Here is a 57,671-nt window from a genome sequence, read left to right as displayed (position 1 = left end):
TTTTGCTTATTTCCCACAGCCAAAAGGTGACAGATGGTCTGAAAGAAATGATTGAACAAATGCAAAAATCAGAGGATGTCACTATTTTTTCTTTGGGAGGGATCGATGGTCAGATTGGTTCAGATCCAATGAAGATCATCGATGCAGTAGATCAGTCAAAGGATGTAGAAGCGTATCTAGTTTTTGCGGATATTGGCAGTGCGGTACTAAATGCTGAAATGGCCAAAGATATGCTAGATGAGGAAGTGCAAAAAAAATACTACCTTGTTGATGCACCTCTTGTGGAAGGGGCATTTGCTGGTGCAATTACTGCAGGAGTGACGGATGATATCACGCAAATCATAGCGGAAGCGAAAAAAGCCGGACAGAAAGGTTGGTCATAAAATGAAAAAAATCATGAATGAAGCGGGAAATATCGTAGAAGAGATGTTGCAAGGAATTGTGAAAAGTTACCCGGAACTTATCCATCGTGTAGCTGATTCCAGAGTAATAGCAAAAAATGAAGAGGTCGAACAAGTGGGGTTAGTTTCTGGTGGTGGAAGTGGCCATGAACCGGCACATGCAGGCTTTGTCGGAAATGGGATGCTGAGTGCTGCTGTTTTGGGGGATGTCTTTACTTCTCCAACGCCAGACCAAGTACAAATAGCCATCAACGAAGCAAATCAGGGAAAAGGCGTTTTGCTGATCGTGAAAAATTATACTGGTGATATTCTAAACTTTGATATGGCCAAAGAAATGGCTGTGATGGATGACATCCAAGTGGAAAGCGTTGTGGTCGACGATGATATTGCGGTAGAAAATAGCACCTATACTGCAGGAAAACGCGGTGTTGCTGGTACGATCCTGGTCCATAAGATTTTAGGAGATGCGGCTAGAAAAGGGCAATCTTTAGCAGAGTTGAAGGAACTAGGGGATCAAGTAGTGCAGGCAATCAAGACGATTGGTGTCGCTCTTCGCGCTGCTACTGTTCCGGAAGTAGGTAAGCCAGGATTTGAATTGGCAGAAGATGAGATCGAATATGGAGTCGGCATTCACGGTGAACCTGGTTATCGCAAAGAAAAATTGCAACCATCCAAAGTATTGGCTAAAGAGTTGGTTACTAAAATCCTAGTTGATTATACGGAAAAACCGAAAGAAGTCGGCGTTTTAGTCAATGGTATGGGTGGCACACCACTAATGGAACAATTTGTTTTCATGAATGATGTTTTAGCTTTGTTAGAAGCAGAAAATATAAATGTGATTTTTCATAAAGTCGGAAATCTAATGACTTCTCTGGATATGCAAGGACTTTCTTTGACGATGATCGATTTGAAGGATAAAGACTGGCGAGAAGCATTGATAAGTGACGTACAAACAATTTCTTGGTAAAGGATGAATGACAGATGGATATAACGGTAAAAGAGATACAAGAATGGTTGATTAAATTTACAAAAGAAATCAATGAAAACAAAAGTTATCTTAGTGATCTAGATACGCCGATTGGTGACGGTGACCATGGAAATAATATGGGGCGAGGTGTTTCCGCATTTGAAGACGCCTTTAAGAAAGAGGAACCGACAACAATCAGTGACACCTTTAAAGTTCTTTCAATGGCAATGATCTCCAAAGTTGGAGGAGCTTCAGGTCCTCTATATGGTTCAGCATTCATGAACATGATGAAAGCGACAAAGGATGTTGACGTCATCAATTCACAAGAGCAATTAGGGAAAATCATCGAAGAAGGTACAAATGGGATACAAGCAAGAGGAAAAGCTGAAGCAGAGGATAAAACAATGCTAGATGTTTGGTTGCCTGTTACGGAAGCATTAAAAAACAATCAGCTAACCGCAGACGTCATCGAAAATGCCAAAGAACATACTAAAAATTTGGTCGCAAAAAAAGGACGTGCCTCTTATTTAGGGGAACGGGCGATTGGACACATTGATCCAGGAGCAGCTTCTAGTGCAATCTTATTCCAGACATTACTTGATGTGATTCATGGATAGAAAGGGCTATTTATAAACTGTATAAGCCTAACTTTGAACGACAGCATAAACTGTTGCGAAAATTAGGCTTTTTGTTTGCTTTCATGTGTCTACCTAGAGTTTTTTCTGACAGAGGTATTTACCAAAAGTTAAAATCGAGAAGAAAGAATCACTCTTTAGCATGAAAAAAAGAATTTGATCCTGATTAAAATAACGAAACAATCAAAGATGACTTGTGCAAAACAGAGGTGAGAACACTGCTACTTTTAGCAATGTTCTCACCTCTGTTTTACTGGTTATTGTCGGGTCAAAACGTTTTTTTTTGGGCAACTTTATTCGTGGTGTTCAAGAAGCTGTTTCGAAAAATCCATTCTTATTGTCGGCGGAGCTGAACGGCCTTTTCACAACCTTATCTACGGTGTTCAAAGAGCTGACCTTCAACAATAAGTCAAAAAATCTCAAAATATGGAAAGCTATTTCGAGATTTTCATCCTTATTTCTCAGGTCAAAACGCTCTTTTCACAACCTTATCCTCGATCTTTTTGATCATACACTTCTTTGACGTTGATAAATTGATCGAGTATTGGATTTTCTCCTTTTAGGTCAGCTGCGAAGCGGATACCGTCAATGTTGATTCTGGCGTTACGGTAGTAGTCAGTTCCTAGTTGTCCCCATGCAGGAGTTGAGGCATCGACATTGCAGAAGATATCAAATCCTTGTTGTTTCAAGTAAGCAAATTTTTGATTTGCTTCGGAATAAGGTTGCCAATCGCTGATGTCAGCGCCGAATGGATAGATCAGGATATTTGTTTTGCCTAAAATAGGTGCAACTTCATTTTGCCAACGTTCATTATCTTGTTGGATATCGGTTAAAGAAGCTTGTGTCATATTCAAGTGTCCCCATGTGTGGGAGGCAAAACTCCAACCGTCTTTCTTTAATTGATCAGCAACTTTTTTTGCTACTCCGATTTCTTTATTTGTTTTTTCGTTATCACCGTATTCGGATTTTGATGTACGGTAGCCTAGTACACCATTATAGCCTGTTAAAGCTAATGTTCCTTTGGCGCCTTGATAAGAAAAATCGGGATGTTTTTTTATGAATGAATCGATCAGGGGAACCATATCATAGTCACCAACAGTTTCCTTCTTATTGTCGATATAAATATTCTTGATTTGGTTCTGTTTATCGACAATCAACTTACTTGGAAAACCTGAATTGTCCATGTATTCATAATAGCTGACATCGTCTTGCGAAAGAATTAACGGTTTCTTTCCTTCTGGAAGAGAAACACCTGTAAAGGTCAGTTTTCCATCTGTTCCTTTTTTGACTAATCCATTTAGATTAACAAGAACATAGTTATTTTTATATAACTGGTCAATGGTTTTATTGAATTCGGAAATAGTGACCATATAATCTTTATACCCTTGTGCTTGTTGGGTATGAAAAGCCTTAGTTGGATCAACGATCAGACTATGAAAGAAGACGTGTGAGATTTTGGTCGGGTCTTCCCATTTTACCAACGATTCTTTTTCTTTTTTCAAGGTTGCTAACAATTGTTGCGCTTCTTTGGCGTCGTCTTTTTCAAGTAAGGCGATGGCTTCATCATAACGATAACTTGCAGCAAGCTGTTTTGCTTGATCAAGCTGTTTCGTCGTTTGTTTATCTTCAACAGGTTTTGAGCTGCTTGAGTGTTGAGTTGTTTGACTAGCATTTTCTAATTTATTGTTTGTTGTTGCTTGTGTAACAAAAAAGATACTTACACCTAGAATAATAACAGTGCATACAGAAGTGACAGCCAATATGATTTTTTGTGTATGTTTCATTTTATCGTCCCCTACTACTTTTTGATTTCAAAAACCCCCATAAGCTTTTCTTAACCTTTTGAAAAACTTCCCATAACCATTGTAACGAATATAGAAACAAGTGTAAAAGAAACTTTTGTTTTTTTTTGACTTTTCTCTTATTTTCTTTAATTAGAGCGCTTTTTATGAGAAGTACTATTTTGTAAAAGTTATAAAGTGAGAGAGGTGAAAATGTTCGGATTTTCGCTGTTTTTATTTCCAAGAAAAACTAAAATAAAAAAAATTTCACTTTTTTGTTGACAAAGAAAAAATGCCGTTCTATGATAGACACATATTAATTAGATAACAGGCAATGATCAAAACGAAGTAGTTATTAAAGCCAATGTTTCAGAAAGCTAGTGGTTGCTGAGAACTAGTACATGCTTTAAAGCGAATTACATTTTAGGAGCCTATGGCAGTGATGCCACGCGACAGCGTTAAATGTTCGAGTGATATGTTTTACTACAAAACATATAAAATGGGTGGTACCGCGAAATTTCGTCCCTTGGTTAATCTTAACCAAGGGACTTTTTGTCGTTTCCACTCAAGTAGTACAAATGAAGCATGCTAGCAGGTTCCTGCTTTCATAAAAAAATTATACGGAGGGCATTAAAATGAATATTATCGATGAATTAACTTGGCGCGACGCCATTAATCAACAAACGAACGAAGAAAGACTTCGTGAGCTCGTTGACGAAAAGAGTATCTCACTTTATTGCGGTGTTGATCCAACTGGAGATTCTATGCACATCGGACACTTGATCCCATTTATGATGATGAAAAGATTTCAATTGGCGGGCCATCATCCATATATTCTTATTGGTGGCGGAACAGGAACGATCGGTGATCCAAGTGGACGCAAGACAGAACGAGTGTTACAAACAATGGAACAAGTGCAACATAATGTAGATGCACTATCAAATCAAATGAGAAAATTGTTCGGAAAAGATGCAAATATTACATTTGTGAATAACTACGACTGGTTATCAAAAATATCATTACTTGAATTTTTGAGAGATTACGGTAAAAACTTCAACATCAATACGATGTTGGCAAAAGATATCGTCGCAAGTCGTTTAGAAGTAGGGATCTCATTTACAGAGTTTACTTACCAAATCCTGCAATCAATTGACTTCTTACATTTACACAAAACATTCGATGTTCAATTACAGATCGGTGGGGCCGACCAATGGGGCAACATCACAGCTGGATTGGACTTGATCCGTAAATTAGAAGGGCCAGAGGCAGAAGCGTTCGGTTTAACGATTCCGTTGATGCTTAAAGCAGATGGAACTAAATTTGGTAAAACTGCAGGTGGCGCAATCTGGCTTGATCCTGAAAAAACATCCCCATTTGAATTCTACCAATTCTGGTTGAACCAAGATGATCGTGATGTAGTGAAATACTTGAAATTCTTTACTTTCTTGACACAAGAAGAAATCGCTGAACTAGCGAAAAAAGTAGAGACTGAACCTGAAAAACGTGAAGCACAACGCCGCTTAGCAGAAGAAGTGACGAGATTCGTGCATAGTGAAGAAGACTTGAAAGAAGCGCAAAAAATAACAGATGCATTGTTCTCTGGAAATATCAAAGAATTAAATGCAGCAGAAATTGCACAAGGGTTTGGAAAAATGCCAAACGTAGAAATTTCAAGCAATCCTGAAAATATCGTGGAACTACTTGTTTCCACAAAAATTGAACCATCAAAACGCCAAGCGCGTGAAGATGTTTCAAACGGAGCTATTAGTATTAACGGTGACCGTGTTACCGATTTAAATTTTGTCATAAATCCATCTGATGCATTCGATGGTAAGTTTGTGGTTATTCGAAAAGGTAAGAAAAATTACTTTTTGGCCAAAGTAGTTGATTAGAATTTAGTAAATTTTTGTCTTGAAAAAGGTTAAGACTATTACAAGATTCCAATTTTGAAACCCATCCTAAAAAGGAAACGCTGGTTGTCGTTAATACAATCCTTGCGAGGGAATTTACTTTTGTAAATTCCCTCGTTTTTTTTAATTTTTTTAAATGTGTAAACAATTTAGACAATTGACGTTTATGAAATTTCTATTAGAAAAACGATTGTGATTTAGTTTACAGAAATAAAAAACAGGTGTAATGTAGGCCTCGACAAAATTTAAATATTTTTTTTAGGAGGGTTTCACATGGAATCATTGTCAAATGATCTAAACCTTAACGCCCTATTTATCGGGGACAAAGCTGAGAACGGCCAAATCTATAAAGCTTTGTTAAACGATTTAGTGGACGAACACTTAGGATGGCGTCAAAACTACATGCCTCAGGACATGCCTATCATTACGCCAGAAGAAAAAAGCAGTGCAAGTTTTGAACACACTGTGAACCGCACGAAAGATGTTTTATCAGAAATTTCAGCACGTATGCGTACTCATTCCGTACCATGGCATAATGCCGGTCGCTACTGGGGCCACATGAACTCTGAAACATTAATGCCATCTTTACTAGCGTATAATTTCGCAATGTTATGGAATGGTAATAACGTCGCTTACGAGTCTTCTCCAGCAACAAGTCAAATGGAAGAAGAAGTAGGATTAGAATTTGCAAAATTAATGAGCTATAAAGATGGCTGGGGACACATTGTTGCCGATGGCTCTTTAGCAAACTTAGAAGGACTTTGGTATGCACGTAATATCAAATCTTTACCTCTTGCGATGCAAGAAGTAACGCCTGAATTAGTTGCTGGTAAAAGTGATTGGGAATTAATGAACATGTCTACAAAAGAAATCATGGACTTGTTAGACAGTGTTCCAGATAAAATTGATGACATCAAAGCACATTCTGCACGAAGCGGGAAAAACTTACAAAAATTAGGAAAGTGGTTAGTACCACAAACAAAACACTATTCATGGCTAAAAGCTGCCGACATTATCGGTGTTGGGTTAGACCAAGTTATCCCTGTACCAGTTGATCACAACTATCGCATGGATATCAACGAACTTGAAAAAATCGTTCGTAGTTTAGCAGCTGAAAAAACACCAATCTTGGGTGTTGTCGGTGTAGTTGGTTCAACCGAAGAAGGAGCAATCGACGGAATCGATAAGATCGTTGAATTGCGTCGCGTACTAGAAAAAGACGGTATTTATTTCTACTTGCATGTAGATGCTGCTTATGGCGGTTATGGCCGTGCGATTTTCTTAGACGAAGACAACAACTTCATTCCTTTTGAAGAATTGAAAGACGTACATTTCAAACATAACGTCTTCACAGAAAACAAAAATTATATTTTAGAAGAAGTTCACAGTGCATATAAAGCAATCGAAGAAGCTGAATCTGTAACGATCGACCCACATAAAATGGGGTATGTTCCTTACTCAGCCGGCGGCATCGTTATCAAAGACGTACGCATGAGAGATGTGATCTCTTATTTTGCAACATACGTATTTGAAAAAGGTGCAGACATTCCTGCTTTACTAGGTGCATATATCTTAGAAGGTTCAAAAGCTGGTGCGACAGCTGCTAGTGTTTGGGCTGCTCACCACGTATTGCCTTTAAACGTAACTGGTTATGGTAAATTGATGGGTGCTTCAATCGAAGGGGCACATCGATTCTATAACTTCTTGAATAACTTATCATTCAAAGTTGGCGATAAAGAAATCGAAGTACACCCATTGACATATCCGGATTTCAATATGGTTGACTATGTATTCAAGGAAAAAGGCAACGACGATTTAGTTGCAATGAATAAATTGAACCATGATGTGTATGACTATTCTTCATATGTCAAAGGAAGCATCTATGGAAATGAATTCTTGACATCACATACAGACTTTGCCATCCCAGATTACGGAAATAGTCCATTACAATTTGTAAATCAATTAGGATTTTCTGATGAAGAATGGAACCGTGCTGGTAAAGTAACTGTCTTGCGTGCAAGTGTTATGACACCATACATGAATAAAGAAGAACATTTTGAAGAATATGCTGAAAAAATCAAAGCAGCTCTTCAAGAAAAATTGGAAAAAATCTACGCAGATCAATTATTAGCAAGCGAAGCAAAATAATCGAATAAGGTGGCTCTGATTCCGTCTGAAAAAGACGGGGTCAGCTACCTTTTGTTTTGAGATTGTCTTTGAAGAAAATCGCTTCAAGCAATAAGTTCAAAACAGCTGAGGTTGTGGAAATAATTGAAATTGACTAGAAAAAAAGCATTGCTTTTTTATTTTTTGATGCGCGCTGAAGTTCGAGTTATCAAATACCTTTGTACGTTATAACAATTTTTAATCAAGCAACCTCTTTGCTTTCGGTTATTGCGACTTGCGATTACTTTGAAGACACCGTTTTTTATCCAAAAAAACAAGGAGAGTGTCAAAAGTGAGTAAATCACAAGTAAGTAAAATGGGTCTAGGGACCTTTGTCGGTCTGACGATGGCATTATGTGCGACAGTTCGAAGTATTCCGACGTTAGCTGCAGTTGGTTGGACATTGATTTTTTATTCGATTTTTGCAGTGTTATTCTTTGCTGGTCCTATTTCAATGGTTTCCGGTGAACTTTCAACGATGTTACCTCAAGAAGGTGGCCCACAATTATGGGTAAAAACAGCGCTAGGAAGTAAATGGGGATTTGTAGTTGCATGGTTACTATGGGTGCAAATGTTCCCAGGGATGGTCATGGTTGCTTCAACATTAGGCCCATTACTAGGAAATACTTTTGGAAATGTGGAACTTGGCAATAATCATTTATTTGTATTAGCTTGTATTTTAGTTATTTATTGGATTATCACTATTTTGAATTTGAAGTTTGATATGGCCAAAGTTGGTGGGAATATCGGTGTCTGGTTAGGCGTATATATCCCAGTTGTGATCATGTTTGTTTTAGGCTTGTTTGCAGCATTCAAAGTTGGTTTGGTATCAAATGGCTATTTAGGTGACTTTTCTTGGTCAAAAGCTTTTCCAGACTTACAACACAGTGATTCATTGAAATATCTTGCAGGTATCACATTTATTTTTGTAGGTATTGAAATGAGTTCTGTTTATATGCCACGCTTAAAAGATGCTACAAAGAACTATACAAAAGGTGTCTTTATTGCTTTGATCGGTTTAGTACTTTTAAACGTGATCAATGCGATGTTAGTTGCAAATGTTGTGCCAAATGGAAAAATGGAATTGGCGAATATTACTCAACCTATCTTGATTTACTGCGATATCCTTGGCTTACCATCGATTATTGGGAACATCTTTAGTTTCATGGTATTCATTGGGGTACTTTTACAGTTATCAGCTTGGGTTACTGGTCCATCAAAAACCATCATCCAAGTAGCACGAGAAGGATTCTTGCCACCAAAATTTGGCTTCCATAAAGAAAATAAATATGGTGTTTCTAGAAATGTCGTGTTAACTCAATCGATCGTTATTTCATTGTTTGCCTTACTTTATGGAGTAATGGATGATGTAAGTGCCGTATTCTTGACGTTAACAAATGCAACAACAGTTATTTATTGTATCGTATATATCTTGATTGCAGTTTCTTTGATAAAAATGAGAAAGAGTCACCCAGAGTTGGAACGTCCTTATCGAATTGGGAAAAATGGAAATGGCTTAGCTTGGGTCGTTAGCTGCATGTTGATCTTTTCAATCATTGCAGTGGTCTTCTCAACTTTAGGAACATCAACATTAACAGATGCATTATTAGTTGCGATCATTGCAATTGTGATGTTTGTCATTCCTTTGATTATCAATCGATTCAAAAAAGATTCTTGGGGAACTGAAGTAGAAAAAAGTATAGAAGAATAATGTGTAGAAAGAAGGTTTTAACAAACCTTTGAGCTGTGTTTGTCATTTTTTTGACCAACTAGCTTTGAAAAAACAAGCCGGATGATCCGAAAATAGTTTTCCCTATTTTTGGGATTGTTCGGCTTGTTTTTGAGTGGGGCTTGTTTAGAATTTCTTTCGTTTTAGCCGATTTGTTCAATCTTCTTTTCTATACATCAATACCTTTTCAACTATCAGTTAGTTGTAACGAGAGAGTGAATTTATACTCGTTCTCAGATGATGTTCGTTGCAAAGCTGCCCTGCCAAAAGAACACCCTGTTTTTCGTGGTAGGGACTTTTTTATTAGAAGAGGGAGACGTACAGTGAATAAAAAAATAGCGTTAAAAGAGAGTATAGCTGTATTAGTTGTATTGCTAGCGATATTGGGTATATTGATTATTGGTTTTCAATTATCCCCACATATCCCGATACTTACAGCTTTTATGTATTTGTTATTTTATGGTCGGTTTAGACGATTCTCTTGGGATGACATCCATGACGGAATTGTAAAAGGGATTACACCAGGGATCATCCCGATTTTGATTTTTCTTTTAATCGGTGTCTTAGTTGCTTCATGGATATTATCTGGAACCATTCCGACAATTATGGTTTATGGATTCCAATTGATTTCTGTCCGCTTCTTTTTACCAACGGCATTTTTAGTTTGTACGATCGTTGGTATCACAGTTGGCAGCTCATTCACGACGATTTCAACGATTGGGATCGCATTCTTAGGTATAGGACATATTTTAGGTTTTAATGATGCGATGACAACCGGTGCTGTTGTTTCTGGAGCGTTTCTAGGAAATAATTGTTCACCGTTATCTGATACGACAAACTTAGCTGCTGGGATCGGTGAAGTCAATTTATTTGAACACATTGCCGGAATGCGGTATACCGACTTACCAGCGTTTTTGATTTCTATGTTATTTTATATTTTTCTTGGCCATAGTAGTCACACAGCTGATCTTCAAGCAATTACTGAGATGATCCAAAATATGAAAGCTGGTTTTTGGATTTCTCCATGGACACTGATTCCATTGCTTGTCTTATTCGGTGGAGCAATCAAAAAAATACCAGCTATCCCAACACTGCTCACTGGTTCGGCTACGGCAATTGTCTTGGCATTTATCCACCAATCTGGATTGACGATCCAAGGAGTAGCCAATATTTTGATGAATGGATATGTTGCCCAAACAGCAGATCCAAAAATCAATGAGTTGCTTTCTAGAGGTGGCATTATGAGTATGCTTAGTTCTGCAAGTTTGATATTACTGGCTCTCGCATTGGGAGGATTGCTGATCAAATATACGATCGTAGAGACGATTGTCCAAGAATTACGAGAAAAGATGGATCGTCCATCACGCTTGATTGGTTTTACAGCTTTAAGCTGTATCGGGATCAATCTTATCGTCGGGGAACAATATCTTTCAATTATTTTGCCAGGAGAAACATTCAAACGTTCCTTTGAGCAAAGCGGTCTAGATAAAAAATATCTGACGCGAACATTGGCTGATGCAGGTGCTACTGTCAATTCATTAGTGCCATGGGGAGTAAGTGGCACATTTATCATGGGTACGATGAAAGTCAGTGCGTTACAGTATTTACCATTCGCGTTCTTTGCGATCTTGGCGCCAATTTTCACTATTATTGGCGGGTTCTTATTGAATCATAAGAAGGAAAAGAGCCAGAATAGGAGTAAACTAAGATAGAAAAGTAATTTATTGTTGCTGCGGTAGTTACTTATATTTAGGGAGTTGAGTCAGTTGGGTGACTTGGCTCCTTTTTTATTTTTAAAACTAAAGAAAATATGTACAAGCATGGGTACTATAAATTAAGAGAGAGGTCGAGACAAATCTAAAAATCAGTCTTTCTACAGACGTTCGAATAAATGGTGTCCAAAAGTCAGGCTTTTCGGAAATTTCAAAAAAGAGGTTGGGACAGAAGTGTTTAACTCCGAGAAATAAGAAGAAATTCACGAAAATTGTTTTTCAAATTTTTGTGAATTTCGGCTTATTTAAGAAGGAGTTGCTTCTGCTCCCACCGTTTATTCATTTTTAATGAATGAGACAAAAGTGTTTCTTACTTCTGTCCCAGCCTCGTTTTTTTCTCCGATTTCTCAAACCTGAACGACTTTTGTCTCGATCTCATCTCTTGGTTATTCTATCTTTTCATTTCAATTTCTACCAGTTATTGCTTGGGGGTCAGTGGCACAACTGTTTCTCTCTTAATCAAGTGATGAGGGATGACTAGGCGCACGCCACTACTGATTTCGTTATGGATCAATTCTTGTAATTTTTGCATGGCTACTCGCCCTAATTCGGAAATATCGATATCGATACTTGTGAGATAAGGATGAGTCAGTGTAGAAAAAATCGAATTATTGAAACTGATGATCGATAAGGTTTCTGGAATAAGATAACCGTACATTTGCGCTAATTGCATCGTGCGAAGTGCAAAAATATCATCGATTACCACAAGTGCTGTAGCACTGGTGTTTTTTAAGATAGTGTCAAAGGATAGATAGTCTTCTGCCTTTTCGATCACAACGCTAGGATGAACATCTAGCCCAGCCATCATCATCGCTTTTTGATACCCGAAATAGCGTTCGAAATAGAGGCTTTCGTGGGTCGTGTTCGTAACGAAAAGAATCTGTTCATGTCCATTTTGGATAAGAAAATCAGTTGCCTGTTTTCCCAATAGTTGGTTGTCGTTATCAACGTAGATGATCTCATTTTCATGCTGATAAGGTTGACCGATCAGGGTGAAGGGAATCTTGTTTTGATACAAATAATCGATGACTGGGTCTTCGCTATCAGAGTACACTAAGATAAAGCCATCGACTTGTTTTTGTAAGTGCATTCTTTGGACATTTTCTAATAAGACATCAAAATTTTTTGCTGTTGCAATGGCTGTTGTCATGTCGTGGTGACGTGCTTCTTCGTTGATTGCGTCCATGATCTCTAAGTAAAAGGGATTACCGATTCGTTCTTTAGAATCAAGTGGCGGCAATATCACGCCGATGGCACTAGAAACCCGTTTACCTAAATTTCTAGCAGTGATATTCGGTACATAGCCAAGTTCATCCATGATTTTTCGGACTTTCTTTTTGGTTGCTTCGGAAATACTTGGATGGTCGTTGATGACGCGTGAGACAGTAGAGGTAGCTACTCCCGCTTTTTTTGCAACATCTTTTACCGTAATTGCCATAATTTAAACACCTTTCTTCTAAATAAAAATCTCTTCTTTTCTGAGCTATTCGTAATCAAGACAAGCAACTATTGAGTATTTGCGATCTGTTCATTCGGTAAAATAGTAAACTGATAGGTCGTATGATTGACCTTTTCTTGGCCAGGGTACAAAGCGATCGAACCGAGTTCGGGTAAATGGACTAGATCCGGAAATTCTTGTGGCTCGATGGCTAAACCATAGTTTGAATGCATATGTTTCCCGTTGATCATAAAATCAGCTTCAAAACCAGTCGTAGAAAACAATACCACACTTCTATTTGTTGTTGCTATAGACAACTGGCGTCCAGATTGTTTTTCTGAAAGACACAGCACCTTTTTTGAACGTTTCGGTGTAGTAAGAACAAAAACGTCATCAAGTCCTTCTGGATAAGCGTTGAGAATTTCTTCGATTGTATGTGGTTTCTTGAAATTGATCGGTAAATCCGCTTGAGTGATTTGCTCGCCTGTTGGTAGTTTATCTTCATCTAATACCAATAGACTTTCTGCTTGGACGGCTAGTTCATGTGTATCAATGTCACGTTTACCATTCCCAGAAAGGTTGAAATAGGCATGATTGGTTGGATTGCAGATCGTCTCGACGGGACTGTTCGTTTTTGTGATCATTTCCAGGCTATTCGCAGTTAGCTGATACGTGATCGTTGCAGTGATAGGTCCAGGATAATCGGAAAAAGTGTCTTGTAAATAAAAGACAACGCCGATCGACTGTGGATTTTTGAACACTTCGACATCCCAGTATTGGAAAGACCATCCATTTGTTCCTCCGTGGATATGGTGGTTGCCGGCATTTTTTTCAAGTTGATGATTCCCCCACGTAGCATTTCGGATTCTGCCTGCTACGGGACCGACTGTGGCTCCAAAGAAACTTTCATCGGTTAAAACATCTGAAAGTTCATCATAAGAAAGTAAGACGTTTTCTAAATGTCCTTTGTTATCTGGAGCAAAGATTTGGTGAATTCTAGCACCATAGTTTAGAAGAACGACGGTCAATTCGTCGTTCTTCAATGTGATTTTTTTTAATTCAGTGTTGGGGATAGGGGTCACTGAAATAGAAGGTTCAGGCATTTGGCTGCCACGTTTTTTTCAAGTAATCGAAAGTCAATGAAGCTGTATCAGGTACGATTGGAATATCCTCCCCAAGATCTTCTGAACGTCCTACGCCAATAGGTTGCGCACCACTAGCGATGATAGCAGCGATTCCAGCTTTTGCATCCTCGATTCCGATGCAGTCACGAGGGGTCAAACCGATTTCTTTCGCAGCAAGTAGAAAAATATCTGGTGCAGGCTTTCCATTAGCGACTTTTGCTGGATCAGCAATCGCGTCAAAGTAGCTTTCTAAATCCATCTTGGCAAGTAGGAAAGGGCCGTTTTTGCTTGCAGATGCTAGTGAAATCTTGACATTGTTTGCCCGTAAGTCTTTTAATAATTCTAAAATTCCTGGAAAAACATCTTTTGGTGTGATCGATTGGATCATTTCAAGATAATAATCATTTTTTCTTTTCGCTAATTCGAGAAATTCTGTTTTTGAGAAGTACTCTTCTTTTTTTCCATGAGCAAGAAGGAGAGTCAGAGAATCTTCTCTGCTTACACCCTTCAATTGTTCGTTGAATGTCCGATCGAAGGGAATACCGATCTCATCACCTAGCTTTTTCCAAGCACGGTAATGGAATTCAGCGGTATCTGTAATGACGCCATCTAAGTCGAATAATACACCTTTAAACATTCGCTTCACCTTCTCGTAATGGAATAGTCAAATGACCAGTAAGCACATACGCTTTTTCGTAGACTTCTAGCGGTAAAGCTTCGCCAGATAAGAGATCCAATGTTACCTGTTCATTTGAAACGGCGATAAATAACAAGCGGCCGCGATAATTGATATGGAATGAATAAGCAGACCATGTTTTAGGTAAGAATGGTGCAAATCTTAATTGTTCATGATCTGTCTTCATTTGCGCGAATCCTTGTACGATAGCAAGCCAACTTCCTGTCATTGAAGTGATGTGTAAGCCATCCTCTGTATCATTGTTATAGTTATCTAAATCTAAACGAGCAGTGCGTTGATACATTTCAACGGCTTTGTCTTCCATGCCTAGTTCAGCAGCTAAGATAGCATGGATACTAGGAGATAGGGAAGACTCATGGACAGTCATTGGCTCGTAAAAATCAAAGTTGCGTTGTTTTTCTTCTTTTGTAAATGAATCATTGAAGAAGTAGATACCTTGTAAAACGTCTGCTTGTTTAATGAAGCAAGAACGAAGGATCTTGTCCCATGACCAATGCTGATTCAATGGCAATTCACTTGCGGATAGTTCCGCTACTGGTTTGAGATCTTTGTCTAAGAAAGTATCGTGTTGAACAAAAATCCCTAATTCTTCATCTACTGGGAAGTACATATTTTCAGCAATTTCTTGCCAATGTCCCAACTCATCGTCGCTGATTTTAGCAGTGCTCTCTTCTTTGAACTTCAAATAATTTTCTCGTGTGTAACGTAGTACCCAACAAGCAATCGTATTCGTGTACCAATTGTTGTTGATATTATTCTCATATTCGTTCGGTCCTGTAACCCCGTGGATCATATATTGATTGTTTCGTTTAGAAAAATGGACTCGGTCTGCCCAAAAACGAGCGATTTCTGCCAAGACTTCTAAACCTTCATTTTTTAAATAGTCGATGTCGCCAGTGTAGTTAGTATAATTATAAATAGCGTAGGCAATTGCGCCGTTTCGATGGATTTCTTCAAAGGTGATTTCCCATTCATTGTGGCATTCGACACCTGTGAAAGTGACCATTGGATATAACGCGCCTTTTAGTCCTTGCTGTTGTGCATTATGGATTGCTTGTGGCAATTGGTTATGACGGTACTTCAAGAGATTCTTAGTGACTTCAGGTTTCGCTAAAGCGAGGTACAGAGGTACTGCGTAGGCTTCAGTATCCCAGTAAGTTGCACCACCATATTTTTCGCCAGTGAAGCCTTTTGGTCCAATATTCAAACGTTCATCTTCGCCATAATAAGTAGAAAATAGCTGGAAGAGGTTGAAACGGATTCCTTGTTGTGCTTCATCGTCTCCTTCGATGACTACATCTGCCAATTCCCATCGTTTAGACCAAGCGGCTGTTTGCTCCTCTTTTGCTTGGGAATAGTGAACGTTCAATTCGTTGAATTCTTTAAAGAGATGTGTCGCTTGTTGCGCTTCAGGGATATCTCGGCTTGTGAAAACCAATACTTCTTTGTCGATTAGAAGTGTTTCATTTTCTGCTAAGTCAAAGGTGAATGAACCTTCGATTGCTAAGGTGCCCTCTTGGTAGCTTGGCGTATATAATTTTCCATCAACGTAATGGCGCATCCCGGCAGTCACTGTAAATTGCTCGATCTCAAAATTATTCGGGATCGTTTTAGTCGTTAAGTACGCTATTTCTTCCTTGACGCCATGATCGATGTCATTCCAAAAGTGTTCATCGTAATTGCTGTCTTCGTTTTGGACATTGCCATCTAGCTTAGAAATAACTTTTACAGTTCCATTTCCTTCCAACATTTCAATGGCTAAGCGAATATAAGCGGCTTCATTTTTGACAATACTTAAAAAGCGCTCGAATGAAAGACGAACTTTGTTTGAAGGGGTAGTGACTGTATAACTACGTGTCAAAACACCGTTTTTCATGTTTAATTCCCAATAAAAATCTTCAGTAGTAAGTGTAGCTAGATCAATCAGCTGATCATCGATAAAAAGATCCATAGCGATAAAATCGACTGCATTGATTACTTTTCCAAAATATTCAGGATAGCCGTTTTTCCACCAGCCAACACGTGTTTTGTCAGGGTACCAAACACCTGCTAAATAGGTTCCTTGGTGATGATCACCAGAATATGCTTCTTCAAAATTTCCGCGCATACCCATATATCCGTTACCGATACTGGTCAATGATTCTTGCAATCGTAAATTTTCTTTATCTAATTTATTCGTGCTGATTTTCCAAGGATCGATCTGAAATAACCGTTTAATTTGTTTCATTGTTCTCCTCCTAGACATTGTCGTTTATACGTCCATAATAAACGCAACCGATTGCGTAAGTCAACTAGAAAAGTGAAATTAAATTTTGAAGTGGATGAAAAAACAAAGTAAAAGTGATCATATCAATATTTACTACTATAATATGGACAGAAATAGTGTATAAAGAACAATTGAATACTTGAAGGAAAAGCATAAAAATACGGAATAAAGCATTTACAAAAAAAGAAACACACGCTATAATAACTAACAACGAAACCGATTGCACAAAGGAGACGAGGAAATGAAAAAAATATTTAGCTTTGAGTTTTGGCAAAAATTTGGAAAGGCTTTAATGGTCGTTGTGGCAGTTATGCCAGCGGCAGGTTTGATGATCAGTATCGGTAAATCGATTCCGTTGATCAATCCTGATCTTGCACCTTTAGTTACAACGGGTGGCGTGATCGAAAATATTGGTTGGGCAATTATCGGAAATTTACATCTTTTATTTGCACTAGCAATAGGTGGTAGTTGGGCAAAAGAACGAGCAGGGGGAGCATTCGCTGCGGGCATCTCATTTATATTGATCAATCGGATCACAGGGGCTATTTTTGATGTGACTAATGAGATGTTGGCAAATGAAGACGCATTTACGCATACCTTGTTTGGCACGAAAATCATGGTCAAAGGGTTCTTTACCAGTGTATTAGAAGCACCAGCGCTAAATATGGGGGTATTTGTTGGGATTATTGCAGGGTTCGTTGGAGCGATGGCCTATAATAAATATTACAATTACCGTAAATTACCTGACGCATTATCGTTCTTTAATGGAAAAAGATTTGTTCCTTTTGTAGTTATTTTGTGGTCAACGATTGTTGCATTGATTCTTGCTATTGTATGGCCGAATGTCCAAGCAGGAATCAATAACTTTGGATTGTGGATCGCAGAGTCAAAAGAAAGCGCTCCGATTTTAGCACCATTCCTATATGGCACATTGGAACGTCTATTGCTACCATTTGGCTTACATCACATGTTGACGATCCCAATCAATTATACGCAGTTAGGTGGTACCTATGAGATCTTATCTGGTGCGCAAGCGGGAACACAAGTATTTGGACAAGATCCTTTATGGTTGGCGTGGGCGACTGATTTGGTCAACTTGAAAGGCGCCGGCGATATGTCACAATATGAATTCGTATTGACCAACTGGACACCTGCTCGTTTTAAAGTGGGGCAAATGATTGGTTCTTCCGGTATCTTGATGGGATTAGCACTAGCGATGTACCGTAATGTTGATCCAGACAAAAAGTCTAAATATAAATCAATGTATTTTTCAGCAGCACTTGCAGTTTTCTTAACAGGTGTAACCGAACCATTAGAGTTCATGTTCATGTTTGCAGCTGTACCTCTTTACATTGTTTATTCCGTGATCCAAGGGGCAGCTTTTGCAATGGCAGATATTCTACCTTTACGTGTCCATTCATTTGGGAACATTGAACTATTGACACGTACACCATTAGCGATCAAAGCAGGATTAGGTATCGACTTGCTCAACTTTGTTATCTGTGTCATATTATTTGGAGTATTTACGTATTTTGTGGCAAACTTCTTGATCAAAAAATTCAATTATGCTACACCAGGACGTAATGGGAACTATGATAACGACAGTGAAGAAACGACTTCAGGTTCTGCAACTAATGCAGATCAACAAATCATTAAGATCATCCATTTGTTAGGTGGAAAAGAAAACATCAAGGATGTAGATGCTTGTATGACTCGTTTACGTGTCAGCGTCGAGGATCCTGGGAAAGTCGGTTCAGAAGAAGAATGGAAACGCGCTGGAGCGATGGGCTTGATCATTAAGGACAAAGGTGTGCAAGCCGTGTATGGTCCAAAAGCTGATGTGTTGAAATCGGATATTGAAGATTTACTACAATCAGGTGCTGATATTCCAGAGCCAACAGTTGAGGCAACAAATAAAAATGAGGAGAATGAAGAGAAACATGTTTTAGGTATCGAAAAAGAATTATTCACTGTAGCAACTGGCGAGGTAATTGCTTTAACAGATGTGAATGATCCAGTCTTTTCACAAAAGATGATGGGCGATGGCTTTGCTGTCATTCCTGCCACTGGTGAAGTGACGGCACCACTTTCTGGTAAAATCGTGAGTGTCTTCCCAACCAAGCATGCAATTGGCATGCAAACAGCAGAAGGAGCAGAAGTTTTGATCCATATGGGACTGGATACTGTTCAGATGAGCCAGCCAGCATTTGAGATCTTAGTTTCTGAAGGCCAAGAAGTAGTAGCAGGAACTACGATTGCTCAGATGGATCTAGATGTAATCAAGAACGAAGGGAAAGAAACGACGATCATAGTAGTCTTTACAGATGATAAAGTCAATGGGCTGACCATCAATAAATTAGGAGACACTGAACGAGGAACAGTGATCGGGAAAATAAACTTGTAAAGAATCACAGAAGTTCATGCGTGTATTTCATATCGAAAGAATATGTTCGATGTGTGTAACTCCTAGAAGTAAGCCGATAATCCCGAAATTGCTTTTCCTATTTCAGGGATTATTGGCTTATTTTTTGAATGAACTACTTTGGGGTCTCTACCTATATCTATATGGATTCAGAAGGTGGGAGCAATGTTTCGACCCATCCCATTAAGAAGGAGAATTATATGAAAATAATGACGTTGAATACGCATAGCTGGTTAGAAGAGGAACCACGAGAAAAATTAAAACAGATCGCTCAAAAAATCTGTCATGAACAATATGATGTGATCGCATTGCAAGAAGTCAATCAAACGATGGACGCAAAACGACTAACTAGTGAGCAGCTGAAGAATTTTAGTCAGGTACAGGAACAAACGACTGTCCGCTCGGATAACTTTGCCTATTGCTTGATCCAGCTCTTAGCAGAACAAGGTGAAACTTACTATTGGAGTTGGGAAATGAGTCATATCGGCTATGCTATCTATGAGGAAGGCAATGCGCTTCTTTCCAAACAACCACTAATTAGTCAAACGTACCTAGTCTCCGAAACAAAAGAAAAAGAGGATTACCATACTCGAAAAATATTAGTGGGTCAAACCTCTGTCAAAACACAATGTATTACTGTAGCAAGCTGTCATTTTTCTTGGTGGGCAGATGAAAAAAGCGGATTTGCATTTGAGTGGAAAGAATTAGAAGCAAGTTTAGCGCCCCTTTCAACACCACTGTATCTATTAGGGGATTTCAACAATCCTGCTGAAAGCAGTGGGTACGATTTAGTGGCAAAAAGTCAGTTGCCTATTCATGATGCTTATCCAATCGCTCAAAAAAAACAAGCTGAAGCAACGATCGAAAAGAGAATCGATGGCTGGGAAAACAATAAAGAGGGGCTACGTATCGACTATATTTATGTACCACAAGATTGTTTTGTTACAAGTTATCAACGTATTTTCGATGGGGAAAATGGCCCGATTGTCAGTGATCATTATGGAGTAGCAGTCACGTTGGAGTGAAGAGAAACGAAGGAATATTATCACAATAAGAATGTGGGACAAATCTAAAAATCAGGTTTGCTACAGACTCTCGAATAAACGACGTCCGAAAGGCAGGTTTTTCGGAAATTAAAAAAAAGAGGCTGGGACAGAAGTGTTTAACTCCGAGAAATAAGAAGAAATTCACGAAAATTGCTTTTCAAATTTTTGTGAATTTCTTCTTATTTCCGAAGGAGTTGCTTCTGCTCCCACCGTTTATTCGTTTTTAAAGAATGAGACAACAATGCTTCTTACTTTTGTCCCATGCTCTTTTTTCTCTAATTTCTCATAAACGATTTTTGTCTCGACCTCATTTTTTTTATGAATGTATCCGACTCCTAATAAACATGATGAAAAAAACCAGCCAACCAATGAAGGTCAACCCAAGGATGAAATAAAAGAAGAGCGGCAAGTCATAATATAAGGTGATCTCATTGATACCATTATGCTGTTTGACGATTGGCGTACCGATGTCTGTCAATTCATAATCTGTCAAAGGTTTGCCGTTTTGCAACAATACTGTACGGTCGTAAACAATGACTGGTAAATGGACTGTTTTCTGACCGTTATTTTTCCACTTGATCGTTAAACGTCCGTCAGGGTGTGTTTTGATGAAGGTTGTTTCACCTTCTAGTATTTCTTCATTGTAACGATCGTATTTATTGGCTGTGGTGTCTTTATAAATCGGTAAATAATCAGGTGTTGTCTTTTGGAAGACGAATAAGCTCGTTGACATGTCTTGGCTGTAAAATGTTTTTCTGGCTTGTTCTGGTGTATCGAATAAATAAGTGTGACGGCTGACAAACGTCTCAGATTCCCATCTGTCTAAATGTTTGTATAAGTTTTGAAGCGTTTGGGCTGAAGCAACCAGTAAAAACAATACGCTAAGTGCCCGATACCACGTTTTCTTTTCCCATTGATTCAGTGCAAGTGCCAAAAAGAGTAAGAAGAGTAACGTAAACGGCACAAAAAAGCGAAATGGAAATTGGATCAAGCTGATAAAAGGCACCTGTTTTTCTACTAAAGTGGTCCAAGGAATCAGACTCGTTGATAGTAAGAAAAAAACGATACTTGAACGAAGTAGTAACTTAGTGAAAGGATCATATCTACGTCGAAACAGTAAGAATAATAAGAAACCAATAAATAGAATCAATGAGAAGATTTTGGGATAGGTCAACCAGTAGCTTCCATCCAAGTTGATTGCTTTTTGACTCATCTCACGATTCACGAAAGGTGGCAGTATTTTGTTGCCGCTATAGACTAGGGCTAAACCACCCCAAATATTCGCAGTCAACACGAAATAGAGCAAGACTGATTTTCCTAATTGCAGCAAAGCCTTTCCTTTTTCGTTCTGATCAAAGAAATAGTAAAGATAAAAAGGAACATACATCAGTGACAGCATCACAGAAGACAATAAATGAATCTGAGTCATCAATGCAATCGAGGCAGTGACCTTAAGAACGGGAAAGCGTCGGTGGACAACAAAATCCACCATTGGAATCATACATAAGGGATAAAAACAAGTACCCCAACTAGTAAAGCCTTGATTGACAGCCCAATATTGGATCGAATAAGTTGTCATGAACAAAACAGAAATAGGCACACTTACCCAGTTTTTGACGTGAACATATTTTAGTAAAGTCAGCATCGACCACCCAGAAATCAGGAAAAGAATAAAATTAGATAAAATTTGGTAATGGAACCAACTACCTGAGAGTAAGACGATCAATCCTTGGAAATAAGCAAATAATGGACCATAGACAGCATTTACGATCCGTCCACTTTGTTGAAATCCATACATTGAAGGGAAATAATGGAAATCCCAATTGGCGAACTGTTCGGCTGCATCATAGAACCGATTGTAGTGAAATGGAGCATCCGCTCCAATAACTAACTTATGTGTAAGGATATTTGGCAGAATAAATAAAATTGCGAAAAGCAAAATTGTCAAATACGGAACATACTTTTTCAATTTTTCATACTCCTTTTTATAGATTAGTTAGCTTTATCATAAAGCTTACGGAAAATTGAGGCAAGAAATTAGAAAATATATGAAAAAGCTTATGAATGTTACAGGAAATTACCAAGTGAATTTGCACAGAGAAGAAGTGTTTTTTTATCAATAAAAAATAAGAATCGGCTTTTCGTTTTCATTTATCCATTAGACATTTATAATAAAAGAAAAAGGGGGATGAAGGTGAGTCTGAGTTGAAGAAAAAAAGATTAGTCTTTCAGGTGTTCTTGCTAATATGTATGTTGATAGGTTTGTTGATCACCCTCTATCCATTCTATAGCGACTCGCTGAACGGTTTTATCGATCAAAAAAGAATCGAGCAAGCACAACAAATATCTATAAAGAAAAAAGAAAAATTAAAAGCACAGATGCAAGAAGAAAATCAACAAAAGGTAGAAGCTGGTCTGGCTCCCGGTGTTGATCCCTTTGACAATCAATTGACCGATACACATTCATCTGCCCAGCTTATCGGAGCAGTCCACATTCCAAAAATCAACGTGAATGTTGCATTATATGATACCTTGAACCAGCGAGTTCTTGAAAAGGGAGCAGGTGTATTACAGGGCACTTCTTTTCCATTGGGAGGTGTGCCATCCCATTCTGTGATTTCTGCTCACAGTGGTTTCTCAACGAGGCGACTATTCACTGATTTAGGAAAGTTAAAAAAAGAAGATCTTTTTATTTTAACTGTGTTGGGAGAAAAGTTAGCATATAAAGTTAGCACTATCCAAGTAGTAGAACCTGATGATACATCTGGGATCAAGCTGGAAAATGGGAAGGATATCGTCACGCTGTTGACTTGTACACCGTACATGATCAATTCGCATCGTTTATTAGTCACTGGTGAACGAGTTCCTTATAATGAAGAAGTCCAAGCAATAGAAAATGATGGAGCGAGAAAAAGTCAATTGATCCAGCTATTGATTCTTTTAGGAGTTGCCTTACTTGTTGGAATGATCATTTATAGTATTTTTCGTACAGTGTATCGTTTCCTGTTGAAGAAACGTCTATTTGATTTTACGTTCATACTCTTGGATAAGAAAGGGATCCCGATAGGCAATCAACGTTTTTGCATGAAAAAGAAAAAAGCAGTCCTCCAACACGGCGTTCCTTTGGACGGGGTTACGAATGAAAAAGGTCAGCTTACTTTTACACAGCTTAAGGGGGATTCTTACTGGCTAGTTCCTATGGAGGAACCAAACCAACGAGTGAAATTTGGAGTCACATGCTTGAACCAGCAACAGATGTTATTTATAAAACGACACAAAAGAACAAGGACTTTGGATAATGAAACGAATCGCTATCAGATCAAAGAATAAATGAGTAATCTTAAACTTTTACTGACTTGATTGGTGGGATCCTGACAATCAAGTCAGAAAAGCAAAAAAGGGCAGGAACAGAAGAGATAACTTCTGTGCTCGCCCTTTTTTGAGTGGTAAGATCAAAGTGATTTTTATTTTTGATCCAACCACACTACATAATCGCTTATTTCACACGTTTGTAATTTTCGTCAAAGTATCTGCCTTCACGGATATCTGCAGGCATACCTTCATAAGGTTCTTCGCTGATGACATCTTCATTATCTACGCCAGCATCGCCCATGTAAGTGATCGTGGCAAATTCTGGTACCAATAATTTTGGATAAGTTTCATATTTTTCACGAGCAGCTTCCATTTCAGCGATGTGTTCATTTTGGAAAGTTACAGTGATTTCTGGGTGTTCTTCGACCCATTTAGGGAAGAATATCGTGCCGTGTAATTTCTTTTCATTTGGCATAAAGTCTAATGCAACATCTGTACCTGTTGGTTCAGTCCAAGTAATTTTAAATACCCCATCAGTTAATTTTACGATGTCAGCTTCCTGATCTTTGACCCAACGTCCTTTAACCATCCCACCATGGATACGGTAATCGACAGTATGGTCGTTTTTTGCATACCATTCATATTCTCAACCGTTGTCATATGTGTAGATAAATTGAATAATTTTTCAAGGAGGAAGACTGATGGCGAGGAAAAACACATTGCGCTATATTTTATTAGGGTTGTTGAGCAAGAAAAGCATGTCAGGATATGAACTGAATCGATCATTTAAAAATGAAATCGGTGAGTTTTGGCAAGCGAAGCATAGTCAGATTTATCCAGAACTGGCAAAAATGGAAGAACGGGGAATCATCGAACATGAAGTTGAAATAACTGGTATGAAATTGGAAAAAAAGATTTACCGATTAACAGAAGAAGGAAAAATATTATTAAACGAATGGATCCATACACCTACGAATGAATTACCAGTCAATCGGGATGAATTTGTGTTAAAGCTGTACTTTGTTAAAGATGTCAATGATCCGGCACTGAGAGAGATCATTGAACAGCAAAGAGATCTCCATGAGGAAAAGCGTGTCCACCTATTAGCACGAAAAGCAGTGATATTCCCTACAGAAAAGGAAAAACATGAGAACTACGGGCATTATCTGATTCTTTCACATGCAATCAATCGTGAAACAGAATATACCAATTGGTTGACCAGTGTATTAGAAGAAAAATGAAAAAAATGTAGCTGATGAGAAAGCCACATCCAACAACTGGAGGAAGGCTAGGCCATCAACTACATTTTTTTTGAATTCTATGAATAAAGGTCAGTTATCAATTGTTTTACATCTGTTTTTTCACCCACAGGCAAAACTTTATACGTTAGTTCATCTGTTTCTTCATCATGAATGATATAGACCTGTGCATCTTCTTTTTTGAAATCTCCAATCAAGAGGACGGTATAACGTTCATCGATCAACTCGATTTCCTTGATTGCTTTAGAGAAAACCTTTCTGACGTGATGCATTTTCTTTTGACGGATCGTTGCTTTTTCCGCGGCTTTCATCAAAGTATAGCCTTCATCTAAATAAAGTTTGATCATTTCAACTTTTACGACCGTTGGCAAACGATATTTTCGAGGACAATTGCTATCTGCTGCGATGGAGTCTATCAATCCTTTTTGTTCCCAATAACGTAATTGTCGAGGAGAAACCCCGACGAGTTCACTTAATTCACTAATTCCGACTAGTAATTGATCATTTTCTAACAATCGTTTGAGAGAAGCACCAACCATTTTAGTCACTCCTTTTGTCCTTCCTGTTTCCTCTATTATACTTTCATTAACTTGTGTGTCAAGTAGGTTGACAAACATAAAAAATAGGACTAAAGTATTCTAGTAGTTTCAGAAAAAATTCAGAAAGAAGGAGAAATATGAGTGAAAATCAACCCATAGATATTTACGGCAAACCATATAATCGGACACTTTTAGTCGTTGTCTTATTGATTGGTACGTTTTGTACGGTTTTGAATCAGACATTATTAACAACAGCTTTCCCTACGTTGATGAAAGCTTTCGATATTTCTGCTTCAAGCGTACAATGGCTTACAACCGGATTCCTATTAGTTAACGGAATCATGATTCCAATCACAGCTTGGTTGATCAATAAGTTTAGTTCAAGAAACTTATATCTTTCAGCTATGTCCATTTTCTTGATTGGAACAATTACTTGTTTTGTTGCACAAAACTTCAGTACATTATTGATTGGACGTTTGATCCAAGCATGTGGTGTAGGGATCTCGATGCCTTTATTACAAAACATTATGTTATCCATCTTCCCACCAGAAAAAAGAGGGTCGGCAATGGGGATGTCAGGGATCGTTATTGGACTAGCACCTGCCTTAGGCCCAACTTTATCAGGTTACATCATTGATAATTATCATTGGCGTGATCTTTTTGGTATGGTTTTACCAATCGTCGTTTTAGTTTTAGTGTTGGCATTCTTCTTAATGAGAAGCGTGATTCCTCTATCTAATCCAAGTATCGATATTTTATCAGCTATTCTTTCAACTATTGGATTCGGTAGCTTGCTTTACGGATTCTCAAGTGTTGGTGACGCTGGTTGGGGCAGTGCCAAAGTAATTGGTTTCTTGATCGTAGGTGTCGTATTTATTGCATTATTCGCATGGCGCCAACTTCATTTGGAAAATCCATTCTTGGAACTACGCGTATTCAAATCGTCTACCTTTACAATTGCGGCTATATTGGCTGGAGTAACAAACATGGCCATGGTGGGTGCTGAAATGGTTGTACCTCTATATATCCAAAATATCCGTGGTGAATCAGCATTCCATTCTGGTTTGATGCTATTGCCAGGTGCTTTGATCATGGGGGCAATGATGCCGATTACTGGAGCCATTTTTGATAAATATGGAGCAAAACGTTTAGCGATTATCGGGATGTTCATCTTAACCGCTGCGACAGCGCCGTTTGCATTCCTAACAAAAACAACACCAGTCTTATATATCGTCGTTCTTTATGCAATCCGCATGTTCGGTATCTCAATGGTTATGATGCCAGTTACTACATCTGGTATGAATGCTTTACCAAATAAATTGATTAGTCATGGTACGGCAGTAAACAATACGTTCCGCCAAATTGCCAGCTCGATCGGTACAGCTATTTTGATCAGCGTATTGACGAATGTGACAAAAGACAACCTTCCAGATAAATCAGTATTGAATAGCACACCTTTAGCTTATAAAGATCAAGCAATCAATGCGACATTATCTGGCTACCATGCAGCCTTCATTGTAGCAATCGTTTTTGGAATCATCGGCTTCTTGATTGCCTTTGCATTGAAGAGAAAAGAACCTGTTCAAACGAAAGCGGGGGATAAAGCATGATAATCGCAGTATTGATCATTAGTTTAATCGCCTTTGCAGCTACAAATGTATTTGCAAAAAAATCATGGCAAACATTCCTATCGTTGGTTTTTGGTTTGATTTTTGTTGCCTCATTGGGTTTGATTGTTGCTAACCTTTCTAACCACTTCGGAATGGAAAGAGTAACAGAAACAAAAACAACGAAAATCGTTTCTAGTGTAAAATCTGATAATGCCAATATGCTTTTATATAAAGCCTTAGGGGATGGAACAGAAAAGGTTTATCTTTACCGCACCGATGAAGATCAAAAGAAACCAAAAGCGACTGGTACCGATAATGAAACAAATAAAGTAGAACAAACAAGTGGTGAAGCAGAGAAAGTATCGAAAACCACTTATTGGGAATATAAGAATGACATGTACAAATTCTGGTTCAATCTAGCAGGTAACAATCATGAATACGACAAACGTGTCAATACATTCAAGATTCCAGCGGACTGGATCGAATTAAGTACAGATCAAGCAGCAAAATTGGCTGAACTAGTGAAACAACAACAAAGCACAATTGCAAATGATGCTAAAGCTTATGTGCAAGAAGGTATTGTTAAAGCGATGACTGAAAATCCAACGATGAGTCAAGAAGAACAAGCAAAATTAACAAAAGACTTAGCCGCAGATTATCAAAAACAAGCTTTAGCGAAATTAGTAAAAGAAGCTAAAGGAGAGTAATCTCTTAACAAAAGGTACAATTCAAAAAGAGGGACTACTTCAAAGTTTCAACAAACAATCCGGATCATTTCAAAGATAACGAAAGTTATTATGAATGGTTCGGCTTTTTTGTTCATACTTCAAAGATCCGTTCTTTAGCGTTGGGAGCGATGATCTATCTCTTTTTTTGGTATACTAAAATAAAAAAAGTAGGAGAAAGCAATGGGAAAAACATATTCTTTTGAATCACTTATTTATTCTTCGGAAGTTGGTAAGGGAGGCGCATACGTTGCTTTTCCTTATGACATCAGAAAAGAATTTGGCGCAGGACGAGTCAAAGTCCAAGCAATGTTTGATGGAGTTTCATATGAAGGTAGTATTGTGAATATGGGTGTGAAAAGGGAAGATGGCAGTATTTGCTATATTTTAGGTATTCGAAAAGACATTCGCAAGAAAATCGGAAAAGACATCGGTGATCGTGTAAATGTAACAATAGAGCAGAGAGAATAAAACTGTAAAATAAAAAACAGATTGGTAAGCAACTGAACAGTCAGTATTTCTGTTTTGGTCTGCTAGTGCCAATCTATTTTTAGTTAGGATGGTTTTTCTCCATTGGTATAATAAAGAGGTTTTTTGTTGTCGAAATGGTGGTTCTGTATCCAAGCTAAAATTCGCTGCCCCAAACTTTCTGCCATGGAAAAAGAGGTATGGATCTGTGCATTCGTAATGTGGTCGACATGGACACCTGAAGTGATAACGCAATTCCCTGGTAGTTCATCTTTAATGATAGCAAGGAGCGATTGTGCTAAGACATCATTTTTATGGAAGCGACCATCATGGCTAGGGAAACGAATCGTTTGCGCTTTTATCTCTTTAGAAAAAGTGGTGACTGTCCCGATATGCGCTACATTGCCACCAGTAATCGTTATCAGTAAATCTTTGCCGATAACTTGTACATTCGCTTGCATCGTAAAAGCTTCTTGTGTGACTAAAAATTGTTTGATTTTCTCCATCTTATTCACCTTACCAACGTCTTGAGGTATCATTCTCGATACCAAATTGATCTAGTAATTTCATTGTATGATGATCCACAAGGTCCTGGATCGTTTCAGGATGATTATAAAAAGCAGGAATTGGTGGAATGATTTGAACGCCAAGACGTGCTAATTTTGTTAGATTTTCTAGGTGAATCGCATTCAGCAGCGTTTCTCGAGGAACGAGGACTAATTTTCTTTGTTCTTTCAATGTCACATCTGCTGCGCGAACAATCAGATTCTCTCCTAAATCAATAGAGATACCTGCAATTGTTTTCATGCTCGCAGGAACGATGACCATGCCGTCTGTTAAAAAAGAACCACTTGCTACAGCTGCTCCTAAGTCTTTGTTCGAATAATGATAATCAAATAGGTCTTCAAATTCATGAAGCGTCATATCTGATTCCAATTTTAAATTTTCTTTTGCCCAAGTACTGATAATACCATGTGTTTCGACTAGTGGGTTTTCTTTTAATTTTTTTACAAAATTGATTGCATAAATGATACCAGAGGCGCCACTTACACCAACCACGATTTTTTTCTTTTTCATTTGGATCGTTCCCTTCTATTTTTTAGTATTAAAGGAAAATACCAATCGGCTCTCTCATCAAACAAGATCAATGAGAAAGAACCAATCGGTAAGGACTCTTAAATGACGTATCATCAGACTTAATTTAAATAGTCTTTCCAGTTATCTACTTCTTTGAATTGTGCACGAATAAAATGCTCTTTCATGTCGAATGGCACGGTGCCATCGAAGATTGTTTTTGCGCTCATCACGCGGAAGCGTATAACGCCAGGATTGTATTGTGGTAACTCTGAAGGGTCAAGTGGATGATTTCTCATACCAGGAATTGCGATGATATCTTTGTCTCCTTGGAAACGAGTGTTGAATGTCCACATAACGTCGTTCATATCAAAGATATCAACATCTTCATCAACTAAAATAACTGTTTTTAATTCTTTGAAGGCGGACAACGAAAGGATCGCTGCTTGGCGTTGGATTCCTTCGTCAGCTTCATTTTCTTTGCGGATTTGCATGATTGTCATCAATTTGCCGCCTCCAGCTGGTGTATTGTAAACATTGACGACTTTGCCAGGAATCGCTTTATCCACAAGTGCTAGAATACTTGCTTCAGTAGGGATGCATGCCATAGAAACATGTTCTTCGCTTGGACCAATCATTGTTTGCATGATTGGATTATCTTTGCGGTGAGTAATGGCTTTTACCTTAACGACATTCACTGCCGGATTTGCATCACCTGTATAACCGGGAAACTCGGGCATTGCTTTTCCTGAATTCGTGTTGATATCTTCTTGCATTGTTTTGTTAGGCATGATTTCTGCTTCAATAATGAATTCTGCTCGGGCAATTCCGACTTCGTTTACTGCAACACCGTCAACGAGTTGAATGGGTTCATTACGTAAAGCACCTGCACACCATAGTTCATTGTAGCCAAGAGGAGTGGTAGGTGGTTCAAAAGTTGTTCCGATGGTAATCGCTGGATCTAATCCAATATTGATCGTAATAGGCATTGGCTGATTCAATTCTTCAAATTGTTTTTGGAAATGGCCGATGTGACGCCCGCCAAGCATGATGTACATGCCAATTGTATCTTTATCTTCCAAAACCATGCGATGGATAGTTACATCACTCATTGTTTTTTCAGGATCAGAACCTAAAACAACGCCCATTGTGATATATGGACCAGCATCTTTGGGTGTATTTTTTGGAGCAGGCAAAATATTGCGGATATCGAAATCTGCGTCTGTTGCAAGGTGGACAACTTCTTGTGCAGGGGCATCCGCTTTGTCTACTTTCACAGGTTTAAGGGGATGCTCAACGGCATCTTTTAAGAAGCGTCCCAATGTACGATAATCATGGTGTAAGATTTGACCAACACGTTTGCGGCTAGCCATTGTTCCGATGTTTACTCGTTTTTCAGGAAAGCCTTTGATGTTGTTGAAGGTCATTGCAGGTCCTTCTTGTGTGGGACGTTTGACCGTACCGCCAGCACCAATATAGCGATATACACCAGATAAATCTGCTTCTGGATCAATTTCAAGATCCGTTTCATGGTATTGTCCAGGAAGAGTTTTTAGTTCTTCGATGACTTTTCTTAAGTCATAGGGTTGTTCTGTCATTTGTATTTCCTCCTTTTTTTCTTTCCTTCTTTATAGTACGAGCCTTAGGGCAGTGAAACAATTCAAGTTATGAATATTTCTATTCCATAGTGGAATAGATACGTATTTTTATCATTCGCTAGTCTGTGATATAATTAAAAGAAAACGATTACAAAAAGATGGAGAGGAAATGACGAAACAGTTTCCAAAAGCAGTACGTGCTGAAAATCTAGTGAATATTTTAAAAGTTAAATTTGAGGATGGCTCAACGAAATTCATACGTACACACTGGGTCGGAGATATGACAGATTCCTTACAATTCGGAAAACATGGTAAAGGGAAACGAAAACTTCTGTTAACAGTTAGTCAAAATATGTGGATTGGTTCGAACATCACTATTGAAGATGATGGAACAGTGGTTCTAAATGGAAAGGATCGTTATGCATCAGAAAAATTGTGGCGTGATGGAAGCAGCTCAATGGCAGAGTTATAGTGAATGAGTTAGAAAGTCAGGAGGTGGAAGAAGTACATAACGTTTTTGAGAAGTAACAAGTTAGGTAAAATATCCTGGTAAAGTGTACGGGGGAAAATAGCCTATTTAAGGATATGAGTGCTAAAAAAAAGACGAACAATCTGACGTTTACTACGAAAAAGATTGTTCGTCTTACTTTATTTTTTGGAATAACTCCGGTGTTTTTGGTATGTGAGTATTTTTCAGGTTTGCTTCATCTTTTGTGATAGAGGGAAATTCAGCGGTTACTGAGTACATTTTTTGAAACATTTGCTGTTACATGATATCCTTCAATTAGGGTGTTAGAAAAGAGGGAATTGAATGAGAGTCGTGATCGTTGGTGGTTCCTTTGCAGGAATCCACACTGCAATGGCACTGCGCAAGCATTGTCCGGATAGTGAAATCATATTGATTGAAAAACAGGCGAAGATAGGATTTATCCCCAGTGGAATCAACTTGCTTTTGAAAAAAGAAATCACTGAGGAAAAGCAACTTTACTGGATGACAAAAGAAAAAATGGAAGCGTTCTACAATGTGGATGTGCGAATCAATACAGAAGTGGCTTCGTTAGGAACAACGACGAACACGCTTATTTTGCAAAACGGTGGCCAGTTGACTTTTGATCACTTAGTCATCGCTACAGGGTCCAACCAGCATTTTAAAACGAGCAGTACAGAAAGCGAATTGATTCGTTCGGTGAGAGATGCTCATTTAAAGGAACCTTTAGAAGAAAAAATCGCACAAGCACAAAAGGTAGCTATTATTGGTGCCGGTCAGGTGGGTATTGAACTGGCGGAAGGATTGGTGGGTCAAAATAAGCAGATCCACTTATATGAAAGCCGAAAAAATTTGTTGTTCCGCTATTTTGATCCTGAAATGGTTGCTACGTTGCGTGAAGAACTGGAAAAAAGAAAGATTCTTGTCTTCTTGAACGAGCAGGTCCAATCATTGGTGGAATCTGAGTCAGTGACAGTCACTACGGATCAGCGAAAAGAACGGTATGATCTGGTTTTATTGGCAAACCACACAAGACCAGATAACCGACTTTGGCAGGAAAAATTGAAACTAAATGATGACGGAACGATCTGGGTGGATGATTACTTACAAACTTCGGCAAAAAACATTTACGCAATTGGTGACACGATCCAGGTGACTTTTCGTCCGACAGAAGAAAAAATGTACGTGTCACTGGTGAATAATGCGATACGCACGGCACATATCGTTAGTCAAACGATCAGTGGTAAACCAACGAAAGACCCGGGTACCTATCGTCCAGTGGGCAATCATTGGTTTGGCTATTTTCTAGGAAGCGTAGGGATAACAGAAGAAGAAAGTATTTTTTATCCCCAACAAATCACAAAAGAGTATCTAACAACTCAGGTTTCTGCTACGAATCATCAGCTAGTAAAGATCAAGATCATCCAAAATGAACAGAAACAGTTAGTTGGTGCACAGCTTCAAAGCAAAGGCAATATTTTCCATCTGTTGGATCAATTTACGCTAGCAATCGAAGAAAGCTGGACATTGGAACAACTTGAGGAACACGAATTATTCTTCCAACCGGAATATCGGATGCTGATCCCTTTTACAAAGGTGGTTGAAGACAAACATGAAGATTGAACAATTATTGGAAAAAAAAGAACAGTTACAACTCTTGTTGTTGAGAGAACTTGTGTTACAGGGTGGCAAGGCCTCTAGCAGTGAACTAAGGGAGAAAGTGAATCTTTCTAAATCAGCCTTTGACCAGTACCTTGAAGATATTGAATGGATCGGCTCGATGATGCGCAAAAAAGTAGAAGTCAAACGAACAGGGTTTCAAGTTATCCTTGAGTTAGGTGATGATACGAGTTTAGAACAGATATGTCTATTCTTGCTTCAACAAAGTTTGAAATTCAATTTGCTTACATATCTTTTAGAACATCAACAAGCATCGATCGTTCGTTTAGCCACTGCATTTAATATCAGCGAATCTTCTGTTTTTCGCAAAATCAAAGAATTGAATCATTTATTGAAAGAATTTTCTCTTCAAATCAAAAATGGACAAATCTATGGGGAAGAACTACAAGTTCGGTACTTTTATTATGTCCTCTTTCAGTTCATCCCAGAATCTCAACGACCTCTTTTCTTACAGAATACACCGGAAAAACGACCATTGATCCTAGGTTTGGAACGTTCGATAGAAACAACTTTTTCAGCGGATGCATCAATAAAAATTGCTTGTTGGTTAGGAATCACGAGGAAACGACTAATGAGTGAAAAAACGACGCTCAAAACGTTGAAAACAAGAAAAATACTTTATGAGAACGATCGGTTGTACCAAGTGATTGATCCAGTCCTTTCGCTTTATCTAAGTCGAACTGCGGCTGACTTGAGTAATTATGAAACACTCATGTTCTACAGTTTTTTTGTGTCATTTGCAGTATTAGATGAGGAACGCTTTTATCAGTATGATTTGACGCGTAGCAAAAAACTGCCGACTGCTGTCTTGGATACATATATCCGAGAAACAATGTTGTGGCATTATCGGCCCAGACGTCTAAAAATAAAGGAAGAAAAGGCTGTGGGTTATCAACTGGCGCAAATCAATAATGAACTGTATTTTTTTGACGGGCATATGCTGATCTACGATCAAGAACATCTATTGGCACAACAAAAAAAGATGTTAGGACACTCCCTCAGTCAGTTACTAGAACGACTAAAAGAAACAACCATTGAACAATTTTCTTCTAAAAAATTTGACGAGACACAATTAGAATATTTGATGATCCAATATGCGAATGTTTTGATGATGATCGATTTTTACATTGCCAAGTCTGTCAAAATCGGGATCGATATCGACACATTGCCGATTTATCGAATTGCGTTCCAACAATTTTTACTTAGAGAACTTAAAGGGATCAGTGGAATCGATATTGAAAATGTGCGTGCAGAAAAATCCTATGATCTAGTAATCACTTTTAATCAAGAAAAACAAAATCAACACTATTATTATTTATCAGAGTTTGCTTCAAACTATGATATCAAAAGGTTAAAACAGAAAATTGAGCAAGAGAAAAAAGCTAAAAATTAAGAAAACTGTCAAAAAAAGTCCAAATCGCTATTTTTTTGGCAGTTTCTTTGAAATAAATGGGTGTAAGATAAAAGCAGATTAAGAAAACGTTTGCAAAAATGGAGGAGATTATAATGACTGAATCAACGTATATCATGGCCATCGACCAAGGAACAACTAGTTCACGAGCAATCATCTTTGACAAAAAAGGGAGACATATCGGCAGCTCACAAAAGGAATTTACACAATTCTTTCCTAAAGAAAGTTGGGTAGAACATGATGCCAACGAAATTTGGAATTCTGTTCAATCCGTCATTGCGGGAGCATTTATTGAATCTGGAATTAAGCCGAATCAAATTGCTGGGATCGGTATTACGAATCAGCGTGAAACGACTGTCATTTGGGAAAAAGACACAGGCCGTCCTATCTATCATGCAGTTGTATGGCAATCTCGTCAATCTGCCGCTATTGCAGATAACCTCAAAAACGAAGGCTATCAAGAATTTTTCCATAAAAAAACAGGCTTAGTGATCGATGCTTATTTTTCAGCGACAAAAATTCGCTGGATTCTAGATCACGTAGAAGGAGCGCAAGAGCGAGCAGAAAAAGGCGAGTTACTTTTTGGAACAATTGATTCATGGTTGGTTTGGAAATTAACAGATGGACAAGCCCATGTGACCGACTATTCAAATGCGAGTCGAACAATGCTATTCAATATCCACGATCTTGATTGGGATCAAGAAATACTTGATCTATTAAATATCCCACGAGTGATGTTACCGAAACCAACTTCGAATTCTGAAGTTTACGGTTACACGCAAGGTTATCACTTTTATGGCAGTGAAGCGCCAATTTCTGGAATGGCAGGGGACCAACAAGCAGCTTTATTTGGTCAAATGGCATTTGAACCAGGAATGGTCAAAAATACGTATGGAACTGGTTCATTCATCGTCATGAATACAGGGGAAGAACCGCAATTATCTAAAAACAATTTATTGACGACGATCGGTTATGGGATAAATGGCAAGGTTTACTATGCACTTGAGGGGAGTATTTTTGTAGCTGGGTCATCGATCCAATGGTTACGTGACGGCTTGCAAATGCTCCAAAAAGCGAGTGACTCGGAAGAAGCTGCGAAACGTTCCACGAGTGATGATGAAGTCTACGTTGTCCCAGCTTTTGTAGGTCTAGGCGCTCCATATTGGGATCAAGCTGCTAGAGGTTCGATGTTTGGTTTGACGCGAGGCACAACGAAAGAAGACATCATCAAAGCTACTTTACAGTCAATCGCATATCAAGTAAGAGATATCATTGACACAATGCAAGATGATACAGGAATCAAAATCCCAGTGCTGAAAGTAGATGGCGGCGCATCAAATAATGAATATTTGATGCAATTCCAGACAGATATCTTGAATGTACCGATCCAAAGAGCGGAAAATTTGGAAACTACGGCATTAGGTGCTGCTTTCCTTGCTGGTTTGGCTGTCGGTTACTGGAAAGACACAGATGAGATCAGAGAATTTTATGAAGCTGGTAAAATGTTTGAAGTCGAAATGCCAGAAGAACGAAGAGAAAAACTATATAGTGGCTGGAAAAAAGCAGTCGCTGCTACACAAGCATTTGAGTAAAGGGAGGGAACGTTATGTTTTCAATAGGAACGAGACAAGAAAATATTGAAAAAATGCAACAAGAAGAATTAGATTTATTGATCATTGGTGGTGGGATCACTGGTGCTGGTGTAGCCATACAAGCAGCAGCTTCAGGAATCAAAACTGGTCTGATCGAAATGCAGGATTTTGCAGAAGGAACTTCTTCACGTTCAACGAAACTAGTCCATGGAGGAATTCGTTACTTAAAAACATTTGATGTGGAAGTAGTTGCTGATACAGTAGGCGAGCGAGCTGTTGTACAAAGTATCGCACCTCATATACCAAAACCTGATCCAATGCTACTACCGATCTACGAAGATGAAGGGGCGACGACATTCAATATGTTTTCAGTCAAAGTCGCAATGGATCTTTATGACAAGCTGGCAAATGTGACCGGTACCAAATACGAGAACTACACATTGACTCCCGAAGAAGTCTTAGAACGTGAACCTTTCTTGAAAAAAGAAGGTCTAAAGGGTGCAGGTGTATACTTGGACTTTCGTAACAACGATTCCCGTTTAGTCATCGAAAATATCAAGAAAGCAGCAGAAGATGGCGCTTATCTGGTAAGTAAAATGAAAGCGGTTGGCTTTTTATATGACAACGATCAGATCATAGGCGTTAAAGCGCGGGATTTATTAACAGACGAAGTAGTAGAAATCAAAGCAAAAATAGTGATCAATACAAGCGGTCCGTGGGTAGATAAGATACGCAACTTGAATTTCAAACGAGCAGTTTCCCCTAAAATGCGTCCTACAAAAGGAATCCATTTAGTGGTAGATGCCAAAAAATTACCAGTGCCACAACCAACTTATTTTGATACAGGAAAACAAGATGGCCGTATGGTCTTTGCGATCCCTAGAGAAAATAAAACCTATTTTGGCACAACTGATACAGATTATCAAGGAGACTACACCGATCCTAAAGTGACACAGGAAGATGTGGATTATTTGTTGGAAGTTGTCAACCATCGTTATCCAGAGGCGAATATCACGTTACAAGATGTTGAGGCAAGCTGGGCAGGCTTACGTCCTTTACTGATTGGAAATTCTGGTTCAGACTATAATGGCGGTGACAATGGTTCGATTTCAGATAAAAGCTTTGAGAAAGTAATCGATATAGTCACAGAATATAAAGAAAACAAAGTAACACGTGTAGAAGTCGAAGATGTATTGAATCACTTGGAAAACAGTCGCGACGAAAAAGCACCATCAACGGTTTCCCGAGGAAGTTCTTTGGAAAGAGAACCAGACGGATTAGTGACACTTTCTGGCGGTAAGATCACCGACTATCGTAAGATGGCAGAAGGGGCATTGAAATTGATCCGTCAATTGTTAAAAGACGAATATGGTGTGACAGCCAAAGAAATCGATTCGAAGCATTATCCAGTGTCAGGGGGAGATTTTGACCCAACTAAATTAGAAGAAACAGTCGAAGAATTAACAAAAATCGGTGTTGAAGCAGGATTAGCGGAGGAAGACGCTAGTTATATTGCGGACTTCTATGGCACGAATGCGAAGAAAATCTACGCACTTGCAAAAGATATGACACCATATCCAGGGTTAAGTTTGGCAGAATCTGCTCGCTTACGTTACGGATTAGAAGAAGAAATGGTCTTGGCACCAGGTGATTATTTGATTCGTCGAACAAACCATTTATTGTTTGAAAGAGATCAATTGGATGCAATCAAACAACCAATCATTGATGCAATCGCCACATACTTTGCTTGGTCACCAGAAGAGAAAAAACGTCAAGAAAATCGGTTAGAAGAATTGATTGCTGAGTCGGATTTACGTGACCTAAAGGAGGAGAAATAAATGAATGCAGAGATGACCCAGATCATGGGTGAATTCATTGGGACGATGATTTTGATTTTACTAGGTGATGGTGTTTGTGCGGCAGTCAATTTAAACAAGAGCAAAGCGCAAGCTTCAGGTTGGATCGTCATTGCATTTGGTTGGGGCATGGCTGTAACGATGGGTGTCTATATTTCTGGATTTATGGGACCAGCACATTTGAATCCAGCAGTATCTTTAGCTATGGCAATGACAGGAGCAATCGGTTGGAACCTCGTGATCCCATTTATTATTGCACAAATGTTAGGAGCTTTTGTTGGGGCGATTCTTGTTTGGTTAGCATATCTACCACATTGGGGCGTAACAAAAGACCAAGATGCTATTTTAGGTACATTTGCAACTGGTCCAGCTATACGTAATTATCCAGCTAACTTTATTACTGAATTGATTGGCACATTTGTCTTGGTTTTAGGGCTACTTGCATTTGGACAAAATGCTTTTGCAGATGGTACAAATGTATTTGCTGTCGGTGGATTGATTTTGGCTATCGGGCTTTCATTAGGCGGACCTACCGGATATGCGATAAATCCAGCTCGTGACCTTGGTCCACGCATTGCTCATGCAGTATTGCCGATCGGAAACAAAGGAACTTCAGACTGGGCCTATTCTTGGGTGCCAGTAGTTGGACCAATGGTTGGCGCTATTGTAGCAGTGGGAGTATACATGTTGATGGTCTAAGACGTTTGAATGTGGGACAAATCTAAAAGTCAGGTTTGCTACAGACTCTCGAATAAACGGTGTCCAAAAGTCAGTCATCAAAAAAAGTTTGGTAAAATAAGAGCAAATAATCAGATGCCGACGAATCGGTTCTGATCATTTGCTCTTTTGCTTGATTCAAATAGATTTAATTTGAGAAATCAGTTATTTGTTAATTTATTCAAGACATCCTTAGGGATTTTTGATTCTTCAATCGCAGATGGTCCCTTTGTTATTCGTTTTTTACTTACTTCAGCCGTGATGTAAGAATTTGGTTCTAAAGGCTGTGGTTTTTCAGAAGAAACGGCGTAGGACATGTCAATTTTTTGACCACTCTCAGTGACAAAGGTCAATTGATAGTCATAAGACTTTAAGTTATCCACTTTTTTTCCTTGATTATCCAGTGTATCTTTTAGTGGTGGAAATGTTTCCGGTATTTTTGCGTAGGCTGTTTCACTTTTATAGGTTTCTTCATAGTATTTATACCCTTTATATCCACCGAAGGCTAATAGCAAAAGGACGATTACAGCAATTACTTTTTTCATTGATTCACACTCTTTTCGTTTTTTCTTATTATCTATTAAACGCCAAATAAAGGAAAGCGAAACAGGTAACAATTTTGTTAGTTGAACAAACAAATTTCTTTGTTTGGTAAAAGCAATTTTTTGTATTAGTTGACAGGTAAAAATAAAGTTGATATAGTTGGGGTGAAAATAAATAAAACCTAGATGAATGAGGTATTTTGATGAGTGTAGTAGGTATCTAACGTAGTCAGTTGAATAGCCAATAAAGCATGAAGCTTATTTGGTGTGCGTATAGATGATACCTGTCAAAACCAATAGTTTGTATTCAACAAGGACGGGACATGTCTTATTTAAGTGGATGTCCTGTTCTTTTTATTTTATTGCTAGGTCTTATTTATTTGGGACAGGTATCTCTTCAATAAAGGAGAGAATATGAAAGATACACTCAATAAATTACAATTCGAAGAAATTAAAAGTGAAGTCAAAAAACGAGCTATCGGGAATCACAGTAAAGAACGAATCGATGAAATGACTATCCAAACAAATCTGCAAACTGTTCGAACCCGACAAACAGAAACGAAAGAAGCACGGCTCATCTTAGAAAGTAATCAGCATGTTCCATTCATGGGATTGACGAGGATCGATGCATTAACAGCGCAAGTGAAAAAAGGCTTGGTTTTGACTCCCTCAGAATTGATCGAGTATGCTGACTTTTTAAGAAGTAGTCGGTTGATTACGAAATTCTTTGAAAAAAATTGTTATCAGACACCGCTATTGTATGCGTATAGCAAAAATATGCCCAACCTAGTTGAAATCGAAGAGTTGATCTATCAACAAATCAAGAATCAAAAGGTAAGTGATGATGCTTCGCGACAGTTGCGAAAGGTACGAAAAAAGTTGCAAGTGACAGAAAAGGAAATCCAAGATCGCTTGTTGAAATTTTTGCGGCATCCCGCGAATAAAGAAATGATTCAAGAAACGATGATTGTTCGAAAAGGAGATCATTATACGATCCCAATCAAGGCAAGTTACAAAAACAAGATACCTGGAAGTATCATCGAGCAATCCAACAAAGGAACAACTGTATTTATTGAACCGACAGCTGTCGAAAAAGCAAGTGGGCACTACCAACTACTGAAAGCAGAAGAAATTGCAGAAGAGTACCAAGTGTTGGCAGCTTTGACTGGTGCATTGGCTGAGAAAGAATATGCAATTGATTTGATCATTGAGACTGTCACACGTTTAGATATTCTTTTTGCTCGGGCAAAGTATAGTCGGGAAATCAAAGGTGTCACGCCTATCGTCAATAAATCGGAATATATCAACATTAAACAGGGAAGACACCCTTTGTTGACAGGAAAGGCTGTCCCATTGGATTTTGAATTGGGGAAAGATTATCGTGGGTTAGTGATCACTGGCGCGAATGCCGGTGGAAAAACAGTCGTTTTGAAAACTGTGGGACTACTTACCCTCATGGCAATGTTCGGGTTGCAAGTACCAGCAGATGAAGGTACAGAGTTAGCAGTCTTTGATGGTGTTTTTGTCGATATCGGTGATCAACAGAATATTGAAAATGCCTTGAGTACGTTCTCTGGTCATATGCACAATATCGCAGCAATTTTAGGTAAAATCAAAAGGAATACGCTGGTTTTACTAGATGAGATCGGTAGTGGGACAGAGCCAAATGAAGGGGCAGCTTTGGCGGTGGCTATCATGGAAGCAATGTATGAAAAAGGCGCTTTGGTTGTTGCAACTACGCATTATGGGGAAATCAAAAAGTTTGCCAAAGACCATGAAGACTTTATTCCTGCGGATATGGCATTTGACCGAGAAAAATTGAAGCCGAAGTATCTTCTGCGAGTTGGTGAAACTGGCGAAAGCCAAGCGCTGTGGATCGCCAAAAAAATGGAGATGTCTCCAGAGCTTATTCAACAAGCACAACATTATATCCACAATAAGGCCTATCAAACAAAGAAAAAAGCATTCCAAACGCTCGTCCAGAAGGAAAACGTGAAAGAAAAATTGGAACGATTTTCAAAAGGGGATCGAGTATTCTCGACCATCCATCAAAAAGAAGGTCTGATTTTTGAAGATCAAGGAGAAGACACATTGATCTTTTACTTGGACAGTGAAAAAATCAAAGTCCCACGTTCTCGTGTGACTCTAAAAAGGCGCGCAGAAGAATTGTACCCAGAAAATTATGATCTGGACAGTCTATTTACAGATTTCAAAACGAGAAAATGGCAGAGGGATATCGAACGTGGCTCGAAAAAAGCCCACAAACAATTAGCTAAAGAAGCGCGTGAACGTCAGAAAAATCAGCGAAAAACGTAAAATACGGATACCCAGCGGCAAGGTAAAAATTGGCACATCTATTTTGTTAGGTTAGAATAGACTAAAGTCTATTTAAGGGGCTGTAAAAGATGAAGCAACTATCCAATTGGCGTAAAGAAATACGAACGATTCCCAACCTATTATCTCTTTTTCGTGTTGTGGTATTACCTTTTTATCTTTATCTTGTCGCGCAACATTCTTTTTATTTAGCTGGCGTGATCATCGCTATTTCAGGTCTTATTGATTTTTTAGACGGTTTTATTGCTCGCCGTTTCAATCAAATCACGGAATTAGGAAAAATCCTTGATCCTGTGGCTGATAAATTGACTCAATTGTTTTTGATTCTGTCCATGGCATGGCAACGTCCACTGATTTGGCTCGTATTAGGTCTATTCATTGTCAAAGAAGGCTTTATGTTACTGGCTGGAATCATTGGTCTCAGGCATCATGTCAAATTAGATGGTGCAAAATGGTATGGAAAATTAGCGACCGCTGTCATCTATGCAGGAATGGTAATTTTGTTACTTTTTCCTGACCTCACCGGCAGAGGGGTCAACTGGATATTTGGTGTGATCACTTATTGTTTGGCACAATCATTTGTGCTGTATATAGGTACCTACCGAAAATTATTAAAATCAGTCGATGATTAAAAACAGAGGTCGAGACAAAAGTCGTTTAGGTTTGAGGAATTTGAGAAAAAAACGAACAATACGCTTTTTGTATTGCTCGTTTTTTTAATTTCAGAAAAGCCTGACTTTTGGATGCCGTTTATCCGAGAGTCTGTAGCAAAACTGATTTTTAGATTTGTCCCATATTCTATTTTTATTTCATTATGGTTTGATATAAGAAAAGCCTTTTTCTTGTAATTCAATCAGATCTAAAACACCCGTTGGTACGACGACCACTTTTTCAGGTAGTGCTTTTTCACTGATCTCATTCGCACGTAAAGCGTTAGCGCAAGCATGGAATGTTATATCTGGTAATGCGAGGAAATCCGCATTCTGGTTATCAAGATAGCCTGTTATTCCGTGACCGTTAACAGTAACGATGCTCTCTGTTTTCGGTGCTGCTTTCAGTAGATTTTTGACGTTTTGCTCCGTTTCGAGCCACTTTGCTGTTTCGTCGATGTGAAAGACAACTTTCATTGTTTCGCTCCTTACTTTTTGATAATCATATTGATTGCTTGTTCCATTTTTTTTGCTTGCTCCTCTGGACTATTCTCAGGGTGTTCCAAACAATCCTTGAGATTTTCGGCAACGATCATCCCCATGACACGATCAATACTGGAACGAACGGCGCTCAACTGCGTAATAACATCCATACATTCTTTATCTTCGTCGATCATTTTTTGGATGCCGCGTATTTGACCTTCCGTGCGCTTTAAACGATTCATAATGTTTTTGTTATCGATTTCCATCTTGAATCCTCCTTGTTGTTCTATTTGGATAATACCCTACATAGGTATAGTTTGTAAATAAATAGGTCGATTTTTTAATTTAGGAATCGAATAGTTGACAAATATCAGTATATTGTGTTGAATATACCCCGTGTGGTATTTTAAAAAATTAAACGAGGTGGCATAAAAATGATGTTGTTCCAAACGATAAAATCTATTACAATTGCTGAATTAAAAGGAAAACTGAAAAGTTCTATTCAATTGATCGATGTGAGAACGCCAAATGAATACCGGGGTGGGCATATTCGTCAAGCCAAGAATATACCGTTGCAAAGAATCAATAGTTTTAAAGGAGATCAGACAAAACCTGTTTATGTGATCTGTCAGTCAGGTATGCGAAGCAAGCAGGCAACGAAAGAATTGAACAAAATGGGCTATCAGGCGATCAATGTACGTGGTGGCATGAATCAATGGTTGGATAAAACAATAGGAGGTAAGTAAATGAAAGTAGTGATTATTGGTGGTGTAGCAGGAGGAATGTCTGCAGCAACTAGATTACGCCGCTTAAAAGAAGATGCAGAAATCGTCGTTTTTGAAAAAGGACCATTTGTTTCATTTGCCAATTGTGGACTGCCCTATTATGTTTCGGGGGAAATTGACGAACGTGAAAAACTTTTAGTCCAAACACCTGAGACGTTAGCTGCTCGTTTTCAACTTGATGTCCGTCCAAATCATGAGGTCACAGCTATTTTAACGGATGAGAAAAAAGTCGAAGTACAGCATGATGGAAAACGGACAATGGAATCATATGACGTACTTTTGCTTTCTCCAGGAGCAAAACCGTTTGTACCACCTATTGCTGGTCTGTCGGAAGCGAAAAACGTCTTCACCGTTAGAAATGTACCAGACATTGATAAGATAATGCACGTCCTTGATACCCAACTAAGACAAGCAGTAGTTGTCGGTGCAGGATTTATTGGGCTCGAGATGGCAGAAAATTTGACCAAACGAGGACTTGAAGTAACAGTTGTGGAGAGTGCGCCACATATTTTGCCGACCTTAGATGAAGAAATGGCTGCATTTGTTCATGCAGAATTAGAAGAAAAAGGTGTAACAGTCAAAACGAATCAAGCGGTCATCGCTTTTGAAGAGGAAGGCCAGTTATTACGTTTGGCAGATGGTACCGCTATTTCTTCCGAACTGACGATTTTATCTGTAGGAGTAGCTCCTGACAGTACATTGGCAAAACAAGCCGGTCTAGAAACTGGAATCAAAGGCGGTATTCTCGTTGATGAATATTATCAAACGAGTGATCCTGCTATTTATGCAGTAGGCGATGCAATCATCGTTAAACAACAAATCACAGGTGAGGACGTGTTAATTTCGTTGGCCTCCCCAGCCAATCGTCAAGGACGTCAAGTAGCAGATAATATCGCTGGCACTGCACGAAAGAACCAAGGAAGTATCGGTACGGCAATCTTACGTGTATTTGATCTGACTGCAGCTTCTACAGGATTAAATGAACGGGCAGCTAAACAAGCAGGTCTCTCTTATTCAGTTATCCATGTCTCAGGAAAGGATCATGCAAGTTATTATCCAGACGCATCTGATCTTCTTTTGAAATTGATCTTTGATCCAAAAACTGGCGAAATCTACGGAGCACAAGGAATCGGTGAAAAAGGCGTGGATAAAAGAGTAGATGTTCTGGCTACTGCAATCAAAGGAAAGTTAACCATTTTTGATTTACCGGAATTAGAATTGACTTATGCGCCACCCTTCGGTTCAGCAAAAGATCCGGTGAACATGTTAGGTTATGCAGCTATGAATGTTGCAGAAGGATTAAGTGAGCCAATCCAATGGCATGAATTACCAGAAGATTTGGCCAATGGAAAAGTATTATTGGATGTGCGAAATGAAGGTGAATTAGCCAATGGCGCATTTCCGAATGCTACAAATATTCCTTTGCACGAGTTACGTTGTCGCTTGAGCGAGTTAGAGAAGAACCAAGAATACATCGTAAGTTGCCATAGTGGACTACGAAGTTATTTAGCTGAACGTATCTTAAAACAAGCTGGTTTCCATGTTCAAAATTTAGACGGCGCATTTGCTCTATATCGTGCAGTACGCCCAAATGAACTCGTTTATCCGCATCAATAAACGAGTCCTTCTATTTTTGTCGTTTATGTGTATCGAGTGTGGGGTAAAAAGGTTTTTTCCTTTTGTCTTACACTCTTTTTTTAGGTATGTTTTAAAAACGTTATTTTAATTTATTAAATTTTACTTAACTAGATACAAAGTAAAATACATCAGTTATTCTTCAAGTTACTATAAAGATGTAATTGGTGTTTTTGACTGAAAGAATAAGTAAGTGTGAAATCAAGAATGGGTTGAGAAAATAGTACTTTTAAAGGAGTCGAGAATGAATAAAAGAGTTAAAAGAGAAGATGTTTCAAGTCTTTTGATAAAAGACAAGTATTTCGCAAAGGGGAACGGTTGGTTAAAGATAAAACAAACAGTCATTGTGATAATTGGATGGAGTGCAGTGGTCGTCCCATTTATCTGGGTTGGACTTTCAATAAATGCTTCTGCAATGGGAGAAGGCTTTCGATTTCATTATTTTCCTGAAGAAAGTCGGACGGCTTACTTCTTATTTTTCTTACTAGCAATTGCATTTATGGTATTTATTATAGTATTCCTTTTAATGACACGTTGGAATAATCGAAGATATAAAAAAATGCTGCGAAGTGAAAAAATGTATGATGAACAAAAATTAGAGAAACGCAAAGAAATTCTAGAAAAAGAGTATGCACAACGATTTGGTTCAAAGGAAGAGCGGGAAGCAGTTTGTTATTATGTTGTTTCTGAAGAGCAAAATCTTGAAAAAGATCTAATCAGTAACCTCTATGAAAAAGAGGGGGTGGACTAAAATGACATCGATTATCCATTCAGGTAGTGAATTAGTGAATCAAATTGTAACGATAGGCTATTATTTACTTGTTTCCTATCCTATCTTAGGTAGTTTTGGTTGGTTTATTGGTGTGTTGTGTTATACGTTTCTATTTAAGTATAAACAAATCGATTGGGTAGAGATTCCCAGCGAGGTCGAACCGTTCATTACGATTATGGTACCAGCCCATAATGAAGAAGTTGTGATTGAAGAAACAATCAATTATTTGATGACTAAAATCAACTATGAAAATTATGAGGTTTTAGTCACTGATGATGGTTCGACAGATCAAACACCAACTATTCTTGCACGTTTACAAAAAAAGTATTCTAAACTTCGAGTGATCCGTATTGATAAAAATAAAGGAAAAGCACATGCTTTTGATATTGGGATGGCATTTGCTAAAGGACGACTAATCTTAAGTAATGATGCCGATACCGTTCCGGAACCTGATGCTTTATCAAGGTATGTGAACTATTTTATTCGCCCAGGTGGCAGAAATATCTCTGCTGTTACAGCCAATATGGATGTGAAAAACCGTACCTCGCTATTAGGCAAGTCACAGACGGTAGAATTTTCTAGTATTGTCGGGATCATCAAACGAACGCAATCTGCTGTTTTTGGTGGACTCTATGCCTATAGTGGAGCCAATACAATGTACCGAAAAGATGCATTGATCGATGTCGGAGGGTTTCGGCAAGATCGTGCTACCGAAGATATCAGTATCGCTTGGGATCACCAGCTAAATGGTTGGATTTCTATTTTTGCACCAAAAATCATTTTCTTTATGGAAGTACCGACCACGTTACCTATGCTTTACCGTCAAAGAAAGCGTTGGGCAAAGGGTGGTACAGAGGTTTGGCTAACAAACTTTAGAAAAGTATTGTTCCATCCATTTGAAAATCTAGGGCGAACGATGATGTTCATTGATCAGACATTGAGTATTTTATGGTCGTTATTCTTCTGTATTTCCTTTGTCGTATTTCTTGTTTTGATGGGAAGTTATATTTACCAAGGGAATACGGAACGGATTTATCAAACGCTGACAATCAGCTTTGTCTTTGTTTGTTTCGAAATGATTTCAGGGATCTTCCAATTGGTGGCTTCTCTTTTAGTTGATGATCAAGGAAGGAAATTAAAATATCTGCTATTTGCTCCTTTATATATGCTCCTTTTTTGGATGGTGAACGCGATAACGATCGTGACAACCTTTATTCCTGCGATTAAAACAATTTTAGGTTACGGCAGTGGGACATGGACAAGCCCAGAACGAAAAAGTGAATAGGAATTAGTCTCAAGAAATCAGAAGGAATTCACAAAAATTTGAAAATCAAATTTCGTGAATTCCTTCTGATTTTTCGGAGTTATATACTTCTGTTCCAAACGTTTCTCCATTATTTTTCGTATGAGGCAATTTACTGATTTTGGTAAAAATCATTGTGACTTTCTTCCTCAGCAAAAGGCTCTACATGAACATCCGTTTCGTGGACTTGAAATTTCTCTAATAAAACCTGTTCGATGCTATCAGCGATAGTATGGCTTTCTTTTACAGTTAGATTGGAATCCATCAATACGGTGATATCAACATAGATATTTGAACCATAATTTCGTCCTCGAATATCTTTCACTTGTCTTACTTCAGGAATTTTTTCAATTGTTTCTTTATAACGAACAAGTTCAGCTTGATCGAAACCGTCGGATAATGAAAACGAACTTTCCCTAAAAATATCAACAGCCGTTTTTAAAATCAGTAGTCCGACAACCATTGCTGCTAGTGTGTCTAACCAACCCAACTGAAAGGATGCAGCAAAAACAGCAATTGCTGTACCGATACTTGTCCAGGCATCGCTTCGATTATCTTTTGCTGCAGTCAGAAGCCCAGGACTTTTAACTTTTTCGGCTAACTTTTTGTTGAAGTAATAGACGATGTACATAAGGATAGCGGAAAAAATACCTACGATCGCAGCAGTAATATCGGGACTCCCCGTCTCCTTGTCCATGAAAGAACGAATGGACGAATACAGGACCTCAATCCCTACCAGCAACATGATAAAGGAAGTCACTAGGCTGGCAATATTCTCTGCTTTCCAGTGACCGTAACGGTGTTCATTATCTGCAGGCTTCCGAGAAATCCGAAGGCCGATCAATACAGCAATCGATGCAAGGATATCTGTAAAATTATTCAATCCATCTGCTCTTAAAGCTTCAGAATCTGCGATATTTCCGATAAAAAGTTTTAGGATCGATACGATGATATAAGCCAGAATACTGACGATAGCACCTAATTCGGCTTGTTTCAATTGTTGGTATCTTTCGTTGTTCATAAATGTTCACTCCAAAATAAAAATATTTTACTATCATATAATATTTTGAGTGTCTATTTAGTAAAGTGTGTAAAATATAATAGTTTTGGAGTAGCGAAATTCTGTACTATGCATCTCTTAAATCCATCCATAGTAAAGTCGAAGAAAGATTTTTTGCCAACTAGAAAATCAGCAATGGAACATTTCAAACATGAAAAACTATTTTTCTCTGTTCATTCTTATTGCTTGATGCAGAACAGCCTTTTCACAACCTTTATGCATATGTTTTGAGCTTTGCTTTTCTCCGTGTTAGGGTGGGATTGTACCGAATAAGAAGGAGGAAACTGACACATGGCAAAAATAGATTTACCACAAGTCGAAACTCATCTTTATATCAACGGCAAATGGCTGGAGGGATCGGAAGGTACTTTTGAGGTTAAGAATCCTGCAACTGGGGAGATATTAGCCACTGTTCAAAAGGGTGGAGAAAAGGAAACGAAAGAGGCAATTCAGGCGGCTAATAAAGCGTTTGAAGGCTGGTCACAAACTTCTCCTGCAGAACGAGCAAAATTAATGAATAAAATGGCAGATCTAGTAGAAAATGATAGTGAACGATTGGCAAAAATCATGACGATGGAACAAGGAAAACCGCTAAGTCAAGCGGCAGCGGAAATCCAAACTAATGTGGAAAATCTTCGGTGGAATGCGGCAGAAGGACAGCGTATTTTAGGGGAAATCGTTCCTTCACCAACTACTAATCAATGGCAAGTCCGGAAACAGCCAGTGGGAGTAGTAGGAGCCATTACTCCTTGGAACTTTCCTTCTAATATGATCATTCGGAAGATATCGCCAGCAATCGCAGCGGGTTGTACGGTGATTTTAAAACCCGCAAAAGCGACACCGCTTTCAGCACTAGCGCTAATGGAACTATTTGATCAAGCTGGATTTCCTGAAGGAGTCGTCAATATCGTAATGGGGGATTCTTCAACGATTGGTAAGATCTTATCAGAATCTGATGACATTCAAAAAATCACTTTTACAGGTTCAACCGAAGTAGGCCAAATATTAAATGAACAAGCGGCTCCGACATTGAAAAAAGTTTCAATGGAACTCGGTGGGCATGCTCCATTTATTATTTTCCCTGATGCGGATTTAGAATTAGCGACAGAGATGTTGATCAAAACTAAATTTATCAACAATGGACAAGTGTGTACGTCACCTAATCGAATCTTTATCCATAAAGAGATCAAACAAAAAGCAACAGATCTTATCATGGAAAAGATGAAAGGTGTATCTGTAGGTAATGGGTTAGACGATCCAACAACAGGTCCGCTGATCAATGAAGAAGGAATCGAGAAAATCGAAGAACAACTGAAGGATGCAGTTGATAAAGGGGCACAGATCCTTTGTGGTGGAAAGCGCTTGACAGAAGGCGAGTATGCGAACGGCCTTTTCTTTGAACCAACTGTTTTAGACGGTGTAACAAAAGAAATGGCGATTTTTTATGAAGAAACGTTTGGACCGGTCATTCCACTGATTATATTTGAAGAGGAAGATCAAGTAATCAAGGATGCCAATGATACGATTTTCGGCCTGGCTTCTTACTTCTTCTCGACCAATATCCACACAGTCGATCATGTCAGCAATCAACTGCAATATGGGATGGTGGGAGTAAATGATACAGCGATATCTAACTCTGCTACGCCTTTTGGTGGGGTCAAACATTCCGGATTCGGTCGTGAGAATGGAATCTATGGTGTCGAAGAATATATTGAGGTAAAATTTGTGACGATTCGAACGGCTAAGTAAAAGCACAGCAAATAGAAGAATACGAAAATCAGAGGAGGCTGGGACAGAAGTGTTCAACTCCGAGAAATAAGAAGAAATTCACGAAAATTGCTTTTTAAATTTTTGTGAATTTCGGCTTATTTCCGAAGGTGTTGCTTCTGCTCCATCCTCTTTTCGAATAATCGATGTACGTAATTTCACTAAAAAAAGTCAAAAAACTCCAAAAAACGTAAGAAGTAATTTTGGTTTTTTTGACTTTTTTCTTATAAGTGAACACTTATTTCTGAGTCTTGCTGTCTATCAATTCTTTTTGATATTCATGATAAACATGATAAAGATTCAATTCGTATTCTTTTTTTGCGTTTGTTACTACGGTGTCTAAAATCAGCCCGGTAACTAGTGAAAGTAAAGCCAGTATCATCAATCCAGTACTCAAAATAGCCGAAGGTACCCGTGTGATGAAATGGGTCAACATATATTCACGAAGAACTGGTACGCCAGTGAATAGACCAAATAAAAAGAAGAAAAGTGTCCAGACCCCAAAGAACATCAGCGGTTTGTAATCTTTGCACATTTTGATGATCATCATGATCACTTTAAAACCATCGGAAAAAGTATTTAACTTTGATTCACTTCCTTCTGGACGATCGCGATAATCAATAGGGATTTCTACTAACTTGAATTTTTTATCTAATGCATGGATCGTTAGTTCCGTTTCGATTTGGAAACCAGAACTCATGATAGGGAAGCTTTTGACAAAAATTCGATTAAATCCACGATAGCCAGTCATGACATCGCGTATTTTCGTTTTATACAGTTGCGTGATCGTATTTTTAACTAGATTATTACCGAAATCATGGAAAGGACGCTTGTTTTCATCAAAATACGTACCGTTTGACAGTCGGTCACCAATGACCATATCCGCTCTGCCTGAACGAAGTTGATCGAGTAACTCATGGGCCGCTTCTGCTGGATAGGTATCATCACCATCGACCATTAGATAATAATCTGCTTCAATATCAAAAAACATTTGCCGAATCACATTTCCTTTTCCTTGGCGAGGCTCTTTTTTAACGATTGCACCACACTGTAGGGCTAGATCATACGTGTTGTCTGTCGAATTATTGTCATATACATAAATGTCTGCTTGTGGTAATTCGCGTTTAAAGTCTGCAATGACAGTCGAAATCGTTGCTTCTTCATTGTAACAAGGAATTAGAACAGCAATTTTTTCTTGTTGTTCCATTTTTCACTCTCCTTAAATCATCGAAAACACATTTTCCTTTTAAGAATACCGTATCATTTTCGTAAATACTAGTATTCCTAGAGAAAATTAACTTCTTTTTTAGCGCACTTCATAAAGAAATCCCTACGAAAAAACGAAGATGTTTTTTCAGAGAAGGGATAAGAAATCAATTCTATACAGTTAAGCAAATTCACTTTTTTTTCGTGTAATATCTAAAACAGTACCTGTGTAGGCATCTGCTAAGAATTCATAGTAGACAACTTCACCATCTTCGATTCGTGATATACCACCTCGATATGCCTTCGAATGGATCGCAAATTTTCGAGTAGGTTCTTTTTCAAAGGAAATCCAGGAACCTTCAATAGAGCCTTCTTTTAAAAATGATTCTTTGATTTGATGCAAGACTTCATCCGCAGATAAGGTCTTTTTTCGATGATACCAAATAGTTGAAGCAACCCCGCTTAACAATCCAAGTCCGATTCCCACAGCAAGACCGCTTTTAAAATAGCTTAGTTCGCTTTCTTCATACATACGTCTTACCTCCTTTTATATCCAATAGCTTCTTTGTGTTTATTCTACCATACTATGGGTTTTTCTTTGAAATAAATAACCACCACTTGTGAAAATAAGTTATAATAAATCCAAGTGATTGGCTAAAATCGCTAAGGTTTGCGTCAATCAACAATAAGTTTGAGAGGAGCATAGTCTGAATTTTAGACGAACTTTATATGGACGAAAAAACATTTCAACGTATCAAAGAACTAACAGAACTTCAAGGAACAAGTGGCTTTGAGCAAGACATCCGGGATTATATGGGCGCACACATGGAGCCTTTAGTGGATGAATTACAACAAGACGGGCTAGGTGGGATCTTTGGCTTACGTCACCATGATGATGCGGATGCTCCGCGCGTAATGGTTGCGGCACATATGGATGAAGTTGGCTTCATGTTGACCCAGATCCAAGAAAATGGTTTATTTAAAGTCGTACCTTTAGGTGGATGGAATCCTTATGTCGTTTCTGCCCAACGTTTTACGTTAAAAACGTCAACAGGAAAAAATTATCCATGTATTTCTTCCTCTGTACCACCACATTTATTACGCGGTACAAGTGGCCAAAAAGCAGTTGAAGTCACAGATATTTTATTTGATGCGGGCTTTGAGTCACGTGAAGAAGCAATGAGCTTTGGCGTATTACCTGGTGATACGATCGTTCCTTATGCAGAAACAGTCAAAACAGCCAATGGAAAAAATATCATCAGTAAATCTTGGGATGATCGTTACGGCTGTACAATGGTCTTAGAAGCTTTGGAAGCATTGCAAAATGAAACATTAGGGCATACTTTGATCGCTGGAGCAAATGTACAGGAAGAAGTGGGCTTACGTGGCTCTAAAGTTTCTGTCAACAAATTCAAACCAGATCTTTTCTTTGCAGTTGATTGTTCAGCAGCGGACGATACAAGAACAAAGAATGGCACTTTTGGTCATTTAGGGGAAGGGACATTGATGCGTATCCAAGATCCAGGTTTGATCATGTTACCTCGTCTACGTGAGTATTTATTGGATGTTGCTGAAACGAATCATATTCCTTACCAATACTTTGTTTCAAAAGGCGGAACTGACGCAGGTGCGGCACATACTCAAAATGAAGGAATCCCAAGTACAGTGATCGGTGTTGTAGGGCGTTACATCCATACACATCAAACGATGTTCAGCATCCGTGATTTTGAGGCAGCCAGAGAAATGCTGATCCAAACATTAAAAGGGTTAGACAAATCAACTGTTGATACAATCGTATATGGAAAATAAAATATAAGAGAAATGGAAAGTAGCGTATTGCTGAAATATTTATTTTTAACGATACTCTAGAAAACCTTAGAGGCTGGGACAGAAGTGTTTAACTCCGAGAAATAAGAAGAAATTAATGAAAATTGCTTTTTAAATTTTTGTGAATTTTGGCTTATTTAAGAAGGAGTTGCTTCTGCTCCCACCGTTTATTCGTTTTTAAAGTATGAGACAAAAATGTTTCTTACTTTTGTCCCACGCTGAAACATACCGAGTCTATTCCATATCTCTTAGAAAATAAGCCTCAACAATCCGAACATAGCTTTTTATGTTTTTAGGATCGTTAAGGCTATTTTTGTAGGATCTGAACACATTTTTCACAATTTAGGCTTTGGGTTGGTCAGTTTTGGATAAAGGTGTATAATCTAGATGTAAGAAAAAGAAAAGAGGTAAACAGATGATTATTCCTGAGGGTTTAGAAGAATTAGCTAGTTATGTGGAAAAAGGAAATAATATCTTTTTCTTTACTGCAGATTGGTGTGGGGATTGCCGCTTTATCAAACCGCAGATGCCAGAGATCGAAAATGATTTTTCTGGATGGAATTTTATTGAAGTTGATCGTGACAAATACATAGATGTAGCCGCTGAGTGGAGCATTTTTGGAATTCCAAGTTTTGTCGTCATCCAAGACGGAAAAGAATTAGGCCGTCTGGTAAACAAAGACAGAAAAACAAAACAAGAAGTCGAGGATTTCTTAAATCGTGTGATTGAGGGTTAACATCTGCTAGGAGGGATCAAGATGGAACAAGAATATCAAAATATTTTAGTCGGTATCGATGGTAGTGAACAAGCACTTTTAGCGTTTAAAAAAGCGGTCGAAGTTGCTCGAAGAAATCGAGGTACTGTATACGTAGTGAATGTGATCGATCAACAATTTTATAATTTTATGGGATATGCCCCAATCGATCAAACAGTAGTGGATCAACAAACAGAAGCAGCAAAACAAATGATTGAAGACTGCAAAGCTTACGGGAAAACCGTTGATTATCAAGATATTGAAGGAATCATTGCCTACGGTTCGGTTAGAGAAACAATGGCAATCAATTTACCTAAAAAATATAAAATCGATTTGATCATGGTAGGACAATCAGGTCTAAATGCAGTTGAACGCTTTATGACTGGAAGTGTGGCAAGCTATGTCATTCGTCGAGCACCTTGTGACGTCTTGATCGTTTCAGATGAAGAAGAAGCGGCAACAAAAGAATAAGAACATGCAAAAAGCGTGTTAGCGCATTGTTTATTTGAATTTTTAAGAGGCCGGGACAGAAGTGGCTAGATTCAAGAAATAAGAAGGAAATTCCAAAAATTATTTCTGCAATGTTTGTGGGATTTTGGCTGATTTCTTGAAAAGGCTACTTCTGGAACACCGTTTATCCGCAAAAGAGTGTGTGACAAGGATTTCGTCATACCCCTTTATTTTTTTTTGAATCAGAAAATACTATAACGTATGGCAAAAAGGTCTTATTTTTTGGATGAAAAAAATCTCATGCATCGATCAACAATTTTTGTTAAGATAAGTGACAGCAAATGATACTGGAGGAAAAAACATGATTTTTGCTTACAATAAAGCACATGTCGGTGATACTTTGATGGTGATCATAGCCGATGATAAAGGAACGGAAAATAGCGTTATCCGCAAAGGAAATGTCGCACAAGTAAAGGATGAATCAGGACAAATCGTTGCCTGGAATTTTTTCCATCTTTCCGACCATCTCGTTATTGAAGGAAACGGACAAGTTGAAGTAACGAAAGAACAATTAGCCGAATTGAACCGATTAGTAAAAGAAGCAGGCTTCACGGAAACACTCGTTGAAGATAATGAGCCTAAAATCGTTGTCGGCTATGTCAAAACTTGTGTCCCACATCCTGACTCAGATCATTTATCAATCACGGAAACACAAGTAAGCGATAGTGAAACATTGCAAATCGTTTGTGGAGCACCAAATATCGAAGCTGGACAAAAAGTTGTTGTAGCGAAACCAGGTGCGATGATGCCTGATGGAATGATGATTTGGCCAGGTACTTTACGTGGGGTAGAAAGTTTTGGCATGATCTGTTCTGCGAAAGAATTGCAGTTGCCAAATGCCCCAGAAAAGAAGGGCATATTGGTATTGCCAGCAGATGCAGTGATAGGGGAAGATTTCTTAAAGACCCGCAGTGTTTAACATAAAAAAATAATTTTTGATGTGAAAAAACCTCCCAAGAAAATGATGATTTCTTTGGGAGGTTTTTCGTTTTGGGGAAGACGATAGTTTCTATAGTTAATGGAATCAGTTTCCTGAATTCGATGATTGGTTTTGTTTTAATGCAGATTGATCGATCGTCAATTCAACTGTAGCAGTTTTTTCATCTTTTTCTTGGTAATAAGTGATTTTTACTGTGTCACCAACTTTTTTCTTATAAAGAGCTGATTGTAACTCAACTCCAGATGAAACTTCTGTATCATCGATTTTAGTAATTACATCATATTGTTTCAAACCAGCTTTTTCAGCAGGTGTTGCTGGTTGGACACTTGCCACGATCACACCATTTGTGACTGAAGAAGGAATCTTCAAGACTTGTTCTTTTTGCTGCGTTGAAACATAAGATAAATCGTACATCGTAATTCCTAATGCAGGACGGGTCACTTTACCATCTTTTTCAAGTTGGTTGATGATATTGACTACATCATTACTTGGGATTGCAAAGCCCATACCTTCAACACTTACTCCAGATGAAGATTCAGAAGTAGTAGCGATTTTACTTGAGTTGATCCCAATCACTTGTCCTTCAATGTTGATCAGTGGACCACCTGAGTTACCAGGATTGATTGCAGCATCTGTTTGGATCGCATTGATATTTACAGTTTCGTTGGATTCATTTGTACTTGTCACTTGTCGGTTCAAAGAAGAAACGATACCCGATGTCACTGAATTGGCATATTCGGAACCTAAAGGAGAACCAATTGCAATCGCAGGTTCACCAACTTTTAAAGCACTAGAGTCGCCAAATGAAGCAACTTTATCCACTTTATCTGATTGGATCTTCAATACAGCTAAATCAGAATAAGCATCAGTTCCAACTAATTCTGCTTTGACTTTTGTCCTATCTTTGAGCAAAACTTCTAATCCTTGTTGCCCATCAACTACGTGGTTATTTGTTACGATATATGAAGTGTTGCCCTCTTTTTTGTAGATCACACCACTCCCTTCACTAGAAGCTTCTAGATCACTATCTTCAGTACTTTGTTGCTGTTGCCCAAATAGTTTGCCAAAATCGTTCGATTGATTTTGACTTTGCAAGTTGATAACGGAAACTACTGCATCTTGTACTTTATCTACAGCACTAGTAATATCTGAATCTACATTCACTTTGACATTTTCTACAACAGTTTCACCTGCGGAATTCTGGTTACCCCCAGTACTCGTATTGGAGTTACCGTTTCCTAATGCAGCATAAAAAATACCCGCTGTTAACAATCCTCCAATCACACCACCGACTAAACCTAGTCCAAGTTTGCGCCAAAGACCATTGTTTTTCTTTTTCATTTTTGATGTCACATCTTTTCTATCCATGTGGCCTGCCTCCAATTATTATTTTCTTTTATTTAAGTATAGACCTATTTGTTAAATTTAGTCTACTTTGAGACTATGAACTTTTTATGAAAAAGCTTAGGAAAAATCATTGATTTCAGATGAAAAAAATAAAAAAATACTTTTCCACAAGATATGTGTAAAAAACACGGTATAAACTGAGGAAAAACAAGAGTATTTTTTATCCACAATATGTTGATAAAGTGGATAAAACTGTGAGAAACATATGTTTGCTTAAGAAATACTTATAAAATAAGCAAAGAACACCTCTTTTTCTGTGGATAAACCTGTGGATGTTGTGTATAACTATGTGGGAATCTTTATAAAAAATAAATCCGTCATTCCATGTCCTATCCGGAACGAAATTCTATTATAATGGAAGAAGAAATCAAATAGAGGAGTACGAGAATGTGAATATCAAAATAATTTCAGTCGGGAAATTGAAAGAAAAGTACCTGATCCAAGGAATTCAGGAATATGTTAAAAGATTACAGGCCTATGCCAAAATCGAATTAATCGAAGTACCCGATGAAAAAGCACCAGAAAATCTAAGTGATGCCCAGATGCGCCAAGTGAAGGAAAAAGAAGGAGCACGAATCTTAAGTAAAATAAAAGAACAAGAATACGTCTATGCCTTAGCTATTGAAGGAAAAAATCCCACTAGTGAAGCATTTGCCAAGCAAATCAATCAATTAGGCATCCAAGGAAAAAGCCACCTTGTTTTTGTCATCGGTGGTTCATTAGGACTAAGCGAGGCAGTCATGAAAAGAAGCAACACCCAAATCTCCTTTGGCAAAATGACTTATCCACACCAACTGATGCGTCTGATCCTCGTCGAACAAATCTATCGTGCCTTTCGGATCAATACAGGGGCTCCGTATCATAAGTGATGTGTTGGAGGAATAGTTGAAATAAGAGAAACATATCATAAACTTTAGCAGAAAGTTTAAGGTTGAGAAGTCAAGTCCATAATCCTGTGTAAAATACTATACAATGTTTTACCGGTCTCTCATTGATCAAACTTAATATATTTTC

49 protein-coding genes, 1 pseudogene and 1 other annotated feature (1 of these 51 running past the window's edge) are annotated in these 57,671 nt (G+C 38.3%); of the genes and pseudogenes, 32 read left to right on the top strand and 18 right to left on the bottom strand.

Features of this window, described 5'->3' with window-relative positions; translation table 11 throughout:
- The 3 genes in view from dhaM to dhaL are tightly spaced (at most 14 nt apart) and all read left to right on the top strand, a layout consistent with a single transcriptional unit that may run on beyond the window.
- Positions 1-383 carry the 3' portion of a dihydroxyacetone kinase phosphoryl donor subunit DhaM gene (gene dhaM / locus DVW83_RS01310; protein WP_104661206.1) on the top strand. It extends 13 nt beyond the left edge of the window, so the window shows 383 of its 396 coding nt (coding positions 14-396); its start codon lies beyond the left edge, outside the window; the stop codon is at positions 381-383.
- A gap of 1 nt (position 384) precedes the next feature.
- A complete protein-coding gene (gene dhaK, locus DVW83_RS01305) occupies positions 385-1,368 on the top strand; it encodes a dihydroxyacetone kinase subunit DhaK (protein WP_104661207.1) in 984 nt (327 codons plus the stop codon).
- 14 nt (positions 1,369-1,382) lie between these two features.
- Positions 1,383-1,985, top strand: coding sequence for a dihydroxyacetone kinase subunit DhaL (gene dhaL, locus DVW83_RS01300; protein WP_104661208.1), 603 nt, complete (start codon positions 1,383-1,385; stop codon positions 1,983-1,985).
- A gap of 506 nt (positions 1,986-2,491) precedes the next feature.
- Here dhaL and DVW83_RS01295 read toward each other — a convergent pair.
- Positions 2,492-3,787, bottom strand: a complete 1,296-nt coding sequence (locus DVW83_RS01295; protein ID WP_104661209.1) for a polysaccharide deacetylase family protein — start codon at positions 3,785-3,787, stop codon at positions 2,492-2,494.
- Positions 3,788-4,109: 322 nt separating this feature from the next.
- Positions 4,110-4,314, top strand: a binding site (T-box leader).
- A 105-nt stretch (positions 4,315-4,419) separates the two neighbouring features.
- Here DVW83_RS01295 and tyrS point away from each other — a divergent pair.
- The 4 genes from tyrS to nhaC all read left to right on the top strand — a co-directional run bounded on the left by tyrS (position 4,420) and on the right by nhaC (position 11,301).
- Positions 4,420-5,676 carry a tyrosine--tRNA ligase gene (tyrS, locus tag DVW83_RS01285; protein ID WP_081133811.1) on the top strand — a complete coding sequence of 419 codons (1,257 nt, stop codon included), beginning with the start codon at positions 4,420-4,422 and terminating at the stop codon, positions 5,674-5,676.
- A 291-nt stretch (positions 5,677-5,967) separates the two neighbouring features.
- Entirely contained in the window at positions 5,968-7,842 is a 1,875-nt protein-coding gene (gene tdc, locus DVW83_RS01280) for a tyrosine decarboxylase (RefSeq protein WP_104661211.1), read from the top strand.
- A 310-nt stretch (positions 7,843-8,152) separates the two neighbouring features.
- A complete protein-coding gene (gene tyrP / locus DVW83_RS01275; RefSeq protein ID WP_104661212.1) occupies positions 8,153-9,571 on the top strand; it encodes a tyrosine-tyramine antiporter in 1,419 nt (472 codons plus the stop codon).
- Positions 9,572-9,912: 341 nt separating this feature from the next.
- A complete protein-coding gene (nhaC, locus tag DVW83_RS01270; protein WP_104661213.1) occupies positions 9,913-11,301 on the top strand; it encodes a Na+/H+ antiporter NhaC in 1,389 nt (462 codons plus the stop codon).
- 478 nt (positions 11,302-11,779) lie between these two features.
- Here nhaC and DVW83_RS01265 read toward each other — a convergent pair whose 3' ends face one another.
- The 4 genes from DVW83_RS01265 to DVW83_RS01250 all read right to left on the bottom strand — a co-directional run bounded on the left by DVW83_RS01265 (position 11,780) and on the right by DVW83_RS01250 (position 16,847).
- The gene (locus tag DVW83_RS01265; protein WP_104660562.1) at positions 11,780-12,799 is read right to left on the bottom strand and encodes a LacI family DNA-binding transcriptional regulator; all 1,020 of its coding nucleotides are present in this window, start codon (positions 12,797-12,799) and stop codon (positions 11,780-11,782) included.
- Between the two features lie 68 nt (positions 12,800-12,867).
- Positions 12,868-13,902 (bottom strand): aldose epimerase family protein, encoded by a 1,035-nt coding sequence (locus tag DVW83_RS01260; RefSeq protein ID WP_104660563.1) that lies wholly within the window; start codon positions 13,900-13,902, stop codon positions 12,868-12,870.
- On the bottom strand, positions 13,895-14,560 hold the full coding sequence (gene pgmB / locus DVW83_RS01255) for a beta-phosphoglucomutase (protein WP_104660564.1): 666 nt from the start codon (positions 14,558-14,560) through the stop codon (positions 13,895-13,897). Before pgmB ends, DVW83_RS01260 begins: the two co-directional genes overlap by 8 nt.
- Entirely contained in the window at positions 14,553-16,847 is a 2,295-nt protein-coding gene (locus tag DVW83_RS01250) for a glycoside hydrolase family 65 protein (RefSeq protein WP_104660565.1), read from the bottom strand. The genes pgmB and DVW83_RS01250 overlap by 8 nt, the downstream gene beginning before the upstream one ends.
- Positions 16,848-17,127: 280 nt before the next feature.
- On the opposite strand from DVW83_RS01250, the gene DVW83_RS01245 reads away from it, so the two are divergent.
- Together DVW83_RS01245 and DVW83_RS01240 are read left to right on the top strand one after the other, a co-directional pair.
- Entirely contained in the window at positions 17,128-19,290 is a 2,163-nt protein-coding gene (locus tag DVW83_RS01245) for a PTS transporter subunit IIBC (RefSeq protein WP_104660566.1), read from the top strand.
- 218 nt (positions 19,291-19,508) lie between these two features.
- Positions 19,509-20,333 carry an endonuclease/exonuclease/phosphatase family protein gene (locus tag DVW83_RS01240; protein WP_104660567.1) on the top strand — a complete coding sequence of 275 codons (825 nt, stop codon included), beginning with the start codon at positions 19,509-19,511 and terminating at the stop codon, positions 20,331-20,333.
- A 337-nt stretch (positions 20,334-20,670) separates the two neighbouring features.
- On the opposite strand, the gene DVW83_RS01235 is transcribed toward DVW83_RS01240, so the two are convergent.
- Complete coding sequence (locus tag DVW83_RS01235) at positions 20,671-22,323, bottom strand: hypothetical protein (RefSeq protein WP_104660643.1); 1,653 nt, start codon at positions 22,321-22,323, stop codon at positions 20,671-20,673.
- A 236-nt stretch (positions 22,324-22,559) separates the two neighbouring features.
- On the opposite strand from DVW83_RS01235, the gene DVW83_RS01230 reads away from it, so the two are divergent.
- Positions 22,560-23,684: a class C sortase gene (locus DVW83_RS01230; protein ID WP_104660642.1), complete on the top strand. Its 1,125-nt coding sequence runs from the start codon at positions 22,560-22,562 to the stop codon at positions 23,682-23,684.
- 166 nt (positions 23,685-23,850) lie between these two features.
- Here DVW83_RS01230 and DVW83_RS01225 read toward each other — a convergent pair.
- Positions 23,851-24,348 (bottom strand): annotated as a pseudogene (locus tag DVW83_RS01225) (phenolic acid decarboxylase).
- A gap of 19 nt (positions 24,349-24,367) precedes the next feature.
- Here DVW83_RS01225 and DVW83_RS01220 point away from each other — a divergent pair.
- On the top strand, positions 24,368-24,907 hold the full coding sequence (locus tag DVW83_RS01220) for a PadR family transcriptional regulator (RefSeq protein WP_104660641.1): 540 nt from the start codon (positions 24,368-24,370) through the stop codon (positions 24,905-24,907).
- Positions 24,908-24,984: 77 nt separating this feature from the next.
- On the opposite strand, the gene DVW83_RS01215 is transcribed toward DVW83_RS01220, so the two are convergent.
- On the bottom strand, positions 24,985-25,464 hold the full coding sequence (locus tag DVW83_RS01215; RefSeq protein WP_104660640.1) for a MerR family transcriptional regulator: 480 nt from the start codon (positions 25,462-25,464) through the stop codon (positions 24,985-24,987).
- Positions 25,465-25,601: 137 nt separating this feature from the next.
- On the opposite strand from DVW83_RS01215, the gene DVW83_RS01210 reads away from it, so the two are divergent.
- The 3 genes from DVW83_RS01210 to DVW83_RS01200 all read left to right on the top strand — a co-directional run bounded on the left by DVW83_RS01210 (position 25,602) and on the right by DVW83_RS01200 (position 28,270).
- Positions 25,602-27,074 carry an MDR family MFS transporter gene (locus DVW83_RS01210; protein ID WP_104660639.1) on the top strand — a complete coding sequence of 491 codons (1,473 nt, stop codon included), beginning with the start codon at positions 25,602-25,604 and terminating at the stop codon, positions 27,072-27,074.
- Positions 27,071-27,781, top strand: coding sequence for a DUF4811 domain-containing protein (locus DVW83_RS01205; protein WP_104660638.1), 711 nt, complete (start codon positions 27,071-27,073; stop codon positions 27,779-27,781). The genes DVW83_RS01210 and DVW83_RS01205 overlap by 4 nt, the downstream gene beginning before the upstream one ends.
- Before the next feature lie 201 nt (positions 27,782-27,982).
- Positions 27,983-28,270, top strand: a complete 288-nt coding sequence (locus DVW83_RS01200; protein ID WP_104660637.1) for a DUF1905 domain-containing protein — start codon at positions 27,983-27,985, stop codon at positions 28,268-28,270.
- Between the two features lie 83 nt (positions 28,271-28,353).
- On the opposite strand, the gene lpdD is transcribed toward DVW83_RS01200, so the two are convergent.
- The 3 genes from lpdD to DVW83_RS01185 all read right to left on the bottom strand — a co-directional run bounded on the left by lpdD (position 28,354) and on the right by DVW83_RS01185 (position 30,939).
- A complete protein-coding gene (gene lpdD, locus DVW83_RS01195; protein WP_104660636.1) occupies positions 28,354-28,773 on the bottom strand; it encodes a prenylated flavin chaperone LpdD in 420 nt (139 codons plus the stop codon).
- Positions 28,774-28,783: 10 nt separating this feature from the next.
- Positions 28,784-29,344 carry a UbiX family flavin prenyltransferase gene (locus DVW83_RS01190; RefSeq protein WP_104660635.1) on the bottom strand — a complete coding sequence of 187 codons (561 nt, stop codon included), beginning with the start codon at positions 29,342-29,344 and terminating at the stop codon, positions 28,784-28,786.
- A 119-nt stretch (positions 29,345-29,463) separates the two neighbouring features.
- Positions 29,464-30,939, bottom strand: coding sequence for a UbiD family decarboxylase (locus DVW83_RS01185; RefSeq protein WP_104660634.1), 1,476 nt, complete (start codon positions 30,937-30,939; stop codon positions 29,464-29,466).
- A 169-nt stretch (positions 30,940-31,108) separates the two neighbouring features.
- On the opposite strand from DVW83_RS01185, the gene DVW83_RS01180 reads away from it, so the two are divergent.
- The 6 genes from DVW83_RS01180 to DVW83_RS01155 all read left to right on the top strand — a co-directional run bounded on the left by DVW83_RS01180 (position 31,109) and on the right by DVW83_RS01155 (position 38,664).
- Complete coding sequence (locus DVW83_RS01180) at positions 31,109-31,411, top strand: hypothetical protein (RefSeq protein ID WP_104660633.1); 303 nt, start codon at positions 31,109-31,111, stop codon at positions 31,409-31,411.
- Between the two features lie 339 nt (positions 31,412-31,750).
- The gene (locus DVW83_RS01175; RefSeq protein WP_104660632.1) at positions 31,751-33,049 is read left to right on the top strand and encodes an NAD(P)/FAD-dependent oxidoreductase; all 1,299 of its coding nucleotides are present in this window, start codon (positions 31,751-31,753) and stop codon (positions 33,047-33,049) included.
- Positions 33,039-34,499 (top strand): helix-turn-helix domain-containing protein, encoded by a 1,461-nt coding sequence (locus tag DVW83_RS01170; protein ID WP_104660631.1) that lies wholly within the window; start codon positions 33,039-33,041, stop codon positions 34,497-34,499. Before DVW83_RS01175 ends, DVW83_RS01170 begins: the two co-directional genes overlap by 11 nt.
- Positions 34,500-34,612: 113 nt before the next feature.
- On the top strand, positions 34,613-36,109 hold the full coding sequence (gene glpK, locus DVW83_RS01165) for a glycerol kinase GlpK (protein WP_123862736.1): 1,497 nt from the start codon (positions 34,613-34,615) through the stop codon (positions 36,107-36,109).
- A gap of 14 nt (positions 36,110-36,123) precedes the next feature.
- Positions 36,124-37,947: a type 1 glycerol-3-phosphate oxidase gene (glpO, locus tag DVW83_RS01160; RefSeq protein WP_104660995.1), complete on the top strand. Its 1,824-nt coding sequence runs from the start codon at positions 36,124-36,126 to the stop codon at positions 37,945-37,947.
- Positions 37,948-38,664 carry an MIP/aquaporin family protein gene (locus tag DVW83_RS01155; protein ID WP_005875469.1) on the top strand — a complete coding sequence of 239 codons (717 nt, stop codon included), beginning with the start codon at positions 37,948-37,950 and terminating at the stop codon, positions 38,662-38,664.
- A 179-nt stretch (positions 38,665-38,843) separates the two neighbouring features.
- Here the strand turns inward: DVW83_RS01155 and DVW83_RS01150 are convergent, their stop codons facing one another.
- Complete coding sequence (locus DVW83_RS01150; RefSeq protein WP_104660994.1) at positions 38,844-39,227, bottom strand: DUF1093 domain-containing protein; 384 nt, start codon at positions 39,225-39,227, stop codon at positions 38,844-38,846.
- 411 nt (positions 39,228-39,638) lie between these two features.
- On the opposite strand from DVW83_RS01150, the gene DVW83_RS01145 reads away from it, so the two are divergent.
- Together DVW83_RS01145 and DVW83_RS01140 are read left to right on the top strand one after the other, a co-directional pair.
- Entirely contained in the window at positions 39,639-41,540 is a 1,902-nt protein-coding gene (locus DVW83_RS01145; RefSeq protein ID WP_137238922.1) for an endonuclease MutS2, read from the top strand.
- A gap of 89 nt (positions 41,541-41,629) precedes the next feature.
- Positions 41,630-42,190, top strand: a complete 561-nt coding sequence (locus DVW83_RS01140; RefSeq protein WP_104660992.1) for a CDP-alcohol phosphatidyltransferase family protein — start codon at positions 41,630-41,632, stop codon at positions 42,188-42,190.
- Between the two features lie 180 nt (positions 42,191-42,370).
- On the opposite strand, the gene DVW83_RS01135 is transcribed toward DVW83_RS01140, so the two are convergent.
- On the bottom strand, positions 42,371-42,685 hold the full coding sequence (locus DVW83_RS01135; protein ID WP_137238920.1) for a DsrE family protein: 315 nt from the start codon (positions 42,683-42,685) through the stop codon (positions 42,371-42,373).
- A gap of 11 nt (positions 42,686-42,696) precedes the next feature.
- The gene (locus DVW83_RS01130; protein WP_005875480.1) at positions 42,697-42,957 is read right to left on the bottom strand and encodes a metal-sensitive transcriptional regulator; all 261 of its coding nucleotides are present in this window, start codon (positions 42,955-42,957) and stop codon (positions 42,697-42,699) included.
- Positions 42,958-43,125: 168 nt separating this feature from the next.
- Here DVW83_RS01130 and DVW83_RS01125 point away from each other — a divergent pair, with 168 nt between their 5' ends.
- The 4 genes from DVW83_RS01125 to DVW83_RS01110 all read left to right on the top strand — a co-directional run bounded on the left by DVW83_RS01125 (position 43,126) and on the right by DVW83_RS01110 (position 47,168).
- On the top strand, positions 43,126-43,437 hold the full coding sequence (locus DVW83_RS01125; RefSeq protein WP_104660990.1) for a rhodanese-like domain-containing protein: 312 nt from the start codon (positions 43,126-43,128) through the stop codon (positions 43,435-43,437).
- Complete coding sequence (locus tag DVW83_RS01120; RefSeq protein WP_104660989.1) at positions 43,438-45,093, top strand: FAD-dependent oxidoreductase; 1,656 nt, start codon at positions 43,438-43,440, stop codon at positions 45,091-45,093. It abuts the gene before it with no gap.
- A gap of 262 nt (positions 45,094-45,355) precedes the next feature.
- Positions 45,356-45,862 (top strand): hypothetical protein, encoded by a 507-nt coding sequence (locus DVW83_RS01115; RefSeq protein WP_104660988.1) that lies wholly within the window; start codon positions 45,356-45,358, stop codon positions 45,860-45,862.
- Between the two features lies 1 nt (position 45,863).
- Positions 45,864-47,168, top strand: coding sequence for a glycosyltransferase family 2 protein (locus DVW83_RS01110; RefSeq protein WP_104660987.1), 1,305 nt, complete (start codon positions 45,864-45,866; stop codon positions 47,166-47,168).
- A 130-nt stretch (positions 47,169-47,298) separates the two neighbouring features.
- Here DVW83_RS01110 and DVW83_RS01105 read toward each other — a convergent pair whose 3' ends face one another.
- On the bottom strand, positions 47,299-48,207 hold the full coding sequence (locus tag DVW83_RS01105) for a cation diffusion facilitator family transporter (RefSeq protein WP_104660986.1): 909 nt from the start codon (positions 48,205-48,207) through the stop codon (positions 47,299-47,301).
- Between the two features lie 330 nt (positions 48,208-48,537).
- Here DVW83_RS01105 and DVW83_RS01100 point away from each other — a divergent pair, with 330 nt between their 5' ends.
- Positions 48,538-49,995 carry an NAD-dependent succinate-semialdehyde dehydrogenase gene (locus DVW83_RS01100; RefSeq protein WP_137238918.1) on the top strand — a complete coding sequence of 486 codons (1,458 nt, stop codon included), beginning with the start codon at positions 48,538-48,540 and terminating at the stop codon, positions 49,993-49,995.
- A 256-nt stretch (positions 49,996-50,251) separates the two neighbouring features.
- Here the strand turns inward: DVW83_RS01100 and DVW83_RS01095 are convergent, their stop codons facing one another.
- Positions 50,252-51,220, bottom strand: coding sequence for a glycosyltransferase family 2 protein (locus DVW83_RS01095; protein ID WP_123862742.1), 969 nt, complete (start codon positions 51,218-51,220; stop codon positions 50,252-50,254).
- A 180-nt stretch (positions 51,221-51,400) separates the two neighbouring features.
- Positions 51,401-51,751 (bottom strand): PepSY domain-containing protein, encoded by a 351-nt coding sequence (locus tag DVW83_RS01090; RefSeq protein ID WP_104662162.1) that lies wholly within the window; start codon positions 51,749-51,751, stop codon positions 51,401-51,403.
- Between the two features lie 197 nt (positions 51,752-51,948).
- Here DVW83_RS01090 and pepA point away from each other — a divergent pair, with 197 nt between their 5' ends.
- The 4 genes from pepA (at position 51,949) to ytpR (ending at position 55,229) form a co-directional block, all read left to right on the top strand.
- Entirely contained in the window at positions 51,949-53,028 is a 1,080-nt protein-coding gene (gene pepA / locus DVW83_RS01085; protein WP_104662163.1) for a glutamyl aminopeptidase, read from the top strand.
- A 433-nt stretch (positions 53,029-53,461) separates the two neighbouring features.
- Complete coding sequence (locus DVW83_RS01080) at positions 53,462-53,782, top strand: thioredoxin family protein (RefSeq protein WP_005875492.1); 321 nt, start codon at positions 53,462-53,464, stop codon at positions 53,780-53,782.
- A gap of 21 nt (positions 53,783-53,803) precedes the next feature.
- Complete coding sequence (locus tag DVW83_RS01075; RefSeq protein ID WP_081133844.1) at positions 53,804-54,271, top strand: universal stress protein; 468 nt, start codon at positions 53,804-53,806, stop codon at positions 54,269-54,271.
- A gap of 340 nt (positions 54,272-54,611) precedes the next feature.
- Positions 54,612-55,229: a YtpR family tRNA-binding protein gene (ytpR, locus tag DVW83_RS01070; protein ID WP_104661778.1), complete on the top strand. Its 618-nt coding sequence runs from the start codon at positions 54,612-54,614 to the stop codon at positions 55,227-55,229.
- A gap of 105 nt (positions 55,230-55,334) precedes the next feature.
- On the opposite strand, the gene DVW83_RS01065 is transcribed toward ytpR, so the two are convergent.
- Positions 55,335-56,618: a S1C family serine protease gene (locus tag DVW83_RS01065; RefSeq protein ID WP_104661777.1), complete on the bottom strand. Its 1,284-nt coding sequence runs from the start codon at positions 56,616-56,618 to the stop codon at positions 55,335-55,337.
- A 428-nt stretch (positions 56,619-57,046) separates the two neighbouring features.
- On the opposite strand from DVW83_RS01065, the gene rlmH reads away from it, so the two are divergent.
- On the top strand, positions 57,047-57,526 hold the full coding sequence (rlmH, locus tag DVW83_RS01060; protein ID WP_104661776.1) for a 23S rRNA (pseudouridine(1915)-N(3))-methyltransferase RlmH: 480 nt from the start codon (positions 57,047-57,049) through the stop codon (positions 57,524-57,526).
- Positions 57,527-57,671 lie beyond the last annotated feature (145 nt).

Source organism: Enterococcus sp. VV15 (assembly GCF_005236045.1).
GTDB classification, from domain to species: Bacteria; Bacillota; Bacilli; order Lactobacillales; family Enterococcaceae; genus Enterococcus_B; species Enterococcus_B durans.
This window is presented reverse-complemented; position numbering and strand designations above follow the sequence as displayed.

Bases quoted from the DNA above. Each gene is read 5' to 3' on its own strand.
- DVW83_RS01125 (WP_104660990.1), top strand. From the start codon at position 43,126: ATGATGTTGTTCCAAACGATAAAATCTATTACAATTGCTGAATTAAAA.
- DVW83_RS01205 (WP_104660638.1), top strand. From the start codon at position 27,071: ATGATAATCGCAGTATTGATCATTAGTTTAATCGCCTTTGCAGCTACA.
- DVW83_RS01080 (WP_005875492.1), top strand. From the start codon at position 53,462: ATGATTATTCCTGAGGGTTTAGAAGAATTAGCTAGTTATGTGGAAAAA.
- DVW83_RS01215 (WP_104660640.1), bottom strand. From the start codon at position 25,464: ATGGTTGGTGCTTCTCTCAAACGATTGTTAGAAAATGATCAATTACTA.
- pgmB (WP_104660564.1), bottom strand. From the start codon at position 14,560: ATGTTTAAAGGTGTATTATTCGACTTAGATGGCGTCATTACAGATACC.
- DVW83_RS01095 (WP_123862742.1), bottom strand. From the start codon at position 51,220: ATGGAACAACAAGAAAAAATTGCTGTTCTAATTCCTTGTTACAATGAA.
- DVW83_RS01105 (WP_104660986.1), bottom strand. From the start codon at position 48,207: ATGAACAACGAAAGATACCAACAATTGAAACAAGCCGAATTAGGTGCT.
- DVW83_RS01150 (WP_104660994.1), bottom strand. From the start codon at position 39,227: ATGAAAAAAGTAATTGCTGTAATCGTCCTTTTGCTATTAGCCTTCGGT.
- dhaK (WP_104661207.1), top strand. From the start codon at position 385: ATGAAAAAAATCATGAATGAAGCGGGAAATATCGTAGAAGAGATGTTG.
- DVW83_RS01200 (WP_104660637.1), top strand. From the start codon at position 27,983: ATGGGAAAAACATATTCTTTTGAATCACTTATTTATTCTTCGGAAGTT.
- DVW83_RS01180 (WP_104660633.1), top strand. From the start codon at position 31,109: ATGACGAAACAGTTTCCAAAAGCAGTACGTGCTGAAAATCTAGTGAAT.
- DVW83_RS01065 (WP_104661777.1), bottom strand. From the start codon at position 56,618: ATGGATAGAAAAGATGTGACATCAAAAATGAAAAAGAAAAACAATGGT.
- DVW83_RS01100 (WP_137238918.1), top strand. From the start codon at position 48,538: ATGGCAAAAATAGATTTACCACAAGTCGAAACTCATCTTTATATCAAC.
- DVW83_RS01170 (WP_104660631.1), top strand. From the start codon at position 33,039: ATGAAGATTGAACAATTATTGGAAAAAAAAGAACAGTTACAACTCTTG.
- tyrS (WP_081133811.1), top strand. From the start codon at position 4,420: ATGAATATTATCGATGAATTAACTTGGCGCGACGCCATTAATCAACAA.
- dhaL (WP_104661208.1), top strand. From the start codon at position 1,383: ATGGATATAACGGTAAAAGAGATACAAGAATGGTTGATTAAATTTACA.
- glpO (WP_104660995.1), top strand. From the start codon at position 36,124: ATGTTTTCAATAGGAACGAGACAAGAAAATATTGAAAAAATGCAACAA.
- DVW83_RS01260 (WP_104660563.1), bottom strand. From the start codon at position 13,902: ATGCCTGAACCTTCTATTTCAGTGACCCCTATCCCCAACACTGAATTA.
- DVW83_RS01130 (WP_005875480.1), bottom strand. From the start codon at position 42,957: ATGGAAATCGATAACAAAAACATTATGAATCGTTTAAAGCGCACGGAA.
- DVW83_RS01210 (WP_104660639.1), top strand. From the start codon at position 25,602: ATGAGTGAAAATCAACCCATAGATATTTACGGCAAACCATATAATCGG.
- DVW83_RS01090 (WP_104662162.1), bottom strand. From the start codon at position 51,751: ATGTATGAAGAAAGCGAACTAAGCTATTTTAAAAGCGGTCTTGCTGTG.
- DVW83_RS01135 (WP_137238920.1), bottom strand. From the start codon at position 42,685: ATGAAAGTTGTCTTTCACATCGACGAAACAGCAAAGTGGCTCGAAACG.
- DVW83_RS01110 (WP_104660987.1), top strand. From the start codon at position 45,864: ATGACATCGATTATCCATTCAGGTAGTGAATTAGTGAATCAAATTGTA.
- DVW83_RS01220 (WP_104660641.1), top strand. From the start codon at position 24,368: ATGGCGAGGAAAAACACATTGCGCTATATTTTATTAGGGTTGTTGAGC.
- tdc (WP_104661211.1), top strand. From the start codon at position 5,968: ATGGAATCATTGTCAAATGATCTAAACCTTAACGCCCTATTTATCGGG.
- ytpR (WP_104661778.1), top strand. From the start codon at position 54,612: ATGATTTTTGCTTACAATAAAGCACATGTCGGTGATACTTTGATGGTG.
- DVW83_RS01295 (WP_104661209.1), bottom strand. From the start codon at position 3,787: ATGAAACATACACAAAAAATCATATTGGCTGTCACTTCTGTATGCACT.
- DVW83_RS01155 (WP_005875469.1), top strand. From the start codon at position 37,948: ATGAATGCAGAGATGACCCAGATCATGGGTGAATTCATTGGGACGATG.
- DVW83_RS01245 (WP_104660566.1), top strand. From the start codon at position 17,128: ATGAAAAAAATATTTAGCTTTGAGTTTTGGCAAAAATTTGGAAAGGCT.
- DVW83_RS01185 (WP_104660634.1), bottom strand. From the start codon at position 30,939: ATGACAGAACAACCCTATGACTTAAGAAAAGTCATCGAAGAACTAAAA.
- DVW83_RS01145 (WP_137238922.1), top strand. From the start codon at position 39,639: ATGAAAGATACACTCAATAAATTACAATTCGAAGAAATTAAAAGTGAA.
- DVW83_RS01115 (WP_104660988.1), top strand. From the start codon at position 45,356: ATGAATAAAAGAGTTAAAAGAGAAGATGTTTCAAGTCTTTTGATAAAA.
- DVW83_RS01175 (WP_104660632.1), top strand. From the start codon at position 31,751: ATGAGAGTCGTGATCGTTGGTGGTTCCTTTGCAGGAATCCACACTGCA.
- pepA (WP_104662163.1), top strand. From the start codon at position 51,949: ATGGACGAAAAAACATTTCAACGTATCAAAGAACTAACAGAACTTCAA.
- DVW83_RS01240 (WP_104660567.1), top strand. From the start codon at position 19,509: ATGAAAATAATGACGTTGAATACGCATAGCTGGTTAGAAGAGGAACCA.
- DVW83_RS01140 (WP_104660992.1), top strand. From the start codon at position 41,630: ATGAAGCAACTATCCAATTGGCGTAAAGAAATACGAACGATTCCCAAC.
- lpdD (WP_104660636.1), bottom strand. From the start codon at position 28,773: ATGGAGAAAATCAAACAATTTTTAGTCACACAAGAAGCTTTTACGATG.
- glpK (WP_123862736.1), top strand. From the start codon at position 34,613: ATGACTGAATCAACGTATATCATGGCCATCGACCAAGGAACAACTAGT.
- DVW83_RS01120 (WP_104660989.1), top strand. From the start codon at position 43,438: ATGAAAGTAGTGATTATTGGTGGTGTAGCAGGAGGAATGTCTGCAGCA.
- DVW83_RS01075 (WP_081133844.1), top strand. From the start codon at position 53,804: ATGGAACAAGAATATCAAAATATTTTAGTCGGTATCGATGGTAGTGAA.
- DVW83_RS01190 (WP_104660635.1), bottom strand. From the start codon at position 29,344: ATGAAAAAGAAAAAAATCGTGGTTGGTGTAAGTGGCGCCTCTGGTATC.
- DVW83_RS01250 (WP_104660565.1), bottom strand. From the start codon at position 16,847: ATGAAACAAATTAAACGGTTATTTCAGATCGATCCTTGGAAAATCAGC.
- DVW83_RS01265 (WP_104660562.1), bottom strand. From the start codon at position 12,799: ATGGCAATTACGGTAAAAGATGTTGCAAAAAAAGCGGGAGTAGCTACC.